At 70.2% G+C, this 55238-nt stretch carries 58 protein-coding genes and 1 pseudogene (2 of these 59 only partly in view); 25 read left to right on the forward strand and 34 right to left on the reverse strand.

Going from position 1 to position 55238, the window contains the following annotated elements:
- From ACP4J3_RS01605 to ACP4J3_RS01615, 3 genes are all read left to right on the forward strand, one after another.
- Positions 1-99 carry the 3' portion of a hypothetical protein gene (locus ACP4J3_RS01605; RefSeq protein ID WP_426529491.1) on the forward strand. It extends 33 nt beyond the left edge of the window, so 99 of the gene's 132 nt are visible here — the last part of the coding sequence; its start codon lies beyond the left edge, outside the window; its stop codon occupies positions 97-99.
- A 151-nt stretch (positions 100-250) separates the two neighbouring features.
- Positions 251-505 (forward strand): hypothetical protein, encoded by a 255-nt coding sequence (locus tag ACP4J3_RS01610; protein ID WP_426529493.1) that lies wholly within the window; start codon positions 251-253, stop codon positions 503-505.
- Between the two features lie 59 nt (positions 506-564).
- Positions 565-918, forward strand: coding sequence for a hypothetical protein (locus ACP4J3_RS01615; RefSeq protein WP_426529495.1), 354 nt, complete (start codon positions 565-567; stop codon positions 916-918).
- A gap of 636 nt (positions 919-1554) precedes the next feature.
- Here ACP4J3_RS01615 and ACP4J3_RS01620 read toward each other — a convergent pair.
- The 5 genes from ACP4J3_RS01620 to ACP4J3_RS01640 form a co-directional block, all read right to left on the reverse strand.
- Entirely contained in the window at positions 1555-1680 is a 126-nt protein-coding gene (locus ACP4J3_RS01620; protein ID WP_426529497.1) for a hypothetical protein, read from the reverse strand.
- Between the two features lie 171 nt (positions 1681-1851).
- Entirely contained in the window at positions 1852-3981 is a 2130-nt protein-coding gene (locus tag ACP4J3_RS01625) for a SpoIIE family protein phosphatase (protein ID WP_426529499.1), read from the reverse strand.
- Between the two features lie 277 nt (positions 3982-4258).
- Positions 4259-4954: a cytidylyl-2-hydroxypropylphosphonate hydrolase gene (gene fomD / locus ACP4J3_RS01630; protein WP_426529501.1), complete on the reverse strand. Its 696-nt coding sequence runs from the start codon at positions 4952-4954 to the stop codon at positions 4259-4261.
- Positions 4955-5026: 72 nt separating this feature from the next.
- A complete protein-coding gene (locus tag ACP4J3_RS01635; protein ID WP_426529503.1) occupies positions 5027-6412 on the reverse strand; it encodes a class II fumarate hydratase in 1386 nt (461 codons plus the stop codon).
- A 304-nt stretch (positions 6413-6716) separates the two neighbouring features.
- Positions 6717-8384, reverse strand: coding sequence for a fumarate hydratase (locus ACP4J3_RS01640; protein WP_426529505.1), 1668 nt, complete (start codon positions 8382-8384; stop codon positions 6717-6719).
- Positions 8385-8531: 147 nt separating this feature from the next.
- Here ACP4J3_RS01640 and ACP4J3_RS01645 point away from each other — a divergent pair, with 147 nt between their 5' ends.
- Positions 8532-9224: a DUF1707 SHOCT-like domain-containing protein gene (locus ACP4J3_RS01645; RefSeq protein ID WP_426529507.1), complete on the forward strand. Its 693-nt coding sequence runs from the start codon at positions 8532-8534 to the stop codon at positions 9222-9224.
- Positions 9225-9399: 175 nt separating this feature from the next.
- The gene (locus tag ACP4J3_RS01650; protein WP_426529509.1) at positions 9400-9777 is read left to right on the forward strand and encodes a WhiB family transcriptional regulator; all 378 of its coding nucleotides are present in this window, start codon (positions 9400-9402) and stop codon (positions 9775-9777) included.
- A gap of 56 nt (positions 9778-9833) precedes the next feature.
- Here ACP4J3_RS01650 and glpX read toward each other — a convergent pair whose 3' ends face one another.
- Positions 9834-10871: a class II fructose-bisphosphatase gene (gene glpX, locus ACP4J3_RS01655; protein WP_426529511.1), complete on the reverse strand. Its 1038-nt coding sequence runs from the start codon at positions 10869-10871 to the stop codon at positions 9834-9836.
- Between the two features lie 127 nt (positions 10872-10998).
- On the opposite strand from glpX, the gene ACP4J3_RS01660 reads away from it, so the two are divergent.
- On the forward strand, positions 10999-11520 hold the full coding sequence (locus ACP4J3_RS01660; protein WP_426529513.1) for a DUF4245 domain-containing protein: 522 nt from the start codon (positions 10999-11001) through the stop codon (positions 11518-11520).
- 98 nt (positions 11521-11618) lie between these two features.
- Here the strand turns inward: ACP4J3_RS01660 and ACP4J3_RS01665 are convergent, their stop codons facing one another.
- From ACP4J3_RS01665 to xseA, 3 genes are all read right to left on the reverse strand, one after another.
- Positions 11619-12209, reverse strand: coding sequence for a malonic semialdehyde reductase (locus tag ACP4J3_RS01665; RefSeq protein ID WP_426529515.1), 591 nt, complete (start codon positions 12207-12209; stop codon positions 11619-11621).
- Between the two features lie 163 nt (positions 12210-12372).
- A complete protein-coding gene (locus ACP4J3_RS01670) occupies positions 12373-12621 on the reverse strand; it encodes an exodeoxyribonuclease VII small subunit (protein WP_426529517.1) in 249 nt (82 codons plus the stop codon).
- 9 nt (positions 12622-12630) lie between these two features.
- Entirely contained in the window at positions 12631-13875 is a 1245-nt protein-coding gene (gene xseA / locus ACP4J3_RS01675; RefSeq protein ID WP_426529519.1) for an exodeoxyribonuclease VII large subunit, read from the reverse strand.
- Positions 13876-13961: 86 nt separating this feature from the next.
- Here xseA and ACP4J3_RS01680 point away from each other — a divergent pair, with 86 nt between their 5' ends.
- Together ACP4J3_RS01680 and ppgK are read left to right on the forward strand one after the other, a co-directional pair.
- Positions 13962-14969, forward strand: a complete 1008-nt coding sequence (locus tag ACP4J3_RS01680; protein WP_426529521.1) for a 4-hydroxy-3-methylbut-2-enyl diphosphate reductase — start codon at positions 13962-13964, stop codon at positions 14967-14969.
- A gap of 38 nt (positions 14970-15007) precedes the next feature.
- Positions 15008-15757 carry a polyphosphate--glucose phosphotransferase gene (ppgK, locus tag ACP4J3_RS01685; protein WP_426529523.1) on the forward strand — a complete coding sequence of 250 codons (750 nt, stop codon included), beginning with the start codon at positions 15008-15010 and terminating at the stop codon, positions 15755-15757.
- Between the two features lie 43 nt (positions 15758-15800).
- Here the strand turns inward: ppgK and ACP4J3_RS01690 are convergent, their stop codons facing one another.
- Complete coding sequence (locus tag ACP4J3_RS01690) at positions 15801-16469, reverse strand: DUF6542 domain-containing protein (RefSeq protein ID WP_426529525.1); 669 nt, start codon at positions 16467-16469, stop codon at positions 15801-15803.
- 603 nt (positions 16470-17072) lie between these two features.
- Here ACP4J3_RS01690 and ychF point away from each other — a divergent pair.
- The 3 genes from ychF to ACP4J3_RS01705 all read left to right on the forward strand — a co-directional run bounded on the left by ychF (position 17073) and on the right by ACP4J3_RS01705 (position 19016).
- A complete protein-coding gene (gene ychF / locus ACP4J3_RS01695) occupies positions 17073-18182 on the forward strand; it encodes a redox-regulated ATPase YchF (protein WP_426529527.1) in 1110 nt (369 codons plus the stop codon).
- Positions 18183-18309: 127 nt separating this feature from the next.
- Positions 18310-18603, forward strand: a complete 294-nt coding sequence (locus ACP4J3_RS01700) for an Abi family protein (RefSeq protein ID WP_426529529.1) — start codon at positions 18310-18312, stop codon at positions 18601-18603.
- Between the two features lie 44 nt (positions 18604-18647).
- Positions 18648-19016: an Abi family protein gene (locus tag ACP4J3_RS01705; protein ID WP_426529531.1), complete on the forward strand. Its 369-nt coding sequence runs from the start codon at positions 18648-18650 to the stop codon at positions 19014-19016.
- A gap of 114 nt (positions 19017-19130) precedes the next feature.
- On the opposite strand, the gene ACP4J3_RS01710 is transcribed toward ACP4J3_RS01705, so the two are convergent.
- From ACP4J3_RS01710 to ACP4J3_RS01730, 5 genes are all read right to left on the reverse strand, one after another.
- Positions 19131-20297, reverse strand: coding sequence for a cytochrome P450 (locus ACP4J3_RS01710; protein WP_426529533.1), 1167 nt, complete (start codon positions 20295-20297; stop codon positions 19131-19133).
- Positions 20290-20793, reverse strand: coding sequence for a DUF5825 family protein (locus tag ACP4J3_RS01715; protein WP_426529535.1), 504 nt, complete (start codon positions 20791-20793; stop codon positions 20290-20292). The genes ACP4J3_RS01710 and ACP4J3_RS01715 overlap by 8 nt, the downstream gene beginning before the upstream one ends.
- A 65-nt stretch (positions 20794-20858) precedes the next feature.
- On the reverse strand, positions 20859-22775 hold the full coding sequence (locus ACP4J3_RS01720) for a RiPP maturation radical SAM C-methyltransferase (protein WP_426529778.1): 1917 nt from the start codon (positions 22773-22775) through the stop codon (positions 20859-20861).
- Between the two features lie 52 nt (positions 22776-22827).
- The gene (locus tag ACP4J3_RS01725) at positions 22828-24096 is read right to left on the reverse strand and encodes an MFS transporter (protein ID WP_426529536.1); all 1269 of its coding nucleotides are present in this window, start codon (positions 24094-24096) and stop codon (positions 22828-22830) included.
- Positions 24097-24182: 86 nt separating this feature from the next.
- Positions 24183-25361, reverse strand: a complete 1179-nt coding sequence (locus ACP4J3_RS01730; RefSeq protein WP_426529538.1) for a cytochrome P450 — start codon at positions 25359-25361, stop codon at positions 24183-24185.
- Positions 25362-25929: 568 nt separating this feature from the next.
- On the opposite strand from ACP4J3_RS01730, the gene ACP4J3_RS01735 reads away from it, so the two are divergent.
- The 7 genes and pseudogenes from ACP4J3_RS01735 (at position 25930) to ACP4J3_RS01765 (ending at position 32028) form a co-directional block, all read left to right on the forward strand.
- A complete protein-coding gene (locus ACP4J3_RS01735) occupies positions 25930-26091 on the forward strand; it encodes a hypothetical protein (protein WP_426529540.1) in 162 nt (53 codons plus the stop codon).
- 9 nt (positions 26092-26100) lie between these two features.
- Positions 26101-28143, forward strand: coding sequence for a B12-binding domain-containing radical SAM protein (locus ACP4J3_RS01740; protein ID WP_426529542.1), 2043 nt, complete (start codon positions 26101-26103; stop codon positions 28141-28143).
- Positions 28140-29384 carry a hypothetical protein gene (locus ACP4J3_RS01745; RefSeq protein WP_426529544.1) on the forward strand — a complete coding sequence of 415 codons (1245 nt, stop codon included), beginning with the start codon at positions 28140-28142 and terminating at the stop codon, positions 29382-29384. Before ACP4J3_RS01740 ends, ACP4J3_RS01745 begins: the two co-directional genes overlap by 4 nt.
- A gap of 41 nt (positions 29385-29425) precedes the next feature.
- Positions 29426-30376 (forward strand): ThiF family adenylyltransferase, encoded by a 951-nt coding sequence (locus ACP4J3_RS01750; protein ID WP_426529546.1) that lies wholly within the window; start codon positions 29426-29428, stop codon positions 30374-30376.
- 102 nt (positions 30377-30478) lie between these two features.
- Positions 30479-30607: pseudogene (locus ACP4J3_RS01755) on the forward strand (Txe/YoeB family addiction module toxin); the annotation flags it as partial.
- 455 nt (positions 30608-31062) lie between these two features.
- Positions 31063-31386, forward strand: a complete 324-nt coding sequence (locus tag ACP4J3_RS01760) for a hypothetical protein (protein ID WP_426529548.1) — start codon at positions 31063-31065, stop codon at positions 31384-31386.
- 387 nt (positions 31387-31773) lie between these two features.
- Positions 31774-32028 carry a hypothetical protein gene (locus ACP4J3_RS01765; protein WP_426529550.1) on the forward strand — a complete coding sequence of 85 codons (255 nt, stop codon included), beginning with the start codon at positions 31774-31776 and terminating at the stop codon, positions 32026-32028.
- A gap of 13 nt (positions 32029-32041) precedes the next feature.
- Here ACP4J3_RS01765 and ACP4J3_RS01770 read toward each other — a convergent pair whose 3' ends face one another.
- Both ACP4J3_RS01770 and ACP4J3_RS01775 read right to left on the reverse strand, forming a co-directional pair.
- A complete protein-coding gene (locus ACP4J3_RS01770; protein WP_426529780.1) occupies positions 32042-32428 on the reverse strand; it encodes a holo-ACP synthase in 387 nt (128 codons plus the stop codon).
- A 414-nt stretch (positions 32429-32842) separates the two neighbouring features.
- Entirely contained in the window at positions 32843-34438 is a 1596-nt protein-coding gene (locus ACP4J3_RS01775) for an MDR family MFS transporter (protein WP_426529552.1), read from the reverse strand.
- Between the two features lie 245 nt (positions 34439-34683).
- Between ACP4J3_RS01775 and ACP4J3_RS01780 the strand changes: the two genes are divergently transcribed.
- Complete coding sequence (locus tag ACP4J3_RS01780; protein ID WP_426529554.1) at positions 34684-36513, forward strand: BTAD domain-containing putative transcriptional regulator; 1830 nt, start codon at positions 34684-34686, stop codon at positions 36511-36513.
- An 89-nt stretch (positions 36514-36602) separates the two neighbouring features.
- Here the strand turns inward: ACP4J3_RS01780 and asnB are convergent, their stop codons facing one another.
- Together asnB and ACP4J3_RS01790 are read right to left on the reverse strand one after the other, a co-directional pair.
- Positions 36603-38480: an asparagine synthase (glutamine-hydrolyzing) gene (gene asnB, locus ACP4J3_RS01785; protein ID WP_426529556.1), complete on the reverse strand. Its 1878-nt coding sequence runs from the start codon at positions 38478-38480 to the stop codon at positions 36603-36605.
- Between the two features lie 114 nt (positions 38481-38594).
- On the reverse strand, positions 38595-39023 hold the full coding sequence (locus ACP4J3_RS01790; protein WP_426529558.1) for a DUF6069 family protein: 429 nt from the start codon (positions 39021-39023) through the stop codon (positions 38595-38597).
- 257 nt (positions 39024-39280) lie between these two features.
- Here ACP4J3_RS01790 and ACP4J3_RS01795 point away from each other — a divergent pair, with 257 nt between their 5' ends.
- From ACP4J3_RS01795 to ACP4J3_RS01805, 3 genes are all read left to right on the forward strand, one after another.
- Positions 39281-39736: a MarR family winged helix-turn-helix transcriptional regulator gene (locus tag ACP4J3_RS01795; protein ID WP_426529782.1), complete on the forward strand. Its 456-nt coding sequence runs from the start codon at positions 39281-39283 to the stop codon at positions 39734-39736.
- Between the two features lie 176 nt (positions 39737-39912).
- Positions 39913-40950, forward strand: coding sequence for a hypothetical protein (locus ACP4J3_RS01800; RefSeq protein WP_426529560.1), 1038 nt, complete (start codon positions 39913-39915; stop codon positions 40948-40950).
- Between the two features lie 61 nt (positions 40951-41011).
- The gene (locus ACP4J3_RS01805) at positions 41012-42013 is read left to right on the forward strand and encodes a beta-ketoacyl-ACP synthase 3 (RefSeq protein WP_426529562.1); all 1002 of its coding nucleotides are present in this window, start codon (positions 41012-41014) and stop codon (positions 42011-42013) included.
- A gap of 411 nt (positions 42014-42424) precedes the next feature.
- Here ACP4J3_RS01805 and ACP4J3_RS01810 read toward each other — a convergent pair whose 3' ends face one another.
- Genes ACP4J3_RS01810 through ACP4J3_RS01830 form a run of 5 tightly spaced genes read right to left on the reverse strand, consistent with a single transcriptional unit; the run spans position 42425 to position 45441 of the window.
- Positions 42425-42754 (reverse strand): antibiotic biosynthesis monooxygenase family protein, encoded by a 330-nt coding sequence (locus ACP4J3_RS01810; protein WP_426529564.1) that lies wholly within the window; start codon positions 42752-42754, stop codon positions 42425-42427.
- Positions 42751-43062, reverse strand: a complete 312-nt coding sequence (locus ACP4J3_RS01815; protein WP_426529566.1) for an antibiotic biosynthesis monooxygenase family protein — start codon at positions 43060-43062, stop codon at positions 42751-42753. Before ACP4J3_RS01815 ends, ACP4J3_RS01810 begins: the two co-directional genes overlap by 4 nt.
- 1 nt (position 43063) lies before the next feature.
- Positions 43064-43813, reverse strand: coding sequence for an SDR family NAD(P)-dependent oxidoreductase (locus ACP4J3_RS01820; protein ID WP_426529568.1), 750 nt, complete (start codon positions 43811-43813; stop codon positions 43064-43066).
- 47 nt (positions 43814-43860) lie between these two features.
- The gene (locus tag ACP4J3_RS01825) at positions 43861-44913 is read right to left on the reverse strand and encodes a methyltransferase (protein ID WP_426529784.1); all 1053 of its coding nucleotides are present in this window, start codon (positions 44911-44913) and stop codon (positions 43861-43863) included.
- Positions 44914-44973: 60 nt separating this feature from the next.
- Positions 44974-45441 (reverse strand): anthrone oxygenase family protein, encoded by a 468-nt coding sequence (locus tag ACP4J3_RS01830; protein WP_426529570.1) that lies wholly within the window; start codon positions 45439-45441, stop codon positions 44974-44976.
- 212 nt (positions 45442-45653) lie between these two features.
- On the opposite strand from ACP4J3_RS01830, the gene ACP4J3_RS01835 reads away from it, so the two are divergent.
- A complete protein-coding gene (locus ACP4J3_RS01835; RefSeq protein WP_426529572.1) occupies positions 45654-46100 on the forward strand; it encodes an anthrone oxygenase family protein in 447 nt (148 codons plus the stop codon).
- A 27-nt stretch (positions 46101-46127) separates the two neighbouring features.
- Positions 46128-46868 (forward strand): SchA/CurD-like domain-containing protein, encoded by a 741-nt coding sequence (locus ACP4J3_RS01840; protein ID WP_426529574.1) that lies wholly within the window; start codon positions 46128-46130, stop codon positions 46866-46868.
- An 82-nt stretch (positions 46869-46950) separates the two neighbouring features.
- On the opposite strand, the gene ACP4J3_RS01845 is transcribed toward ACP4J3_RS01840, so the two are convergent.
- The 10 genes from ACP4J3_RS01845 to fabG form a co-directional block, all read right to left on the reverse strand.
- On the reverse strand, positions 46951-47385 hold the full coding sequence (locus ACP4J3_RS01845) for an SCP2 sterol-binding domain-containing protein (RefSeq protein ID WP_426529576.1): 435 nt from the start codon (positions 47383-47385) through the stop codon (positions 46951-46953).
- 18 nt (positions 47386-47403) lie between these two features.
- Entirely contained in the window at positions 47404-47727 is a 324-nt protein-coding gene (locus tag ACP4J3_RS01850; protein ID WP_426529578.1) for an antibiotic biosynthesis monooxygenase family protein, read from the reverse strand.
- Complete coding sequence (locus ACP4J3_RS01855; RefSeq protein WP_426529580.1) at positions 47724-48191, reverse strand: SRPBCC family protein; 468 nt, start codon at positions 48189-48191, stop codon at positions 47724-47726. Before ACP4J3_RS01855 ends, ACP4J3_RS01850 begins: the two co-directional genes overlap by 4 nt.
- Before the next feature lies 1 nt (position 48192).
- A complete protein-coding gene (locus ACP4J3_RS01860; RefSeq protein WP_426529582.1) occupies positions 48193-48441 on the reverse strand; it encodes an acyl carrier protein in 249 nt (82 codons plus the stop codon).
- 73 nt (positions 48442-48514) lie between these two features.
- Positions 48515-49726, reverse strand: coding sequence for a ketosynthase chain-length factor (locus tag ACP4J3_RS01865; RefSeq protein WP_426529584.1), 1212 nt, complete (start codon positions 49724-49726; stop codon positions 48515-48517).
- Positions 49723-50988, reverse strand: coding sequence for a beta-ketoacyl-[acyl-carrier-protein] synthase family protein (locus ACP4J3_RS01870; protein WP_426529586.1), 1266 nt, complete (start codon positions 50986-50988; stop codon positions 49723-49725). The genes ACP4J3_RS01865 and ACP4J3_RS01870 overlap by 4 nt, the downstream gene beginning before the upstream one ends.
- Positions 50985-51410, reverse strand: a complete 426-nt coding sequence (locus ACP4J3_RS01875) for a cupin domain-containing protein (protein WP_426529588.1) — start codon at positions 51408-51410, stop codon at positions 50985-50987. The genes ACP4J3_RS01870 and ACP4J3_RS01875 overlap by 4 nt, the downstream gene beginning before the upstream one ends.
- A 70-nt stretch (positions 51411-51480) precedes the next feature.
- Entirely contained in the window at positions 51481-51801 is a 321-nt protein-coding gene (locus ACP4J3_RS01880; protein ID WP_426529590.1) for a TcmI family type II polyketide cyclase, read from the reverse strand.
- Positions 51802-51892: 91 nt separating this feature from the next.
- On the reverse strand, positions 51893-53380 hold the full coding sequence (locus ACP4J3_RS01885) for a peptide MFS transporter (protein ID WP_426529592.1): 1488 nt from the start codon (positions 53378-53380) through the stop codon (positions 51893-51895).
- 10 nt (positions 53381-53390) lie between these two features.
- Positions 53391-54131, reverse strand: coding sequence for a 3-oxoacyl-ACP reductase FabG (gene fabG / locus ACP4J3_RS01890; protein WP_426529786.1), 741 nt, complete (start codon positions 54129-54131; stop codon positions 53391-53393).
- A gap of 109 nt (positions 54132-54240) precedes the next feature.
- Here fabG and ACP4J3_RS01895 point away from each other — a divergent pair, with 109 nt between their 5' ends.
- On the forward strand, positions 54241-55238 hold the start of the coding sequence (locus ACP4J3_RS01895; RefSeq protein WP_426529594.1) for a multicopper oxidase family protein. It continues 1204 nt past the right edge of the window; the window shows 998 of its 2202 coding nt (coding positions 1-998); its start codon is at positions 54241-54243; its stop codon lies off the right edge, out of view.

The raw sequence follows: 55238 nt of genomic DNA on the forward strand, positions 1-55238 counted from the left end.
CTGTTGGGGCACAGCTTCAGCTTCATCTTCTTCGCACTGCTCGTGTTGTTGTCGAACACGGCGCAGACCCCGTGCCTGCCCACAGAGGACTTCACGTAGCTGAAGAGGGTGCCGTAGCGCCTGGCGTCGGGAAGCCGCTCCGCGAACTCCAGCTCGTATCCGCTGCCGCAGAGGTTCGCCGATGCTCTGACGGCAGCGGGCTGCGCCTCGGCGATGGCGCGGGTCTGCGCATGCTGGGCGCCTGAACCCCTTGGACATCGCCGCCGACGAGCGCGTGAAGCTGGGGCTGGACGACGACTGCAGCACCGGCTGGGGGCAGATCCACGCGTGGCTCAACGAGGACGAGACGTACAACATCCGCTCGGTCGCCTACCTGACCATCTACAACGCCCATCAGATCGGCGCCGCCCGACCGAGCCTCACCACCAGCCTGTCCGAGACCCAGGCACTGCTGGCCCGGTACAACGGGACCAACGATGCCGCCCAGAAGTACGGCCGTGAGTGATCGGCCTGTACAACGTGCTGGAGAACTACAACATGCTGTCGCGCGCCGAGTGAGACCGAATGAAGACGAGCACCGCACACCCGTGGCTCCAGCTCGGCCTTCCCCTGGTGGTCAACGTCCTGCTGGGGATTCCAGCCGTGGTACCCGCGTTCACGCTGTGGTACTTCGCGTCGAACTGGCCGCTCGCCGCCGTGGGCTGGACCGAACGCGAGCCCACCGAGAACGACGGTGTGCTGCCCTGGGTGATGGTCGCCACACCGATCCTCACCCTGTTCGGTCTCGCCTGGTGGCTGGCCAACCGTCCTTTCCGGCGCAGGACGGCGCTGTCACCCCGCGCGTACTGGCTGCTGAGCGCTGCGGCCACGGCGCTGCCCACGCTCACTCTCGTCATCATCAGCTGGGGAAGGAACTGAAGACGTGCACAACAACACGCGCACCGGCATGACCGGTATGCCGAGACGTACCCTGGTCAAGGGTTCCGGTGTGCTCACCGCCACGACCGCCCTGGGCTCCTTCACCGCGTCCACCGCCGTGGCCGCGGCCGCGAGTGTCCCCGTGAGCGCTCAGCGACGCGGCCCGTCCCGGGTACCGGGCTGGAGGTCGACATCCGGATCGGCGACGTGGAGGCGATCTTGCTCCACGTCGTCCGGCGCAGCGGCGCCATTTCCTGGTCCAGATGATCGCAGGGCGGCCAGCACCGCCTGATGCGCGGCGGGCGACAGACCCGTCCCGCAACCAGCGCGTCCCGCTGCTCGGGCCCGAGTAACTCACCCGACGGGGCCGGGGACCCCGTGGTGGAGGAGAATGGCGTGGATGCGCTGCACCCAGGCGGTGTGCTCGTCGCGCAAATCCATCTGTGAGCAGTTCACGGATCTTTCGGGCATCCGTGCGGTTGGTCTTGGCGCGCTTCTTGGGTCAACCGGCCGCCGCCGTGTCGGCGGGCTCGGCCAGTTGCACCTCCACGCCGGCATGGTGGCATTCCTCGACCACGAACCGCCAGCCGGTGCATCCCTCGACCGCCAGCAGTGCCGTTGGCCCAACTCACCCGCTCAGGCACGGAATTCCTCTCGCGTCGCGGGCACGATCTTGCCGTGCTGCACATCCCCGGTGCTGGTGTCCGCGCAGTCGAAGGTGATCTGCCTGCGATGTACGTCCAGCCCGCCTACGATGGCCACGACGTGGCCTCCTCATGTTCCCGAAGACAGTGGCTCACCAAGCATCGTGCTCCGAACGGAGCAGTCAGCCCATGAGCCGGGGAGGCCCCTCCGGCATGTCATCTTTTTCAGGGGCATCAGCGGCCTACCGGGAACGGCGCCGCAGCTCTTCGGTCCGGTCGGAGGTCGCGCTCATCCCCGGTTCAACTCGAACCAGACGACCTTCCCGGTGCTCAGCCGTGTGGCCCCCCACCGTCGGGCCAGCCGATTGACGAGGTAGAGCCCGCGCCCGCCCTCGTCGGTGGCCCGGGCCTGCCGCAGCCGCGGCAACTGGGGCACGTCGTCGCCGACCTCGCAGCGCAGCACATCGGTGCGCAGCAGTCGCAGCGTGACCGGCCGGGAGGCGTACCGCACCGCGTTGGTGACGACCTCGCTGACCAGCAGCTCGACCGAGTCGGTGAGTTCCTCCAGGCCCCACCGGGCCAGCGCCCGTCGCGCGAGCCGGCGGGCCCGGCCGGGGGCGGCGTCCTCCGGCTCCAGGAACCAGTACGCCACGTCGCTCGGCGCGATCCCGTCGAAGCGGGCGGCGAGCAGCGCGATGTCGTCGTCGCGGTCGCCGGGGCCGAGCATGTCCAGGACCTCGTCGCACAGGGCTTCGAGGGGCGGCGGATGGTCGGGGCCGGTGAGCTGCGCGGTGGCGGCGAGCTTCTCGCGCAGTTGCTCTATGCCGGTCCACACGTCGCGCAGACGGGACTCGACCAGGCCGTCGGTGTAGAGCAGCAGGGTCGCTCCGGCCGGCGCGTCCAGCTCCACGGCCTCGAAGTCGACGCCGCCGACGCCGATCGGGGCGCCCGCGGGCACGCGCAGTACCTCCGCGCGGCCGCCCAGGTGGAGCAGGACGGGCGGCGGGTGGCCGGCGTTGGCGATGGTGATGCGGTGCGAGACCGGGTCGTAGACGGCGTACAGACAGGTCGCCATGCGGTCGGTGCCCAGGCGCTGGGCCTGTTCGTCGAGGTGGTGCAGGACCTCCTGCGGGGGCAGGTCGAGGCCGGCGAGGGTCTGGGCCGTCGTCCGCAACTGGCCCATGATCGCGGCCGATGTCATGGAGTGGCCCATGACGTCGCCGACGACGAGCGCCACACGGCTGCCCGGCAGCGGGATCGCGTCGTACCAGTCGCCGCCCACCCGGGCCGTCTCGGCGGCCGGAAGGTAGCGGGAGGCCAGCCGTACGCCCGTCGGGCGCGGCAGCGTCTCCGGGAGCATCGTGCGCTGCAGCTCGTCGGCGATGTACGCCTCGCGGCCGTACAGCACCGCCTTGTCGATGCCGAGGGCGCTGTGCGTGGCGAGCTGGGCGGCGACCAGGAGGTCGTCCGGCTCGAAGGCCAGGCGCTCCGGGCGGCGCAGGAACACGGCGGCGCCGATGACGCGGCGCCGGCCGCGCAGCGGGGCGAGGATCGCGCGCTGGCCGTCCGGGATGATCAACTCGCCGTCGTCGCCGAGGAGTTCCGGCAGGGCGGCGCGGGCGGCGGGAGCGTCGGCGAAGACGGGCCGTACGCCGCGCAGCACCTCCGCGAGCGCGCCGCCGGGCCGCACCTCGCACAGTTCGGCGGTGACGGCGGACAGCTCGGCCAGCTCGGTCGGCTCCGGCTGCTGCTGTGCGGGCAGGAATCCGGTGTCGCTGTCGCGCTCCTCGGGGATGCGGTCGGTGCGGCGCAGGCGCAGCACGACGGGCCCGGTGGGGCGTTCGTCGCCGACCGGCAGCGGGTCGCGCAGATAGACGAGGATCGCGTCGGAGAAGGTCGGCACGGTCGCCCGGCACAGCCCCATCACGATCTCGTCCAGGTCGATGCCGCGGGCGATCCGCCGAGTCGCGGCGCCCACGAAGCGCAACCGGTCACCGTCCCGGCGCATGGGCGTGGGCCGGCCGCCGGGCGCCAGGCTCTGTCCGGAGCGCCGCTCGGCGGACCCCGGCGGCTGCTCGGTGCCGGGCTGGGGCGGGATGGCCTCCGGAACGGGCCGCGGCCGGTGGGCGTCGGGCTCGGCGGCGACGGAGGGCTGCGAGTGCTCGGGGCCGTTGCCGGCGATGACTGGGGGCTCCTTGCTCGGGCCGGACGGCGTGGTGGTGCCCGGCGTGGAGGGGGTCTCTCCGGTGCGCGCCTGCGCGGGTAAGGCGGCGGCGCCCGGGGGATGCGGCGGCGTGTTCTCGTGCGGCGCCGGTGGTGTCGAGGTACGCACGAGCGCCCCGCGGGACTCCGCGGGGTCGACGCCCGTCTCGGGGCGTTCGAAGGAGGTCGGCTGCTCCGTCACGCCTTTCGAATCCATCCGTCCGGGGCTGCGCGCCGCGCGTGCAGTTCGTCCCGCCGAAACTCCGATACCCGCAATACGTGCCCCAGGAACGGAATTCCCGCGTGGCCAGAGGCAGTTCCTGTGCCGCCGGTGGAGCGTCCGCCCGTGCGGGCGGTGCTCTGGTAACCCTCGCTCACGTCCTGCCGCCCCTCGGTGACGATCGGTCAAGCCCGGCGCGCACTCCGGTAGTTGTCCTTGCGCACCCTTGCGGAGGACGATCCTACGTTTGTTGCCCGGGGGCGCATCAAGGGTCTCACGAGGACATGTGCGCGGGCGTGCGATCCCAGTCCTCAGGCAAAGAAGGTACAGCCCAGGAGGGATCCGGGCGCCAGTTCTGCCATCCGTCGGCGAACGGCGGCCCCCAGGCGCGGATCACCTCCACCGCCCCGAGCCCGGCCTCGCGCACCCGCGCGGCCAGCCGTTCGTCCATCAGACCGTCCCGCTGGGCCTGCGCGAACTCGTCCTCGTCCCGCCAGTGCCAACTGCGGTCCGGGTGCACGGAGATGTCCAGGAAGTGATCCTCGGAGTCGACCCCGCCCGCCCAACGGGCCAGCGGCTCCTCAAGATTCACGTACCAGTTCTTGAACCGCCACCCGGGCTCCCAGAACAGCCACACCGACCACGGCTCACCCGGCCGCGCCAGCTTGAGCACCCCGGTCCCGAACCACCGGTCGCGCTGGACGGAACGCGGCTTGGTGTACCGCGTCTGAAGCGGCTCCCGGTGCACCGACGTCCCGTCGGCGAGCACCGGCTTGACACACTCCGTCCCGGGGGCGAGCCATACGGCCAGAATGTCCTCGTCGTCGTGTACGACGGTGACCGGACGCGCGATGTGGAAGCGACGGCCCGCGTTCTCCCGGTACCGCCACAGGATCTGCGTCCCGGGCGCCCAGAAGCCCGTCGACCCGCCCGCTTCCACTTCCGTCGTCATCGCTCCACCGTCTGCCATGAACAGATATTAGGTGCCACAGGCATACGACGCTGCGGCGCTCGTCACGGTTCACGCCGTCGCGAGCATTGGTTACGGCCGTGTCATCCGCAGGACATCAAGGGCCTCGTCCAACTGCTCCAGGGTGAGGTCGCCGCGCTCGACGTAACCGCCCTCCAGGACGACTTGGCGGATCGTCCTGCGCTCCGCGAGGGCCTTCTTGGCGACCTTGGCGGCCTCCTCGTACCCGATGTACTTGTTGAGCGGGGTGACCACGGAGGGTGACGACTCGGCGTACTCCAGGGCCCGTTCGCGGTGCGCGACGATGCCGTCGACGGTGCGGTCGGCGAGCAGCCGGGAGGCGTTCGCGAGCAACCGGATCGACTCCAGCACGTTCTTGGCGATGACCGGAAGCATGACATTGAGCTCGAAGTTGCCTGCCGCTCCCGCGGTGGCGACGGTGGCGTCATTGCCGACGACCTGCGCGGCGACCATGAGCACGGCCTCCGGAATGACCGGATTGACCTTGCCGGGCATGATCGACGACCCCGGCTGCAGGTCGGGCAGGCTGATCTCGGCAAGCCCCGTGCGCGGCCCGGACGACATCCACCGCAGATCATTGGCGATCTTCGTCAGCCCGACGGCGATGGTCCTGAGCTGCCCACTGGTCTCCACGATCCCGTCCCGGGCGCCCTGCGCCTCGAAGTGGTCGCGGGCCTCGGTGAGGGGGAGGCCCGTGACGCGGGCGACTTCCTCGATGACAGCGGCGGAGAAGCCGGGCGGGGTGTTGATGCCGGTGCCGACGGCCGTACCGCCGAGGGGGAGTTCGGCGAGGCGGGGGAGGGAGGCGTGCAGCCGCTCGACGCCGTACCGGACCTGGGCGGCGTACCCGTCGAACTCCTGGCCAAGGGTCACGGGCGTGGCGTCCATGAGATGCGTCCGCCCCGACTTCACGACATCGGCGAACTCCTCGGCCTTGCGCTCCAGGGAGCCGGCGAGGTGCTCAAGGGCCGGGATCAGATCACGGGTGACGGCGGCGGTGGCGGCGATGTGGATGGAGGACGGGAAGACGTCGTTGGACGACTGTGAGGCGTTCACATGGTCGTTGGGATGCACGTCCCGCCCGAGCCGCTCGGTCGCGAGGGTGGCGATGACCTCGTTGGTGTTCATGTTGGACGAGGTCCCGGACCCGGTCTGGAACACGTCCACGGGGAAGTGCTCGTCCCACCGCCCCTCGGCGACCTCGCCGGCCGCCTCCTGGACGGCGTCGGCGATGTCCTTGTCGAGCACCCCGAGCCGCGCGTTCACCTTGGCGGCGGCGCCCTTGATCCGGGCCAGGGCCTCGATGTGGGCCCGCTCGATGCGCTGGCCGGAGAGGGGGAAGTTCTCGACGGCACGCTGCGTCTGGGCCCGCCACTTGGCGTCCGCCGGGACGCGGACCTCGCCCATGGAGTCGTGCTCGATGCGGTAGTCGCTCATACCGGGTACAGCGTGGGGGAGGGCGGGGTTGTTCCGGGATTGACCCGCTCGGGGGTTTCCTCGCCCCCGCCGCCCCTACCCATTCCCGTCCCCAGGGGCTCCGCCCCTTCGACCCCGCCAGGGGGCTCTGCCCCCTGGACCCCGCTCCTCAAACGCCGGACGGGCTGAGGATTTCAGCCCGTCCGGCGTTTGAGGACGAGGCCCGTTCAGGGCCGATGCGGGGGTGCTGGGGGCGGCAGCCCCCAGGGACGGGAACGGGTAGGGGCGGCGGGGGCGAAATCCGTCCCCGCGTGCACCCGACGCGCTACGCCAGCCCCGGCCCCCGCACCGGAATGGACGTGAACGTCGGCTGAGGCGCCGGGTCCTGGAAGAAGTCGTTGCCCTTGTCGTCGACCACGATGAACGCCGGGAAGTCCTCGACCTCGATCTTCCAGACGGCCTCCATGCCGAGCTCCTCGTACTCGACGACCTCGACCTTCTTGATGCAGTCCTGGGCGAGACGCGCGGCGGGGCCGCCGATGGAGCCCAGGTAGAAGCCGCCGTGCGAGCCGCACGCGTCCGTGACCTGCTTGCTGCGGTTGCCCTTGGCCAGCATCACCTTGGAGCCACCCGCCGCCTGGAACTGCTCGACGTAGGAGTCCATGCGCCCGGCGGTCGTAGGACCGAAGGAACCCGACGCATACCCCTGAGGCGTCTTCGCCGGCCCCGCGTAGTACACCGGGTGATCCTTCAGGTACTGCGGCATCTCCTCACCCGCGTCCAGCCGCTCCTTGATCTTGGCATGCGCGATGTCGCGGGCCACGACCAGCGGACCGGTGAGCGAAAGCCGCGTCTTCACCGGGTACTTGGTCAGCTCGGCGAGGATCGACTCCATCGGCTGGTTCAGGTCGATCCGCACCACGTCGCCGTCCGACTCCAGGTGCTCGTCCGTCGTCTCCGGCAGGAACCGCGCCGGGTCGGTCTCGAGCTGCTCCAGGAAGACACCCTCGGCGGTGATCTTCGCGACGGCCTGCCGGTCGGCCGAGCAGGACACGGCGATGGCGACGGGGCACGAGGCGCCGTGTCGCGGCAGGCGCACCACCCGCACGTCGTGGCAGAAGTACTTGCCGCCGAACTGCGCCCCGATCCCGATCCTCTGCGTCAGCTCGAAGACCTTCTGCTCGAGGTCCTCGTCCCGGAAGCCGTGCCCGAGCTCCGACCCCTCGGCCGGAATCTCGTCCAGGTAGTGCGCGGAGGCGTACTTCGCGGTCTTCAGGGCGTACTCGGCGCTCGTACCACCCACCACGATCGCCAGGTGATACGGCGGACAGGCGGCCGTACCCAGCGAACGGATCTTCTCCTCCAGGAACTTCATCATGGAGGCCTCGTTCAGGACGGCCTTCGTCTCCTGGTAGAGGAACGACTTGTTGGCGGAGCCGCCGCCCTTCGCCATGAACAGGAACTTGTAGGCGCCGCCGTCGGTGGCGTACAGCTCGATCTGGGCCGGGAGGTTCGACCCGGTGTTCTTCTCGTCCCACATGGTCAGCGGGGCCATCTGGGAGTAGCGGAGGTTGAGCTTCGTGTACGCGTCGTAGATGCCGCGGGACAGGGCCTCCTCGTCGCCGCCCTGCGTCAGCACGTTCTGCCCGCGCTTGCCCATGACGATCGCCGTACCGGTGTCCTGGCACATCGGCAGGACACCCGCCGCCGCGATGTTCGCGTTCTTCAGCAGATCCAGCGCCACGAACTTGTCGTTGCTCGACGCCTCGGGGTCGTCGATGATGCGGCGGAGCTGGGCGAGGTGGGCCGGGCGCAGATAGTGCTGGATGTCGTGGATGGCCTCCTCGGCGAGCTTGCGCAGCGCCTCGGGCTCCACCTTGAGGAACGTCCGCCCGTCGGCCTCGAAGGTGGAGACACCCTCGGAGGTCACCAACCGGTACGGGGTGGTGTCCTCTCCCATGGGGAGCAGATCGGTGTACGCGAACTCAGGCATCGGCGCCCATTCCTCACTCGACAGATGCGGCGGCTGGCCTCCATGGGCAGCGTCCACCAGCGTAGGCCGTGCCTCTGACAGAGAGCTTGTGAGGTAGTCCTCACTACGGGGCTATCGCGATCTATCGTGTTTAGGTACGCTGCTGCCGTGGACCTTCAGAAGCAGACCGCACCGGCACCCGTACCCGCCGCCACCGAGCTCCGCGCCTCCGACGCCGATCGCGACCGGATCGCCGACATCCTGCGCGACGCCCTGGCTGAGGGCCGCCTCACCGCCGACGAGCACGCCGAGCGCGTCGAGGGCGTACTGGCGGCGAAGACGGTCGGTGAACTGGACGTGTTCATACGGGACCTGCCCGCCGCCCACCAGCGCCGCGCCTCCCATCCGCCCGCCCCCGGCCGTCCGGCCCCGGACGCGATCCCGGACGAACCCGACGACAACGTGGTGGCGGTCTTCAGCAGTGCCGTCCGCAAGGGCCGCTGGCGCGCGGGCCGTCGTATCCACGCGTATGCGATCTTCGGCAGCGTGGAGATAGACCTCAGCGAGGCGCTCTTCGAGTACCAGCACGTGATGATCCGGGCGATCTCGTTCTGCGGCAGCGTCGAGGTCCGCGTCCCGGAGAACGTCTCGCTGCGCGGCACCGGCGGCGGAGTGCTCGGGGACTTCCAGGTGGACCACCTCGACGCGGAGGACGCCGCGGCGCCGGTCGTCCAGGTGGACGGCTGGGCCGTGCTCGGCAGCATCGAGGGCAGGCCGAAGCGGGGCAAGCTCGTCGCGGACATCCTCGACCGCGTTCAGCGCAAGGTCGACAAGAGTTTGCGCAAGCATCTGGATCGTTGACGGTTGTGAATCGGACCGGCCCTCTCCTCCCCTTCAGGCCGCCGACAGACCGGCACATCGGCGTGCAGGATCCCCCGAAATCCAGCGGTTCGGAACTGACTGCATAGGCGCGCGCACAGCGGGTAGACCTTGCTGCATCGTCTCTCGCTCGCGAAGCCGTCGTCAGGAGTAGACCGTGCTGCAACCGCCGCATTCGTCCCTGCAGGTAGCTGCCGTTCCGGCCCAGCGGGTGCCAGCGCGAGACAGGGATCAAGACTCCCCGTGGCATACCGAGGCGGTGTGCCGCCGCGACGAGGCCGGCCTCTTCTTCGCCCCCTCCAAGGAGCCCACCGCGGCCCGTCTCTCCCGTGAGGAAGCGGCCAAGCGGGTCTGCGCCCGCTGCCCCGTCATGGTCGAGTGCCGCGAACACGCCCTCCTCCAGCCCGAACCGTACGGGGTCTGGGGCGGCCTCACGGCAGCGGAACGCCGCGTGGTCCTGGCCAGGCGCCGCCGCCGCGAGATGGAACTGAAGAAGGCGGCGAGGACGGCGAACCGGATAGCACAGGCAGGCTGACAGGCAGAAAGAGGGCGCCCCCTCCGCACCGGGGGCGCCCTCTTGGCTGCTTCTGGCTACTTCGCCCTGTCGAAGTCGATCGCGCTGTACGCCCGCAACTTGCTCAGCCGGTGCTCGGAGTCGATCCTGCGCACGGTCCCCGACTTCGACCGCATCACGATCGAGTCGGTGGTCGCCGTCTCCGCCCGGTACCGCACACCGCGCAGCAGCTCACCGTCGGTGATCCCGGTCGCGACGAAGAACACGTTGTCCCCGGCCACCAGATCGTCGGTCATCAGCACCCGGTCGAGGTCGTGCCCGGCGTCGATCGCCCGCTGCCGCTCCTCGTCGTCCTTCGGCCACAGCTTGCCCTGGATGGTCCCGCCGAGACACTTCACCGCACAGGCCGAGATGATCCCCTCCGGCGTACCGCCGATGCCGAGCAGCATGTCGACGCCGGTGCCCTCGCGCAGCGCGTAGATCGACCCCGCGACATCGCCGTCGGAGATCAGCTTGATCCGCGCACCCGCGTCCCGGATCTCCTTGATGATGCCCTCGTGCCGGGGCCGGTCCAGGATGACCACGGTCACGTCCTCCGGCGTGGACCGCTTCGCCTTGGCGACCCGCCGGATGTTCACGGCCACCGGCGCGTTGATGTCGACGAAGTCGGCAGCGTCGGGGCCGGTGACCAGCTTGTCCATGTAGAACACGGCGGACGGGTCGAACATCGACCCCCGGTCCGCGGCCGCGAGCACGGCGATCGCGTTCGGCATGCCCTTCGCGGTCAGCGTGGTCCCGTCGATCGGGTCGACGGCGATGTCGCACTCGGGCCCGGTCCCGTCGCCGACGCGCTCCCCGTTGAAGAGCATCGGCGCCTCGTCCTTCTCGCCCTCACCGATGACGACGACGCCGTTCATCGACACGGTGTGGACGAGGGTCCGCATGGCGCGCACCGCGGCACCGTCGGCGCCGTTCTTGTCGCCGCGCCCGACCCAGCGGCCGGCGGCCATCGCCGCCGCCTCAGTCACACGGACCAGCTCCAGGGCGAGGTTGCGGTCGGGAGCTTCGCTCGGGACTTCCAGCTCGGACGGCAGATGATGATGATTCTCGGTCATCGAGGCGCACCTTTCTGATACGACGACGGCCGGATGAGGGTGACGTCCCTGACTCTATCCTCGGGCATGCAGAATGAGCAGGGGACCCCACGGATGAGCAGGCGGGGCACCTGCGACGATAGGGGGCGTGGCAGGTTCGAACGGTAAGCAGAAGTCGGTCCGCAACATGGTCCTCTCCCTCGGAGTGACCCTGCTCGCGGCGGGAGTCATCTACATCTTCGTCCCCCATGACGACAGCGCCCCCGACCTCCCGCGGGTCGACTACCGCGTCGAACTGCTCACGGCCCGCCGCGCGGCGTCCTACCCCGTGGTCGCGCCCGAGGGCCTGCCCGACTCCTGGAAGGCGACGTCCGTCCGCTTCCGGGGCGACGACTTCGACGCCTGGCATCTCGGCTTCCACACCTCCGGCGGGGACTACGTCCAGGTCGAGCAGTCGGCCGAGAAGCCGACGACGTTCCTGGCGAAGGCCACCCAGGGCGCACAGGCGACCGAGGTCACCGAGAAGATCGGCGACCGGACGTGGACGCGCTACACGGGTGGCCGCTACGACGCGCTCGTGCACCAGGAGAAGGGCGCGACGACCGTGGTGGCGGGCACGGGGTCGTTCGAGCAGCTCGCGCAGATGGCGAAGGCGCTCGAGGCGAAGTGACGCTCCCCGCGTGACGCCCGCACGACGAAGGCCCCCGGCGCGCAAGCCGGGGGCCCTTTGTCATCCGTGGCCGGTTCGGACTGTCATCCGTGGCGGGTTCAGACCGTGGTGACGACCTGCTCGAAGTCCAGCCGCGGGGAGCGCGGGTACCAGGCGTCGGCGCCCGGCTTGCCGATGTTGACGACCATCAGCGGGGTGTGGTCGTCGTCCAGGAACTCCTTGCGGACGCCCTCGAAGTCGAAGCCGGTCATCGGGCCGGCGGCCAGCCCGGCGGCGCGGATGCCGACGATGAAGTACGCGGCCTGGAGGGCGGCGTTCATCCCGGCGGCGTTCTCACGGGCCGCGCGCTCGCTGAAGAAGACGTCCTTGGCCTGCGGGAACGCCGGGAACAGGGACGGCAGCTCCTCGTGGAACTCGTTGTCCGCGGAGAGGATCGCGACCAGCGGGGCGGTGGCGGTCTTGGCCTGGTTGCCCTCGGCCATGTGCCGCACCAGGCGCTCACGGGCCTCGGCGGAGCGGACCAGGGTGATGCGCAGCGGGGTCTGGTTGAAGGCGGTGGGGCCGTACTTGACCAGGTCGTAGATCGCCTGGACCTGCTCCTCGGTCACCGGCTCGTCGGTGAAGGTGTTCGCGGTGCGGGCCTCGCGGAACAGCAGGTCCTGGGCGGCGGGGTCAAGAACGAGAGACATGCGTGAACCTTCTCGGGTGTGCGTTGTGCGGCGTGATGCGTAAGCGGACCGGGGACCGGTTTCGCCATCGACGGTACGCGACACAAGTTCAAAGTTCAACAATGGCCAGGGTGCGGGTGATCCGCTTCACAACCCACGCTGCCCGCTGCCCTCTGTCTTCTGCCTACGACTCGCCCGCGCCGTCTTTCTGGCGCCCGGCCTCGGCCTCGGCCTCCTCGGCGAGCGCCGCGTCCAGGCGTGCCCGCGCCCCCTCCAGCCAGCGCCGGCACACCTTGGCCAGCTCCTCGCCCCGCTCCCAGAGCGCGAGGGACTCCTCCAGCGTCGTACCGCCCGCCTCCAGTCGCCGTACGACCTCGATCAGCTCGTCCCGGGCCTGCTCGTACCCGAGTGCCTCATCCACCTTGCTGGTCATGCGCCCACCCTATGTATCGCTTCCTGCATCGCCACGTGCGTCGCTCGGTCCATCGACTCGTACGGGGAACTCCCCCTCGGCGACCCGCGCCCGCAGCGCCTCGTCCGCGGTGACCTCGTCCGGGTCCCGCACCACATGCCCGTCGGCCTTCTGCAGCACCGCGTACCCGCGCTTCAGGGTCGCCGCGGGGGAGAGGGCCACCACGCGTGCGTGCGTGTGCGTCAGCTCGGAGTCGGCGCGGTCGAGGAGGTGGCCGAGGCAGCGCCGGCCGCGGTCGAGGAGCGCGGCCACATGGTCGGCCCGCTCGTCGATCATCCGGTGCGGATCCTGTATCGAGGGCCGCGTGAGGGCGTGCGCGAGCCCGCGCTCCTCCCGCTCGACGAACCCCTCGACACACCGCCGGGCCCGGTCGCGCAGCATCCGCACCCGCTCGTACTCCTCGCCGACATCCGGTACGACCTTCTTGGCGGCGTCGGTCGGAGTGGAGGCGCGCAGATCGGCGACGTGGTCCAGGAGCGGATTGTCGGGCTCGTGCCCGATGGCGGACACGACGGGCGTACGGCAGGAGGCGACGGCCCGCACGAGCTGCTCGTCGGAGAAGGGCAGCAGATCCTCGACGCTCCCGCCGCCACGGGCGACGATGATCACATCCACGTCGTCGATCTCGTCGAGCTCCTTCACCGCCTGCACGACCTGCGGCACGGCGTGCACACCCTGCACCGCGACATTGCGCACCTCGAAGCGGACCGCGGGCCAGCGGTGGCGGGCGTTCTCCAGGACGTCCCGCTCGGCGGCGGACGCCCGGCCGCACACGAGGCCGATGAGCTGGGGAAGAAAGGGGAGCGCCTTCTTCCGCTCCGGCGCGAAGAGCCCTTCGGAGGCGAGCGCCTTCTTCAGCATCTCCAGCCGCGCGAGCAGCTCGCCGACGCCGACGGGCTTTATCTCCGTGGCGCGCAGGGAGAGCTGGCCGCGCGGGGCGTACCACTCGGGCTTGGCGAGCACGACGACCCGGGCGCCCTCGCTCACCACGTCGGCGACGACGTCGAACACCTGCCGGTAGCAGGTCACGCTCACCGAGATGTCGTACGAGGGATCCCGCAGCGTCAGGAACACCACGCCGGCCCCCGGCCGACGCGACAACTGAGTGATCTGCCCCTCGACCCACACCGCCCCGAGCCGATCGATCCACCCCCCGATGAGCCGCGACACCTCACCGACGGGCAGCGGGGACTCCGGGGTCGTGTTCACAGCCATGCGCCGAGCGTAACGGCCCCCACCGACATCCCATCCGCCGATCACGTGATCTTCGGCCCGCCCAACGCACCCTTACGATGGGATGCATGACTGCTTCGTCTGGCCGCCGTGTCCTGCTCGCCGCCCCCCGTGGCTACTGCGCGGGTGTGGACCGCGCCGTGATCGCCGTCGAGAAAGCCCTGGAGCAGTACGGCGCTCCGGTGTATGTCCGCCACGAGATCGTCCACAACAAGTACGTCGTGCAGACCCTGGAGAAGAAGGGCGCCGTCTTCGTCGAGCGGACGGACGAGGTACCGCCGGGCAACATCGTCATGTTCTCGGCGCACGGCGTGGCCCCCGTCGTCCACGAAGAGGCCGAGCGCGGCAGGCTCGCCACCATCGACGCGACCTGTCCGCTGGTCACCAAGGTCCACAAGGAAGCCGTCCGCTTCGCCAAGGAGGACTACGACATCCTCCTGATCGGGCACGAGGGCCACGAAGAGGTCATCGGCACCTCCGGCGAGGCACCGGAGCACATCCAGCTCGTCGACGGCCCGTCCGACGTCGCCAAGGTCGAGGTCCGCGACGAGTCCAAGGTGGTCTGGCTCTCCCAGACCACCCTCTCCGTCGACGAGACCATGGAGACCGTCGACGCCCTGAAGGAGAAGTTCCCGCAGCTCATCTCCCCGCCCAGCGACGACATCTGCTACGCCACACAGAACCGCCAGCTCGCGGTGAAGCAGATGGGCGCCGAGGCCGAGCTGGTCATCGTGGTCGGCTCGCGCAACTCCTCCAACTCCAAGCGGCTGGTCGAGGTCGCCAAGCTGGCCGGCTCCCGCGAGGCCTACCTCGTGGACTTCGCGAGCGAGATCGACGAGGCCTGGCTGGAGGGCGTCACCACGGTGGGCGTCACCTCCGGTGCCTCCGTGCCGGAGGTGCTGGTCGAGGAGGTCCTGGAGTGGCTGGCCCAGCACGGGTACGGCGATGTGGAGCTGGTGCGGGCGGCCGAGGAGTCGATCACCTTCTCGCTGCCGAAGGAACTCCGCCGTGACCTGCGCGAGGAGGCGGCGGCCCTCATCGCCGAGCGGACCGGGGCTGCGGGCTCCGGCGACTGAGGGGAGTGACCGTCAGTCCTGCGTCGTAACGTAGGGCCATGCAGATCTTCGGCTTGGACATCGGTGGATCCGGGATCAAGGGTGCCCCGGTGGACCTGGACAGGGGCGACCTCGCGCAGGAGCGCTTCAAGGTGCTCACTCCGCAGCCGGCCACACCCGACGGGGTGGCCGACGGCGTGCGGCAGGTCGTCGAGCACTACGGCTGGACGGGCCCGGTCGGGCTGACCTTCCCGGGCGTGGTCACCGGCGGCGCCACGATCCGTACGGCGGCGAACGTCGACAAGAGCTGGATCGACACCGACGCCCGCGCACTGTTCAGCGAGCGCCTCGGCGGCCACCCGGTGACCGTGGTCAACGACGCGGACGCGGCCGGCGTCGCCGAGATGCACTTCGGCGCCGGCCGCGACCGCAAGGGCACCGTGATCCTCCTCACCTTCGGCACCGGCATCGGCAGCGCCGTCTTCATCGACGGCGCCCTGGTCCCCAACACCGAGCTGGGCCACCTGGAGCTGCACGGCCATGACGCCGAGAAGCGCGCCTCCAGCAAGGCCAAGGAGGACGAGGACCTGAGCTGGGAGCACTGGGCGCACCGCGTCCAGAAGTACCTGGCCCATGTCGAGATGCTGTTCTCGCCGGAGCTGTTCATCGTCGGCGGCGGGGTGAGCCGGAAGTCCCACAAGTTCCTGCACCACATCGAGGGCATCAAGGCGGAGATCGTCCCGGCCCAGCTCCAGAACAACGCCGGCATCGTGGGCGCGGCGATGCACGCGGCGGAGTCGGACGGCTAGGGGGGTGCCTTGAAGGCCCCGTGTGGTGCCCCCTGGCCGCCGCTCACGACGGCCGACGGCGGGCCGCCACCCGCCGGGCCACCAGCCGCACTCTCCGTACGATCACGACGAGACCGGCGATCAGCGTCCCCCCGTACAGCCACCCGGCCTCAGTGGCAAGGGCGGTCACGAGCCCCATCAGGCGCCCGCCGATCCCCCCGCCGCCGTCGGCCAACGGCACCAGCCCCACGGCGAACGCGATCGGCACGACCACCGGCGCGGTCAGCAGATCGCCCTCGCGCACCCATACGGCGGTCAGCGCACACACCGGCAGGAACAGCACGCCGTACAGCGTGAGCGACCCGAACAGCAGCGAGTCGAGGTAGCCGAGCAGCAGCATCACGGCCCCGCAGAACAGCCCGGAGCCCAGTCCCGTAAGCCGGGGGTCGGGAAACCGGCGAAGGGCCTGCGGCGCGTGGGGCGGCGACCCGGGGAGCCGTACGGCCGCGGCAGCCTGTTCCGCACTGGGCCGACGTTGGGAGACGGGACGGGTGGAGCGGGTGGGCTGGGCGGGGGCACGGGATGGCCGTCCGGGTCCGGCACCGGCTTCTGGGACACCGGATGGCCGTCCGGGTCCTGCACCGGCTTCTGGGACACGGGATGACCTCCCGGACCCGGCACCGGCTTCTGGCGCACGGGAGGACCGCCCGGATCCCGCACCGGCTTCTGGCACACGGGACGCCCGGCCGGATCCCGTACCGGCTCCCGGCGCACGGGACGAGCGACCGGCCCAGACGTCCCGCCTCGCACCACTCCCACGGCCCCCACGGTTTCCACGGCCCTCATAGCTCCCAAGGCCCCCGCGGCTCCCACCGTTCCCACCGCTCCCAAGGCCCCCACTCCGCACGAACCCACCACCCTCGCCGCGCCCCGCACGCCCCTCGCCCCGCTCCACACCAGCCCCGTCATCCCCGTCCGGCGCGAATCCGCGCTCGCCCCGCGCGTAACCGGCCTCGCTCCGCCCCGCACCACTCCCACCCCGCACCGCCTGCGGCGGCAACGGCGGCGGCGTACCGCGCGGCGACTCGTACCCGGCAGGTCGCGCCCTGTCTTGCTCCACTGGTCCAACCTAGGTCGGTTTATGTGGCGAATCGGCCCGCAGACACGCCTGGGGGCGGACCTTGGCCAGGTGTTCGACAGGGCCGCCGGGGCCGGGCCCGGTACGCCGTAGACTGGGGGATCGGCCCGTGCGTCTGCATCATCTGCACCGAAGATCGAAGAAGGACCGGGCCCGAGCCCAGCCCCTGAAGTCCTCTCACGTACGGGAAGTCGCAACGTGTCGCTCACGATCGGAATCGTCGGTCTGCCGAATGTCGGCAAGTCGACCCTGTTCAACGCCCTGACCAAGAACGACGTGCTGGCGGCCAACTACCCGTTCGCCACGATCGAGCCGAACGTCGGCGTGGTCGGCGTCCCGGACCCGCGGCTGACCAAGTTGGCCGAGATCTTCGGTTCCCAGCGCATCCTCCCGGCGACCGTCGACTTCGTGGACATCGCCGGCATCGTGCGGGGCGCGTCCGAGGGCGAGGGCCTGGGCAACAAGTTCCTGGCGAACATCCGTGAGTCCGACGCGATCTGCCAGGTCATCCGCGCCTTCAAGGACGAGAACGTCGTGCACGTCGACGGCAAGGTCTCGCCCAAGGACGACATCGAGACGATCAACACCGAGCTGATCCTCGCCGACCTCCAGACCATCGAGAAGGTCCTGCCGCGCCTGCAGAAGGAGTCGCGGATCAAGAAGGACATCGCGCCGAAGGTGAAGGCCGTCGAGGAGGCCAAGGAGATCCTGGAGAAGGGCGACACGCTCTTCGCGCACGGCATCGTCCAGGGCACGGAGCGCAATGAGCTCCTCCACGACCTGCACCTGCTCACCACCAAGCCCTTCCTCTACGTCTTCAACGTCGACGAGGACGAGCTGACGGACGACACCTTCAAGGACGAGCAGCGCGCCCTGGTCGCCCCCGCCGAGGCGATCTTCCTGAACGCCAAGCTCGAGGCGGACCTCGCCGAGCTGGACGAGGACGAGGCCCTCGAACTCCTCCAGTCCGTCGGCCAGGAAGAGCCCGGCCTCGCCACCCTCGCCCACGTCGGCTTCAACACCCTGGGCCTGCAGACCTACCTCACGGCCGGCCCCAAGGAATCCCGGGCCTGGACCATCAAGAAGGGCGCCACGGCCCCCGAGGCCGCCGGCGTCATCCACACCGACTTCCAGAAGGGCTTCATCAAGGCCGAGGTCATCTCCTTCGCCGACCTGGTCGAGACGGGCTCGGTGGCGGAGGCCCGCGCCAAGGGGAAGGCGCGGATGGAGGGCAAGGACTATGTGATGCAGGACGGGGACGTCGTGGAGTTCCGGCACGGAGGAACCTCTGGGAGTGGCAAGAAGTAGCAACAGTGGCAATCGAGCCCCTCCCAAGCCTCTCTACGATGCTCAAATGGGAGGGGCCTCTTTCTCTCCGGGGTGCGAGTGAAGCCGAGCCTGTCCGTGGGGGAGCAGGTCGCGCTCCTGGCCCGCCGTGGCCTCGTCATCGACGACGAAGGAGGTCTGCGCGGCGTTCCTCGGCTCGAACAACTACTACCGGTTCTCCGGATACGCTCGCTACTTCCAGCGAGCTCCCCACATGGGCGACGATACGTTTGCGCCCGGCACGACGTTCGCTGAGATCCGCCGCGTCTACGAAGCGGACGAGGCGCTACGCACCGCGCTCAGCCAACCTCTCGCGCGCGTCGAGCTCCTGCTGCGCACGCATGTCGCCCGGGTGATCGCCGATGGGCATGGTCCGTACAAGGATCGCCACATCCTGAGGTAGAGAGGCACCGAAGGTGACCGTGCCGACTACAGCAAGCTGCCCGTGTGGTCGCCGTTGAAGCGTGGTCGTTCGGAACGCTGTCCAAGGCCATCGAGCGCGGAGCCGGCGGCACGCTGGCCGACGCCGTGGCGACCAGCGTCGGGGTCGCGAGGGCCGGCTTCGCTTACCGTGTGAGGTCGTTGGTCTACCTGCGCAACCGGTGCGCCCACCACAGTCGGCTGTGGCACCACTCGGTCCTCTACAACCACGCTGCTGGAAGCCATCCCCTCGACCGTGTCCTGACCGAAACCGACCATCCCTTCGGAGACCGCAGCTCCAGGCCACCGCTCCCCGGAAACGCACGCCACTGGCCCTGGACCGACGTAATCATCGACGCCCTGGCACGGCTCGAAGCCCTCCCGAACCCTGGCTGACCAGGACTTTCCTTTCTGCGAGCAGCACGACCCCGCCGGATCCGTGGAACCCGGCGGCCAAACAACCGAAACGGCCCGCCCAAGAAACCGGCCGACCGTCACGAAAGATCGAGGTTAGTTCGCGCACTCAACCCAAATCGGGAGTTCGACGAGACCGTTCATGACCAAAGTATCGTGGAAACGCAGCTCTGACGGCTCCACGGTCAGGCCGAAACTCGTTGTTCCCGAGAGGAACACGCGCAAAGCTTGCGCCGCAATGAGACGTGTGACGGGAATACCCAGGCATGAATGCCGCCCGCGGCCAAACGTCAGGTATTCGAAATCCCGACCGCGAGTGGGGTCGAACCTGTGAGCATCAGGAAGCACTGACGTGTCCCTGTTGCAAACGTCCACCCCGATGACGAGCAAAGCTCCTGCGGGAACCGCGTACCCGCCTATCACGGATGGCTCCTTCGTCATCCGGTAGATCCCCCGCGCAATCGGGCTCGCGTACCGCTGCACCTCATGGACGAGGCCAGACAGCAGCGACTCGTCATCGCGTACGAGACTCTGAGTCCTCGGATCTTGCGCCAGGCAGAGGATTCCATTCGTGATCAGTGCCGCCAACACCTCGACACCCGACAGTGCGAGCAGTCGAGTGTTCGCCGCAACCTGTCGGTCGTCGAGAGAAGGGAGTTCCGCCATCAGGTCCGACACGAGGTCATCGGCGGGGTGAGCACGCCTGTCGCGCACCCAGTCGACGAGCGTGGCATCAAGTTCGCGCACCGGGTACCCCTGGTAAACCGCGGTCCTCAGGGTCGAGACGAGGTTTTCGTCAAGTCCAAGCAAACGCGACATGACACTGTCAGCGATGGGCACGCCGATCGACGCTACCGCGTCGAGCCTTCCCAGGGTGAGAGCGCTCTCGACCGAGTGCTGGACATCCTGAATCAGTTGTTCCGAGACATCGCGCACGCGAGCATCGATGACCCTCCGAAGTGCGCGCCGTACGCGACGGTGCTCTTCCCCATCGGTTTGGTTGACCGCGAAGACCATCTCGGACATCGCATCCGGATGCGACTCGTCCGGCTCGTCGAAAACGCTCGCCATGAGTTCGCCCGCGCTGCCGTAGGTCTCGACGTCGGACAGGATGCGGGTGGCTTCGCGGTGATCGTTGACGAGCAGTCCCAGCCCGGCCGTCCCCATGCGCATGGGGACGACAGCGGGGGCCGGATCCCCCGGCCCTCGCGACACGGTCCGTTCGTCGAGCGTCCTGCGGAAGAGGATGTGGCCTTCAGACACACCAGACTCCTTGTCTCACGGCGATGCCCACACCGTGGTCGCCGGCACGAAAGACGAGGTCGTGCAGTTCGAGAGCGTCCAGACTGGCCGCCTCGGCGGGGGTGAGCGTGCGCCCCCAGCGGCTTTCGTCGAGGACGGCCGCCGCCGGTTCCGAGCGGTCGACGTCGATGCGGCGGCGCTTCCCGTGGCGCGTGTCCTCGACGGCCAGGAACGTCGGACCGCGCCGGACGACCAGGGATCCTCCCTGCTGCGCCGACCACGCGAAGGAGCCGTCCGGCCGCCGCGGCGGGTCGAGGTGGCGGAGGCCCTCGACCTCAAGGGCGCCGCGGTCGCCGCTCCACGAAACCCGCAGACCGACCCCGCGGGCGTCACGGAGCAGCGCGATCAAGGAGACGAGTTCGGCGTCGCCCATCTCCGGCATGGCGAAGTGGCCGGTCAGCCGGATCCCGGCGTATCCCGACCGGGTCAGGGCGACGAGGTCCTCCCTGCTTCGCACCGAGTGGAGACCCACCGGCGCGAAGAGCCTCCGGCGGTTCGACCGCCGCTCTGCTGTCTGCTTCGTCACCAACGCAATCCCGTCGCGAGCGCCAGATAGGTGGAGTCCTCATGGAAGACGATGCCGAGCTCCGTCCAGTTCTCGACGAGCTCTTCGAGCTGACCGTCCCGCACGGCGATACCGAGCGAGCGCATCGCGGAAGCGAGCGCGGGAAGCGTCTTGCCCTTGGCCAGCGCCCGGTACGCCTCGGCTTCGAGACCCGGCCGGAGCACCAGCTCACGGGGGGGCCAGGTGGGCCGGTCGTCGATGACGACGAGCGAGTCGTCCGGCGCCGGCAGGGCGACCAGCCGGGAGACCGGTGCGGTGTCCTTCCAGTTCGCGACCGCTTCGCGCAACAGCTCGCCCGTCTCGGGGGAGAGGCCGGCGGGCTCGGACTCGAACACGTAGACGAGGTCGTCGAGGCCGTCCGCCACCCCCTCGTAAGCGCTCACCAGGTTGAGCGAGGGGCCGAGAGCCTGGAGACCGAGGGCGGGATCGTCGAAGTAGGGGCTGAAGCGTTCCAGTTTGATCGGGAACGCCCCGGCGGGCGGCGTCAGGTGATGGAGGGCCGGGAGCGAGTCGATCAACGCCTCGTAGTCGCTGTCCTGCTCCCCGGGGAAGCCCACGAGGATGTTCCACGACGGGTAGATCCTGCAGGTGGCGCAGTCCCGCAGGAACCGCACGTTCTGCCACCCGGTCACCCCCTTGCGCATGATGCGCAGGATGGGCGTGCAGAGGCTCTCGACACCCGGCTGCAGCTGCGTGAAACCGGCGCGCGCCAGGGACTCCAGCTGACTGAAGTTGAGGTTCGACTTCACCTCGGCGAACAGCCGGACGTCCCATTCGGCGGGCAGCGCCAGATCCGTGGTCAGCTGCACGACGTGCTCGGGCGCCAGGATGTTGTCGGAGAACACCAGGTCGAGCACGTTGTGCCGGCGGATGGCCCGGCTGGCCTCCGCCTGCACGCGCTCGGCGGGCTTCGCGCGATGGGTCATGGCCGACCCGTTCAGGCCGCAGAACGTGCAGTGATGCTTCGCGCCCCACCAGCAACCGCGGCTGGCCTCGAGGGGAATCTTGACGTCGATGAACGGAGCGGCCGGAGACTTCCCCAGATCGCGGAAGTAGTGATCGTAGGTGGGCTCCGGCACCACGTTCATGGAGACGGGCGTCCGCCCGATGGGGTTGCTGACCGTGGCTCCGTCGACGTCGGACCGCCAGCACAGGCCGGGCACGGCACGCAGCAGTCCGTCGTCCTTCTTCCCGTCACCGCTGCGGCATTCCGCGATGTGGGCGATGAGCGGTGCGATCGAGTGCTCCGCCTCCCCCCGGATCACGTAGTCGAACTCTGGGCGGGCGCGGTGGACCGCTGTGCCCTGGACGCCGTCGCAGTTCGCCCCGCCGAGGATCGTCACGACGTCCGGCCGCAGCTCCTTGACGCGGTGCGCGAGCGCGAACGAGGCGATGTTCTGGTCGAAGGTCGTCGTCAGCCCCAGGACGTCGGCGTCCGATGCCACGAGGTCCCGGGCCAGCTCGTCGATGAAGGCGGGCGCCGCGCGGAACATCGCGCAGTAGGCGTCGACGTGCTCGCTGTCGCGCACGAGGTCGTAGAAGCTCGTGTGGCGCGGGTCGACACCGGGGCGGAAATAGCTGGAGAAGACCCATTCGCCGACCCCGAACACTTCGGCGTCGACGATCAACTCGTAGTGCCCGCGTTCGAGGCCCGCCTCCCGGACCAAGTAGTCGAGCCACCGGATGTTGCCGTAGACGACGTCGAGCTTCTCGACCTCTCCGCGCCGCTCGAACAACGGGGCGATCGTGCTCAGCGCCAGGGAGGGCATGTCGACCACGGCCCAGGGCATGCAGACCAGCGCAACCGAAAGGGCGTCCTCGTGCACGACCGGCGGGGTGAGATCCGGCACCGGTTGTTTGTGCCCGATCTGCATCAGTTCCACTTCGGCTCCTCATCGATCAGGGGCGTTGTCGAGACGGGCTGGTTCAGGATTCCTTCGGGTCGGCGGCCTGCTCGCTCCCGGTGGTCACCCGCGTTCCCCGGATGAGCACCGGGAGCCACAGGAGACACGCCAGCAGGGGGACCGCGGCGTAGACGGCCATGCCCACGCTGGAGCCCAGTCCGCCCATGAGCGCGCCGAGGACGAGATAGCCGATGCCGATGAGCGCCGACTCCACGAACGCGATCATCGACAGCAGGCTCGCCCGGTGGCGCGACGGGACCGCCTCGTTGAACACGTTGTCCACGAGCACGGCGGTGATCTCGGGAATTCCGACCAGGAGCAGGAACGCGGCGATGGTGACCCAGACGAGGCCGAGGCCGGTCAGGCCGAGGGCCGCGGCGAGCGCCAGGAGGGACAGCGGGGCGATGATCCGGTACCCGACGCGCCGGTCGGCGCGGTCCGACAGCAGGGGAGTGAGACCGCCGATGAAGAATCCCGCCGAGACGACCACACTGACCAGCGCGGTGCTCGCGCCCTGATCGGAGAGCGTCTTCTGGGTGAAGATGATGTACGGCGTCAGCGTCGCGTGCATCAGTCCGGACACCACGACGAGCGTCACGAGCGCCGGCGTGGCGACCCGGAGCATCGCCCGCCATGCCGTGGTGTCACCGTGCTCCTTCCCGGCTCCGTCCTGCTTGTCCACCGCGTCCGTGCCGCGGATCTCGGGCACCCGGGCCAGCAGCACCAGCACGGCCACGACGAGGCACGACGCCGAAGCGGCGTAGACGATTCCCCAGGAGAACCGCTGCAGCTGGCCGCCGAGGATGATGGCGACCCCCGAGGTGACCGTCCCGAGCATGGTGAACCGGGACCTGATCCTGACGTAGCCGCTCGTCGCGCCCCGGCGCACGAGCAGGTCGTACAGCAGGGCGGTGTCCGAACCGGACACGCAGGCCATGCCCACGCCCTGGCCGATGAACAGCGCCAGGAACAGCCAATAGTCGGAGGTCGCCACCTGACCGAGCAGGCATCCGGCCACCAGCACCTGGCCGATCACGATGCTGGCGCGCCTGCCGATCCGGTCGGCGATGATTCCCGTGGGCAGCTCCGCGAGTCCGCTGACCAGGAAGAGCAGGGTCTGGAGGAGGGCCACCTGCCCGGCGGAGAAGCCTTGCTGGTAGAGGAAGATGACGAACACGCCGCGCTGGAACATCGAGTTGGAGAGCACGGCGTAGAGGTAGAACGGGCGCGTGACGCTTCGTGCCGCGTCGACCGCCGCCGACCTGTCAAGGGCCTCCGTGGTGCCGGTCATGCTGCGGGTTCCCCCTGGTGACTCCGGTGGTCAAGGACGTTCTCCACCATCACGGGTGGACTCGGCTCCTGCTCGGCCTCGTTCACTTACCAGCTCACCGGCATTCCCTTGAGGCCGTATCCGAGCCCGTCGTCCATGAACGGGAGGTCGTCGAGGTCGACGGCCAGGGCCAGGGTCGGGATGCGCCGGAACAGGGCGGTGAACACGAGCTGGAGCTCCAGGCGGGCCAGCGGCTGGCCGGTGCACTTGTGCACACCGAACCCGAAGGCGAGGTGCTGGCCGGCGTCGCGGCGCAGGTCCAGCGTCTCCGCGTCGGGGAACACGCTCTCGTCGCGGTTGCCGATCTCCTCCGGGAGGATCAGGCCCTCGCCGGCGCGTATCAGCTGTCCGGCGATCTCGATGTCCTCCACGGCCACGCGGCGGCGGCCGGGCTGGACGGTGGTCAGGTATCGCAGCAGCTCGTCGACGGCCCCGGCGACCCCGGCTTCGTCGGCGTCCCGCAGCACGGCGATCTGGTCGGGATGGAGCAGCAGGGCCAGCGTGCCCAGCGCGATCATGCTGGCCGTGGTCTCGTGCCCCGAGATCAGCAGGAACAGGACCAGCATCACCAGTTCGTGCCGGTTCAGCTGGCCGGTGGCCAGCCGTTCGGTGGCGAGCTGGGACAGCAGGCCGTCATCGGGGTGGGCGAGCTTGTGGCCGATCAGCTTGGCCAGGTAGTGGTACAGCTCGCGCTCGGACTTGCTCGCGACGTCGGCCGGGACGTCGCTCTCGGTCACCGCCCTGATGGCGTGATGGAAGAAGTCGTGGTGCTGGTAGGGGACGCCGAGCACGTGGCAGATGACCCTGGACGGGATCGGCAGGGCGAACTCCGACACGAAGTCCGCCGGCTTCGGGCCGGCCAGCAGGGCGTCGATGCGGTCGTCGACGACCTGCTGGATCGTGGGCCGCAGCTTCTCGACCATACGGGGGGTGAACGGCCGGGCGATCATCCGGCGCAGCCGGAGGTGCTCGGGGCCCTCCATGGCGGTCAGGAACTGGCCTTCGCCGTGGTGGTCGCGCAGGAACTGGGTGTGGAACGGGTAGCCCGGCTGCATCCAGTCCGCGCTGACCCGGCGGTCCGACAGCAGCGCGCACTGCTCCGCGTGCCGCGTCACCAGCCACGGAGTGCTGCCGTCCCACAGCCGGACCCGGACCAGCGGCGCCCGCTCCTGCAGCTCGGCGAGCTCGGGTGCCGGATCCAGCGGACAACCGGACGCCCGGGGCATCGGAAAGTACGGGATTGCCGTGGATTCCAGATCGGGAACGTTGGCCTGCGAAGACGTCACAATCCTGGCTCCGTTTCCGAATGTCCCATAACGAAAGACACATGAACAATGAGGGCCGATGCCCGCTGAATGGTGTTATCGCCGAATCGGCTTCCGTGGCCTGCGGATTCCGGTGCTCGATCTTTTTGCGCCACGGGGTGGAAAACCGGCCATACTCGGCCCTTGCCCGCTGAAGGCGGGCACCGTCGAACGATGACCTCTCCGTTTGGCACTGTTCCGGACCCGAAGCACCCTACCCAGAATTGATCAAGCCCTACAAGAGGCAGGACGGCGAGGTGCTCCTCCACGCTCCGGCGTGACAAGGGCCGTGGCCAGGGAATTCGTGGCCTTCCGCGCCGACGGCCGGGGGAGGAGCGGAATCGATCGGCCGGCGGCGGTCCCTCCGTTCGCCGGCGGGAACCGGGATCGGATGCCGCGCCGGACCATATGTGCACTCACCATTGACAGGACCTCAAGATCCGTATGGGATGGGGCCGTTGGTGCCAGTCGAGGTGAAGAAAGGACAACGATGATGCAGGAACTGCAGGAGCGTCCGGTGATCGCGATGACCGAGGAGGAGCCGGACATGGTGCTTTTCACTGATGGCGAAGGGTTTGACCTCGTCGATGACGTGGAGCTCATCTCCCTGTCATCGGCCACCTTGGGCGCCATCGTCGCGCGGCGCTGCTGATCGCATCTGATGGCGACTCCGAAACGACTGGCCCTCTCGTTCGCTGGGGAGGGCCAGGTGTCGGTCCGGTCGTCCACGCGGAATGTTCGCGTGACGCTGGGCCGGCCCCTGATCAATTCCGACGTCAATTCCCCGTTCTTCGTCCCTCTCGGACTTCTCTGCATTGCCTCGCCCCTGATGGCGCATGGCCACCCCACCGTCGTCGTCGATCTGGAGTACGAGCACCGGATCGGTGCCTTCGAGCCCGGTGACGCCGACTGGCTCGACGAGACCTGCGAGCGTCTGCTCGCCGCCGATCCCGACGTGCTCGGCCTCACCTGCCTCGCGGACACCCTCCCGTCGTGCCTTCTCATCGGGGGCCGGGTCAAGCTGCTCCGGCCCGATGTCACGGTGGTGCTCGGTGGACCCGGGACGTTCGGAGTCTTCCCCGACGCCCTCCCGCGCTTCGCCGACTGCGTCGACTTCGTGTGCCGCGGCGAGGGAGAGCTCGCGATCACCGCTCTCGCGGACGCCCTCGCCGACGGGGCCGACCCCGCGGAGGTGCGCGGCTTCTGGTCGTGCAAGAACGGCCAGGTCGTGTCCAGCGGGCCGCAGCCGACCACGAACCTGAACCTCGTGCCGATGCCCGCGTACGACGCCGTGCCGATGGGCGACTACATCCGGCTCTCGACCCCGCACATCTTCGATGTGCACATCGGCTCCGGGTGCACCTATTCGTGCAAGTTCTGCATGACGTCGACGTTCTGGGACCGCGACTTCCGGATCAAGGACCCCGCGGTCATCCTCGACGAGTTGCGGTTCCTGCACCGCACCTACGGGGTCACCCAGTTCAACTTCCTGCACGACAATTTCGCCAACAAGCGCACGTATCTCGACGAGTTCGTGTCCTATTTCGCCGAGCACAACGACATCTTCGAGTGGGGCTGCGCGGTCCGGCCGGACAACGTCAACCCGTCCCTTCTGCGGCGTATGGCCGATGCGGGGTGCTTCAACATCTTCTGCGGCACGGACGCGGGATCGGAGAAGATCCTCAAGTCCATGCTGAAGATGCCCTCGACGAAGCGGACCTACGAGTTCTTCCGGTCCGCCCAGGAAGTCGGCATCCAGTTCGAGACGAACACGATCGTCGGGTACCCGGAGGAAGCCGCCAAAGACCTCGAGAAGTCCCTGGAGGTCGTGTTCGACGCGATCGCCTACGGGGCCGTCAACAGCGACCTCAGCGTGCTCCAGCCGCTTCCCGGTGCCGAGATCACCGATGAGTACCGGGCCGAACTCGAACCGCTCAAGGGCGAACTCGACGTCATGGGGACCTTCCTCCCGCCGGACGTCCGCGCGCTCATCAAGGAAGAGGCGGAGATCTTCACCGGCTTCAGCTTCATCCGCAGCGGAAACCGGGAATACGAGTACTACCAGGACGTGCTGCGCCTTTCGCGGTACTTCACGCGCCGCTACTACCACCTGCTGCGCTTCCTGAAGCAGGGTGCGGGGCTCACGTACGTGGAAGTCATCGACGCACTGCTGGAGCGGTCCGCCATGCCGGTCGAGGAAGCGCTCGACGAAATTCTGGCGAAGCTGGACGGCGCGCACGCGCGAACCGCCAGGGCGCTGTTCACGTACGACTCGATGCTCGCGGAGTTCCGCGGCGACGAGGTCGAGGAAGAACTCGTCAACGTGTACCGGCGGCCCGCCACCCTGGGGGAGAAGCCGCATTTCCTGACCGCGGACCTCGACGTCGACGTCGTCGCGATGGTCTCCGACCCGCGGGAGATCACCTGGGAACCGGAGCTGGACCGTCCGACCGTCGTGGTCGTGTACCGCGCGAGTGAGGCGGAGGTGTCGACTCTCCGCCTGACGCCGGCGCAGGCCAAGATGTTCCAGGCCCTCATGCCGCGCGGGCCCGAGGAACGCGAAGCCCTCCTCGCCCAGGCCGCCCCCGGCCGGCTGCGCGAGGTCGCGACGGCGGTGGCGGGACTGTGTGCCCGGATCGACGCCTCGCCGGACGCCCCCGAGCGGACTCCGCCGGCGGCCGACAGCCCCCTCGTGACCACGTGAGCGCCATGCGCCCCGTCGTCGTCGAGGTGGACGACGACCCGATCCGATGGCACGGACCCACGGGAGGCGACTACCTGAGCCGCTGGTTCGCCTCGGCGAGCCAGCACAGCCGGCTCGACCTCCTCTGGGTCACGGACGACGGGCTCAGCCAGCACTACCGCGTCCAGCAGGGCGCGTCCTTCTCCGACGGAAGCCCGGTGCGCGCGAGCGATCACGCCCGGGCGATCCGGACCGCGCTCACGGTGCCGTCGCTCCAGCGGTTCCTGCTCGACATCCGCGCGGTCCGCACCTCGAAGGACACGCTCGTCATCGAGCTCCGCCGCCCGGTGCCGCACCTCCCCAGCCTGCTCCAGAGCGTCGACCTCGCACCGATCTCGGCGTGCGGACAGTTGTCCTCCGGCGCGTACGAGCGTGCCGTGCGCACCACCGACGACGAGTACTGGCTCGAACCCGTCAGGGCCGGCACGCCCCCCGTGCGGGTGCTCGTGCGCCGGGATCCGCAGGGTGCCCCGGAGCGGTTCCGGCGGGGCGAGGTCGACGTGACGTGTGCGACGGCGTTTCCGCTCGACCGCGTCCCGGACTTCGCGGACAGCCGCGCGTTCCACACGGCACCGACCGCGATCGAGATGTGCCTGGAGGTCGTCCCCGACAGCCGGTCGGCGGTGGGCGACGCGGAGTTCCGCCGCCGGCTCCTCGGCGCGCTCCGCTACGACCGCCTGGTCGCCCGGTGCTGGAACGGCGTGGAGTCGGCGGCGCCCGACCACCACGTCGAAGCACCGCCCAGCACCGCCGGCGCCGGTGAGCGGCTGCGCCTGGGGTACTGGGACTACTACCCCAACCTGGACGTGGCCGAAGAGGTCGCGGCCCAGCTGACCGAGAACCTCGGTGTCGAGGTCGAGCTGGCACCCGCCGACTTCGTCTCGGGCTCGGCCCAGTCCTTCGACCTGCTCCTCGCCCTGCGGGGCCCGCTCTTCGAGGATCCGATCGGCGCCCTGGACCTGCTCGACCCGGCACGCCGCGACCCGGTCCTCGCGCCGCTGCTGCGTCGGCTGTCCGAGGACCCGGACGACGAGGACGCGGCCGACGAGCTGCGGCGAGCGGTGCGCGAGCAGTGCCCGGTCCTGCCGCTGCTGCGGCTGCGGGGCCACTGGCTGCAGCACGAGTCACTGGCGGGCCGGCCCTGGCCGTCGATGGACGCCGTGCGTTTCCCCCGGTTCAGCTGGAGCGCCGATTCTCCCTGACCCCCGGCAAACGGTGATCTCGCTACGAAGGAAGGCCAGGGATGGCTGACGGAAGCGACCGCTACGTGCTCTCGCCTGCGGCGACCTGGTCCCGCGACGGCGACGAGCTGCGCGTCTTCTCCGACGAGGTACTGCTGGTCCGGCGCTGCCCCGAAGCGATGTTCGCATGGCTCGAAGCGGTCTCCGACGACCCGCTCGGCCTCCCGGTGCCGAGCGGAAGGAACACGGACGCCATCGTGCGCACGCTCCTTCGGCTCCGCCTCGTCGTCGCACCGTTCGACCGCTCGTGGCAGTCGTCCGCCTGGCGGAACCAGGTCGAGTACTTCGCGGCCCTGGGTCTGGACGCCGGCGCGGCACAGGAACGGCTGCGCGCGGCACACGTGACCGTCCTGGGCGTCGGCGGCATCGGCGGGGTGGTGCTGGCCGAGCTGGTGGGCGCGGGCGTGGGGGGACTCACGCTCGTGGACGGCGACCGGGTCGCGCTGGAGAACCTGAACCGCCAGTACCTCTACCGGCGTTGTGACGTCGGACGGCCAAAGGTCGACGCGGCCGGCGAGTGGGTGCGTGAGCGCCTCCCCGAAGCGGAGCTGACCACCGCCATGGAGACCATCACGACCAGCGAGGCGCTGGTGCCGCACCTGCGCGATGGCGGGTTTCTCGTCGTGGCGGCCGACCGTCCTGCGTCGCTGCCGGAACTGTGCGCTCAGGCGTGTCTGGAGCGCGGAGTGTCGATGATCACGGGCGGCTGCGGGCTCCGGGTGGGATCGAGCGGCCCGCTGATCCGGCCCGCCGACGTCCCGGCCTTCCTCGCGTCGCTCCAGGAGGCGAAGGCCGCGGCCGGAACCGCGGTCACGCCGATGGCGGCCTCGTTCGGCCCGGTCAATACGCTGGTGGGCGCGACGATGGGCCGTGATCTCATCTTCGGCATACTCGGTGTGAGCGCCCGAACGACTTCGCATCGCGTCGAGCTGCTAGGGACGGCCTTGACCTGAGAGTGCGGAAGGTGAGCTCTGGCCTCGATTTCTGGCGTGCGCTGGTTGAAGGCTTGGCTATCAACGTGTCTGAGCGAGAGCTGATCGACCCTGACTCGCCGGATCGGCAAGCCCGAGCCGCTCAAGCACCACTTGCCCGGGGTGTGGTCGAGGCGGATCGACGACGAGCACCGTCTTGTCTATCTGGTCACCGACAAGGAGATCGTGATCCTCGCAGCTCGCTATCTCTACTGGACGGCTGGACTCTTCGTGCCACGCGGCCTCTTCTGTGCCGGGGGCATTGTCGGGGGCCGTACGAAGCGTTCGAAGGCGATGTCGGCTGATGCAGCGATCACGCTCGTTGGCACCGCTCGGACGGTCGCCCAGTTGAAGCGGTAGGCCGATGTCGCTTGGCCGTAAGACGATGCTGGTTCGCCGCTCACTACGGCCTCAAGGAGGCTCCGCCGCGCGGAGCGACTGATCGAGAGGAAGCCGCCCCCGGCACCTGAAGTGCCGGGCCGTGTCGGCACTTGGGGCCCTGAGAATCCGGAGACCTCGGCGACGACCGGGCAGCGGCTGGTCGGTGGCCGTTACCGGCTGACCGAGCGGCTGACCGAGCGGCTGGGCGCGGGCGGATGGGTGCGGTCTGGGCCGGGCGGATCCTGAGGGAGGCCCGGGCGGCGGCAGGCGTGGACCATCCGGCTGGCGTGACCGTCCACGACGTGGTGGTCGTGGACCGGTTCGGCGACGACCCGCTGTTCGCCCCGTCTCCCTCCGCGAGTCCCGCCCCCAAGAGTTCCCCGAGCCCCTCGTCGACCACCACCGGCCGCTACGAGCGCGTCCGGGAGGCCGAGTTCGAGCTGGACTCGCAGTGGGCCACCGGAAGCAGCCTGCGTACCATCGAGGTTGACGGACAGCCGGGCGCCGGAGGGCCGAGTCCCGAACATCGATGGCCGCCTCCACCTGCTGGTGGCCTCCGGCCTCGAAGCGGAACGCCGCCGGCCGGGGAGCACCACATCCCGGTCGCCTGATCCGGCAGTGGAAGATCAACCCCGGCAATGTCTTCGACCTCGCCGTCGTCCCCCCCTCGACGACGCCCCAAGCCCCCGTCGCAGGCAGTCACAACCGGCCCCCCGTCGCGGGCAGTCCGGGGCGGACGGAGCGGAGTGCCACGGGGGAAAACAGGCCGCTCCGTCCGCCGACGGGGGCTGCCAGGCTGTTGGCAGCGATCCCGTCAGCAGTGTTCCCGGGCAGCCTCGAGATCCGCTGGACAGTCCCTGACCGTGTGCTCGTCATCCGCTGAAGAGGGTTGGGCTGCTGACCATCTGTTGCTTCTCCAACGTCGCTCGAGGAGGACCACCTAGCCTCGTCGGACCCGGACTGGCCGGGCTCCCCGGGTGAGGCGAAAGGAAGCCGTCGTGTGGCCTTGGCGGACGTGGCTGCGGCTGGTGGGACGGGATCTGGCGACGGGACTGGCCGCACTGGGTCAGGCCTTCGGCGCCTTCACGACCCCCGAGTGCTACGGCTTCGGACCGGTGGGCGGGGCATCCGCCCTCGACGCCGGATGCGCTCCCGGCCTGGGGCATCCGGAGCATGTGGTCGATGTCCCTCTGTCGGCGCTGTCCGACGCGGAGCAAGCCGTCTGGCGGCAGCTCGACGACGTATGGGAGTGAGCCGCGCCGACGCTCAGGACGAGGCGATCACCACGGCGGAGGCGACATTGGCGTCATGCGTGAGGGACAGATGCCACGAGCGGATACCCCGCCCGGCCGCCGCCGCGTAGACGCTGCCGCGGACGCGCAGGGTCGGGCGGCCGGAGGGATCCGTGCAGATCTCGGCGTCGTGCCAGCGGAGCCCGCCCGGGGCCCCCAAAGCCTTCGCCACGGCCTCCTTGGCGGCGAAGCGCGCGGCCAGGGAGGCCGGACCGCGTCGGGCACCTGACGGAAGGGCCAGCTCGGCCGGGGTGAAGAGCCGGTCGGCCAGGCCGGGGTTGCGGTCCAGCGCGAGGGCAAACCGTCCGATCGCCGCCACGTCGATGCCGACCGCCACGACCTGAGGCGGCGTCGGCGACACCGACGGGGGTGGCGAGGGAGGAGAGAGGCGCGAAGGGGCGAGCAGGTGCGACAAGGGCCGGGTCAGCCGCCGGCCGACCGCGGCCAGAAGGCCGCCGAGCCGTTCCCCCGGGGCGTCGTCCTTCTGCAGGCGGTGAGATCGCATGCGGGGAGCCTGGCAGGTGCGGCTCGACGCATGCTCGAAGAGCTCCCGAGAGGTGGCCGTACGTCTTCCCGGGCAGCCGGACCGTCCTGTTCGGCTGCCGGGCGCATGTTCGGGTATGCCGCTGCCGGCCGGCGGTCTCGTCGGGCATGCCGGACGGGGGGATCCGTGCGCACGCCCGACGGTACGGCGGCACCGGGCAAGGGCGCCGAATCCCCACCGCACCGGCGCCCTTGCCCGCGTGGTCTCACGTGGCCGCCCTTCACCGCGTTCCTAGGCGGCCGACACCGGCCTTCCCCCTGGTCTGCCCGGTTCTTCAGGCCCGCCCGGCCCGCCCGGCCCGCCCGGGCCACGGGACTCCAGCCGGACGTCCTTCAGCACCAGTGCCAGCACCAGTCCGGCCAGAAGGACGGGTACGGCGGAGAGGAAGACGGTCGACAGGGCGTTGCTGTAGACCTCGGCCACCGTCCCCGCGGTCCCGGGGTCGAGGGACCCCGACCGTGTCGGATCCAGCGTGCCGGCCACTACTCGGTCCGCCGTGGCCGGGGGCAGCAGGTCCGCCGCCTCGGTGGCCAGCCGGGCGTTGAGCAGCGAGCCGAAGACCGTGGCGCCCAAGGCCGTACCGAGGTTCCGGGAGAGGCCGACCGTGGAGGTGCTGACGCCGATGTACCGGCGGGGTGCGGTGCTCTGCGCGACCAGCGTGGTCACCTGGGAGGAGAGCCCCACACCGATGCCCATGACGGCGAGCAGGGCGGCCACGGTGGTGACACCGGTGTCCTGTGAGGTCATCGACATGAGGGCGGCGGCGACGGCGGCCAGTGCGGTGCTGGCCACCGGGAACCACTTGTACCGTCCGGTCTTGCCGATCACCTGGCCGGCCACCACGGTCGCCACGGCCATGCCGATCATCGCGGGGAGGAAGAGCAGTCCGGTTTGGGTGGCACTGACGCCCTGCACCGACTGGAAGAGCAGCGGGACGAAGTTGACGCATCCGAAGAAGGCGAAGCTGACGGCGAACGCCACGACCACGCAGATCGTGAACGTCCGGTCCGTGAACAGCCCGAGCGGCACGACGGGTTCGGCCGCCGAACGCTCGTGCCGCACCCACACCGCGCCCAGCAGCAGGGCCCCGGCGCCGAGGGCGATGACGGAGGGGCGGCCCCAGCCGTCGCGGCCGGCCAGGTCGGTGGCCAGGACCACGCAGGCGATGAGTCCGGCGAGCAGTGCCGTACCGGCGTAGTCGAGGCGCGGACGGGTCTTGCCGCGGGTGTCGGCCGGAAGCAGGGCGCGGATGCCCAGCAGGGCGAGGAGTCCGAGCGGCAGGTTGACGTAGAAGATCCAGCGCCAGCCGAGTTGGTCGGTCAGGACACCGCCGGCGAGCGGGCCCGCCAGGTTGGCGATGACCATCACGCCGGCGAACCATCCCTGGTACTTGGCCCGCTGCCGGGGCGGCATCAGATCACCGAGCACGGAGAAGGCGCTCACCTGCAGTCCACCGCCGCCGAGTCCCTGGAGCGCGCGGAAGGCGATGAGCTGGCCCATCGAACCGGCGGCGCCGCACGCCACGGAGCCCACCAGGAAGATCACCACGGCGGACAGGTAGACCACGCGGCGCCCGAAGAGATCGCCGAGCTTGCCATAGATGGGCATGGCCACGCTGAAGGTGAGCATGTACGCGGTGAAGGTCCAGCTGTACAGGTCCAGGGCGCCCAGGTCTGCCGTGAGCTCGGGGCTCGCCGTCGCGACGATCGACTGGTCGAGCATCGACATCGCGCTGGTCAGCAGCAGGGCGGCCAGCAGGAGGGGGAAGCGGGGCGGCAGTGGGGTGGTGGTGGCTCCCCGCGGAGTGTCAGGGGCGGGTCCGGACATCAGACTCTCCTTGTGGGAGGCATATAGAGGTTGGGGACAAGTACATGCTATTAGCATATATAGATTCTGTGTAGCCTATGCTCGCGCTCGCGGGAACGCTCAGGGGGAATCGCGCATGTGTTCGTGTGATGGTGGCCTGACCGTCAGCGCCCGTCGAGCGCCGCTCAAGCAGAAGTCAAGTAATCGACCTCACGCTCACGAACGTGCACCAGGCTGCGAATGGTGCAGAAAAAACGGGAGGGTCAGTGCTGCAGATCGGTCTACTTGGAACCCTGCAAGTCGTCCATCAAGGCGTTCACGTCACGCCGTCCGCCCCGAAGGTCCGACAGGTTCTCGCGTTGCTGGCCCTGCGGGCCAACACCACGGTCGGGCTCCATCAGCTCGTGGAGGAACTCTGGGAGGAGCGTCCCCCGTCCAGCGCGGCCACCACACTCCAGACGTATATCTACCAGCTGCGCAAGCTGCCCGGACTGTGTGATTCCCAGCACCCCGACCCCTGCGACCGCAGCTACGCACTGCTGACGACACCGGGTGGCTACCGGCTGTCGGTCCCTCAGGGCTGCCTCGACACCCAGGAGTTCGGCGAGCTCTCCGGGCACGGCAGGGAGTGCCTGGAGAGAGGCGAGGTGGCGGAAGCCGCGGACCTGCTCCAGCGGGCCCTCGCCGTGTGGCGAGGGCCCGCTCTCAGTGATCTGGCCCATGGGCCGATCGTGGGCATCGACACGCTGCGGCTGGAGGAACAGCGCTACGAGGTCCTGGAGGAGCGCATCAACGCGGACCTGCTCCTCGGCCGCCACCACCGGCTGATCAGCGAACTGACCGCGCTGGCCGCCGACAACCCCACCCGGGAGGGGCTGCACGCCAAGCTGATGCTGGCGCTCTACCGAGCGGGCCGCCGGCCGGATGCGCTGGAGGTCTTCCAGCGCATCCGCCGGGTGCTCACCCGGGAACTCGGTCTGGAGCCCTGCTCCGAACTGCAGCGGCTGCACCAGCAGATGCTGGCCGGAGACCGGGGACTCGATCTGCCGGGCGGACGGACGACCGTACGCGCCCCGTCGGCCGACGAGCCGCCGGTGAGGCTGCCCGCCGACGTCCCTCTGATCGGACGAGATGCCGAACTCGCCCGAACGGCGAAGGCGTTGACGGAGAGCACCGGTGAGGAAGGACCGCGGTGCGTCGCGGTGGCGGGGCTGCCCGGCGCGGGCACCACCGCCTTCGTGGTGAGTCTCGCCCACCGCCTGGGTGATGCCTTCCCGGACGGGCGGCTGTACGTGTCACTCGGGGATCCGGCCGAGCCGCGGTGTGTCCAGGACGTGCTGGCCGATCTGCTCGAAGCGATCGGCCACCGGCGCGACGAGCTGCCGACGGACCTGGCGGACCGCTCCCGGATGTTCCGGGCCTGGACCGCGAACCGCCGGGTGCTGCTGGTCGTCGACGATGTGGCGGCGGCCCACCAGGTCGCGCCCCTGATGCCGACGGGCACCCGGTCGGCCGTCCTCCTGGCCGGCTACCGGCGCCTGTACGGTTCCCTGTTCAGAACGCGCGTGGACCTCCCGACCCTCGGCTCCCGCGCGTCGCTCGAACTCTTCCTCACCGCGCTCGGCCGGGCACGCACCCTGGGCGACAACTCCGGGATGCACATGCTGCAACAGCTCTGCGGTGATCTGCCGGGCCCGATGCTCGAGGCCGTGGGGGTGCTGATGCTGCGCCCGCACTGGCGGGTACGGCAGCTCATCGACTGGATGGGCCGCGATCGGCGGGTCGGTGTGGCCTTCCAGCGGCCGCACCCCTTCCACCATGTGCTCCGGCGCTGCGGGGGGCTTGAGCCTCGGCTCCGTGACGCGCTGGTCAGGCTCGCCTGGGAGGCCGACGGGCCGCTGACCGTCGAGCAGGCGGCCATGGCCCTGCAGCTGGATCCGGACGAAACCGAGGACATACTGGAGGAACTGGTCGAGTTCTTCCTCCTCGAGGTGGACGTCGCCAGCGACCCGTCGACCGGGCGGTGCTTCCAGTACGCTCTGCCCGCCTTACTGCGCCACGCGCTGCGCGGGACACGGGAGCGGACCTTCGCCTGAGTGGTCCGAAGCGTGCGCCACATGGTGAGGGGGACCGCCTGCGGGGGTCCCCCTCACCATGTGTCCGGATCACCAAATGTCCGGCCGGATCACAGCTCCAGGTGTACCCCGTGTTCCCGCAGCCAGGTGTTGACCTGCAGCGCCATCTCGACGTTCATCCGGTGCAGCCAGTCCTGCGCCGCCTCGCCCGCGGGCGTGATGACATGGCGCGCCTTCTCCAGATCCAGCATTGGCAGGACCGGAGCGGCCGGGTCGGCCAGCATCTCGGCGAACTCCTGGTGCAGCGCTTTGGTGTAGGTGGCGTCCTGGCTCACCGGGAAGGGCGCCTTGGGCCGCTCCAGGACCTGCTCGGGCAGCAGGTCGGCCGCGGCCGCCCGCAGCAGGCTCTTCTCCCGGCCGTCGAACGTCTTCATCTCCCAGGGGATGTTGTACGCGTACTGCACCAGCCGGTGGTCGCAGAAAGGTACCCGTACCTCCAGCCCGGAGATCATGCTGAGCCGGTCGTTGCGGTCCAGCAGCCTGGGCAGCCAGTGCGTCAGATGGAGGTGACAGACCTCGCGGGCACGGCGCTGCTCCGGGTCCTCGCCGGGCAGCCGGGGGATCTCCGCCATCGCCTGGGCGTAGCGCTCCGCGTAGTAACCGTCCATGTCCAGGCGGGACTTGAAGGCCGGGGAGAGCAGCCCCTGCCCCAGGCCCTCGCGGGTGCCCGGATGCCACTGCTCGAAGGCGACCCAGGGGAACTGCTCCTGGTCCGCCAGGTCGGGGATGTGCACCCAGCTGTAGCCACCGAAGATCTCGTCGGCGCTCTCGCCCGTCAACGCGACCGTGGAGTGCCCGCGCACACCCGCGAACGCCTGGTACGTCGAGGTGTCCATGTCGCCGAACGGGGCCGGGAGGTCCTGGGCACGCAGTACGGTGCGCCGGGCCGAGGGGTCGATCAGGTCGGCGGTGGTGAGCTCGATCTCCAGGTGGTCCGCACCGATGTGCTCGGCGACGGCCCGCGCGTACGGCGCGTCCGGAGCGCTGCGCACCAGGTCGGGCTGGAAGTTGTCGCTGTAGCCGCTGTAAGTGACGGTCGTGGTGCGTACCCGGCTGCCGCCCTCGCGGGCCAGGGCGCGGGCGGCGAGCGCGGCGACGGTGCTGGAGTCGAGGCCGCCGGAGAGCAGCACGCTCAGCGGCACGTCGGAGACCAGCTCGCGGGCCACGCTGCTCTCCAGCAGCCCGCGCACGGTCCGGATCGTCTCGTCGCGGCCGTCCTCGTGCGGGCGGGCCTCCAACTGCCAGTACCTGCGCAGCACCAGGCCGCCCGGGCCGTAGGTCAGGGTGTGGCCGGGCGGCAGCTCGCGGATGTCGCGGTACACGCTCTCGCCGGGGGCGCGGGCCATGGAGAAGAGCACCCGCAGCCCGTCGAGGTCGACGACCGGGCGGACGGCCGGGTGGGCGAGCAGGGCCTTGGGCTCGGAGCCGAAGACCAGGCCGTCCTGGACCCGCGCGTACGAGAGCGGCTTGATGCCGAAGCGGTCGCGGGCGAGGAACAGCGTACGGCGGCGTACGTCCCACACCGCGAAGGCGAACATGCCTTCCAGCCGTTCCACGCAGCCTTCGCCCCACTCCAGATAGGCGTGGAGCACCACTTCGGTGTCGCTGCGAGTGCGGAAGCGGTGGCCGAGGCCGGTCAGCTCCTCGCGCAGTTCCCGGAAGTTGTAGACCTCGCCGTTGTAGGCGAGGACCGCCGGCGGCGCCTCGTCGCCGGCGGGGCCGGCGGCCGGGGCGGTCATGGGCTGGCGGCCACCCTCGATGTCGATGACCGCCAGCCTGGTCTGAATCAGCGTGGCCTGCCGGTCCGCCCACACGCCCTGGTCGTCCGGGCCACGGCAGGCCATCGTCCGCACCATGCCTCCGGCGACTGCGGGGTCCTCCCGGACCGGACCGCTCTCGCGGCGGGCCCAGCCTGCGATGCCGCACATTACGGGTCTCCTTCCGTGGCCTGTCGGTGCCCTGGTGCGTAACGATCTCCCGCAACACTCGAATCCTCGTGGAGACGTGCTGGACCGGCACGGACGGCCCGTTGGGGGCCGGGCTCACGCCCGTGCGCCCTCCCGGCGGTAGGCGGGGATGAGGATCGCGCCGACCGTGAGGTGGAGCAGGACCAGGGTGACCCGGTTGCCCGCGGTCAGCCCCTGCGCGAACAGGGGCGCGAACAGCGAGAGGACGAGCACCGCCACGGCGATACCCGTCCACACGGCCCGCCCGCGGCTGCTCCTGCGCTCCAGCAGGGCCAGCAGGCCCCAGCCCAGCAGGGAGACGACCGCCACCGAGATCGGCACCGCGGGGAAGGCGAGTGCGGTGGTGGTGGTCGAGCCGGGGCCGTCCGGGGTGCGCAGGTCGATGTCGAGCACCGAGTGGGCGATGACCCAGATCAGCGCGGCGGCGACGACGGCGCCCACGACGGCGAGGGCGCGGGTGCGGGCCGCGCTTGCGGTGCGGGCGGCGGTGCGGTTCTCGGGCATGTCCGGCCTCCTGGGGTCTTGAGTGGGACGGCCGCCTGGACGCGGTCGCGACGACGGCCAATTTAATGAACAAGAGCATATGCATGACGTTCGCATATAATGGTTGCACGTCCAGGAATGCCGAGTCCACAGGAATGCTGGATCCACACGATGTCGAGTAACCTCGAAGTGTGAAGGGCGCAGACACCATCCAGGGCAAGGTCCGTCAGGAGAGCGGCTCCGAGGGGCACCGCGAGGCCCCTGTACAGACGGACGTCCTGAGCGCCGTCGAGCTGGCGATGATCCGGATCCGGCGTCGGCAGGCCAGGCGCAGCCTGGCCCGGCCTGTCGTGAAGGGCATGGCGGAGCCCGTGGATCTCAACACGCTCAGCGTCATCGACGCGGTCGACGAGGGACTGAGCGAGCAGGGCGGCGATGTCACCGTGGGGTTCGTCGCGGACCGGCTCACCATCGATCCGTCGCGGGCCAGCAGGATCGTCGCCGACGCGGTCAAGGCCGGCTTCGTGCGCAGGGTCGCCTCGCAGGAGGACGGCCGGCGCAGCTGCCTGGAGCTGACCCGGGCGGGCCGTGACGCCGTCGCCGCCGCGCACCGTACCCGGCAGGCCTTCTACAGCACCGTGCTCCAGGACTGGGACGCCGACGAGCAGCGGGAGTTCGCCCGGCTGCTCACCAAGTTCGTGAGCTCGCTGGACAGCGCCGCCGTACGCGACTGAACGGGCCGGCTCGCCGTACGCGGCACCGTTCTCACCGCTCTCACCGTCCTATCGGACTTCGAGTGACCTTCGAGCCCGTCCGGCCAGGCTGATCGCGCCAGAACCCCGCATACCGACGGCGCGTCAGAGCCCCGCTGCCGCGGGAGGTCCGCGCCTGTCCCGAAGGAGGCGCGACGGTGAGTGCGACAGACCGGACAGACGGGCGGCGAGCCCCGCACAAGAGCGGCGACCGCCGGCCGCCCACGGACACGGTCCGCCAGGCCTCCGCGGCCGCGGCGCCGGTGGGTCCCCCGCCCGCCGTCGGCTGGGCCTACGCCATGGTGATCGTGGCGACACTCGCCGCGATCGCGAGCAACGTCTTCGAGATCGCCCATCAGGTCGAGACCGGCGTCGCCGGTGCGGCCACCACCGGCGATCTGGTGCTGACCATCGCCTTCTGCGCGCTGTTCGGCTTCTTCGCCGAGATGCTGCGGGCGGGCCGCCAGTGGGGGCGGGTACTGCTCACCGTGTTCACCGCCCTGGGCCTGCTGTTCACCGGTCTCGGCCTCGCCCAGCTCGGCGGACGGCCCCTGGTCGGGCCGCTGCAGGCGAGCCTCGCCGTCGCCAGTCTGGTGCCCTCCGTCATCGGCCTGGTCCTGCTGTACGTCCCCTCCGTCAACCGGTGGATGGGGCAGGTGCGCGAGGGCAACCGCACCATCTCGCAACGCATGCGCAAGGCGGTCCTCACCGCCCATGTGGCCATCTCCGTCGGCTGGCTGGGGCTGGTGACTGGGATGTTCGCCATGTCGGTCTCCGGGGCCACCACGAGCGATGCCGAGCAGCAGGCCGCGGTGTACCGCATCATGTCCATGCTCGATGAGATCTTCCTCGGAATGACCAGCATGTTCGCGCTGATCACCGGGATCGTCGTGGGCGCCGGCACCAAGTGGGGGCTGCTTCAGCGCAGGTGGGTGGCCGTCAAGTTCTTCACCACGATGGGGGTGATGGTGCTCGGCTTCTCCGTGATCCACCAGCTGATCCTGCGCGCCAACGAACTGGTCGACCAGGGGGCCCCGGTGCGCGGCGGCGAACTGGACACCGTCGGCTGGTCCATGACCGCGGCGGCGGCGATCGCCCTGCTCTCGTTGGTCTTCATGACGGCCGTGTCCACGTACAAGCCGTGGGGTCCCACGCGCCGGGGACGCCGGCACTCCCCACGGGCCGCGGCCCGCTGACCACCGTCCCCTCCCGCTCCATCCGCCGTCCGGTCTGCCCGTACGCCTTGAAAGGATCACCATGACGCCGATTCAGGACATTCAAGTCCTGCGTCACAGCCGGCTCCTGGGAGTCGGTGTGTACCGCCCCGAGCGTTCCGTCCCCAACACCGAGATCGCCGAGCGGACCGGACTCGACCCGGACTGGATCGAGCGACGTTCGGGCATACGCTCCCGTCGCTACGCCTCCGCCGACGAGACCCTGCCCATGATGGCGACCGCCGCCGCCGAGAAGGCGCTCGCCGCGGCCGGCATCGGAGCCGACCAGGTCGGCACGGTCATTCTGGCCACCATCACCTCCATGGAGCAGATGCCCGCCGTGGCCGTGGAGGTCGCGCACCGGCTGCGCGCCGAACAGGCCGCGGCCTTCGACATCTCGGCGGCCTGCGCGGGCTTCTGCCACGCCGTCGCGCTCGCGAGCGACCTGGTCCGCATGGGGCGCTCCGACTACGTGCTGGTCATCGGGGCCGAGCGGATGACCGACATCCTCGACCACTCCGACCGCGACACCGCGTTCCTGTTCGCCGACGGCGCCGGCGCGGTGGTCGTCGGCCCGTCGGAGGAACCGGGGATCGGCCCGGTGGTCTGGCGTGCCGACGGCTCGCGCAACGCCGCGCTGAAGATGACCGCCCCCTGGCACGACGGGACCGGGGAGCGTCCCGACGACAGGCCCGCCATCACCATGTCGGGCTGGAAGGTCTACCGCTGGGCCACCAACGAACTGGTCCCCGCCACTCAGCGGATGCTGGAGCTGGCCGGCGTGACCGCGGACCATCTGGACGCCTTCATTCCGCACCAGGCCAACATGCTCATCACCGACTTCGTCGTGGAGCAGCTGGGCCTCACCGAACGGACGGCCGTCGCCCGTGACATCGTCACCAGCGGCAACAGCTCGGCCGCGTCGATACCGCTGGCCATGGAGGAACTCCTGGCTTCCGGGCAGGCCCCCAGCGGGGGCCTCGCCCTCCTGGTCGGCTTCGGCGCGGGACTGGTCTACGCGGGCCAGGTGGTGCGCCTGCCCTGACCCCGCGGCACAGGCCGCCCCCAGCACAACGCGGGCATCCGGTTCCGGAATGGGCCGGGTGCCCGCTTCATGTCCACAAGGAGGGGTCCACCACGGCGGGCCGTGCCGTGGGGCGAATACGGCGCTGGGCGTACGGCCGCCAGGGACCCGGCGCCGTCAGTCGCCGTTGTCCGTGCGGACGAGTGCAGGGGCCGCTGCCCACAAGGCCGAGCCACCGGCCGGGGAGAGCGGCCAGGGAGCCCTGGCGGAGCCGCCCGAGGCACCGGTGCCGCACTCGGAGACGCGCCGATGCCGGTGGTCACCGAGGTGACGACGGGCCGACGGCGGCGATGCGGCGGGCATACGGATGTGCCGTGGGGAGCGGGCACTCCCCACGGCACACAGCACACGGCACGGCGGACCGCCGGACGGTCAGTACGCGGCGGTCACCTCGAACAGCGCGAACGGGCTCGGGCGTTCGCCGTCCTGGTACGGGCGCAGCGGCGAGGTCGTGCCGCGGTGGGAGGAGCCCGCCTCCCAGTCGTGGAACGCGGCCATGCTCTCCCACTCGCTGAGCACCGCGTACGCACCCGGGTCCGTGACCTCGCGCAGCAACTCGTTGCCCAGCAGTCCCGGCGTACCCGCCAGGTCCTTGCTGATCCGGTGGTACGCCTCCGCCACCGAGGGCACGTCCGCCTCGGCAGCCCGCAGGTACAGCAGGATCCGCACCCGGCCGGCAGTGGTCGGCGCGGCCCCGCTCATCCGGCGACCTCCACCAGGTGCATCATCGCCAGCGAGCCGCCGGTCCGGTACGGATGCAGCTTCTCGCGGTGGCGGACATGCTCCGGACTGCTCTCGAAGGAGAGGAACGACTCGCGGTCCGTCCAGTCGCTCACCACGTAGTACACGGACTCCTCCTGCGCGCTGCGCGCCAGGGTGTGGCCCAGGTTCGCGGGCTGCGCCGTGACCTCCTTGCTGCCCTGCGCCCAGACCTTCTCGAACTCCGCCTCCAGGCCCGGCTTGACCTGGACGGTCAGCAGCACCCGGAAGGAGCCGACCTGCCCCGCCATCTCAGACACCCCCGTCGACATGCAGCGTCTCGCCGTTGACGTACGTGGACAGCTCGCTCGCGAGGAACAGCACGGCGCCGGCGATCTCGTCCGGGCGCCCGAAGCGGCCCAGCGCCATCATGCGCAGGTACCGCTCGTTGTACGCGGCGCGCTGCTCTTCGGTCAGCTCGTCCGGCTCAGAGGTGTCGATGACGCCCGGTGCCACGACGTTGAACCGGATGCCCTTGCCACCGAGTTCCTTGCACAGCGAGCGGGTGAGCCCGACGAGGCCCGCCTTGGAGGCGGTGTAGTGGCCGCGCAGCGGGATGCCCGCCATGGCGCCGCGGGAGCCGATGTTGATCACCGAGGAGCCCTCGCGCAGCAGCGGCAGCGCCTTGCTGATCACCATGAAGGGGCCGGTGAGGTTGGTGGTGACGACCCGCTCCCACTCCTCGAACGGCAGCTCGGCGAACGGGACCTGGCTGATCACACCCGCGTTGTTGACCAGGACGTCCAGCGTCTCGAACCGGCTGCGGCACTCCTGCAGCAGCAGCTCGACCCCCTCGGCGGTGCCGACGTCGGCCCGGACCAGCACGTGGTCGCCGCCGATCTCTTTCAGCTCGCGGGCCAGGCTGTCCACCGCCTCGCCCTCCTGCCGGTAGCAGGTGACCACCGTGGCGCCGGCCTTGGCCAGTGCCAGGACGACGGCCCGCCCGATGCCCCGGCTGCCGCCGGTGACCAGCGCGTTCTTGCCCACCAGTCGAAGTTCCATGCCAACCTCCGTCGTTGTGCGGCCTGCGCCGCGTCGGATCGGTCCGTTCACCGGCCGGCCGGGACGGGGCGGCACTCCAGGACCGCCCAGCGCCCGGCCACCGGCTCGTTCACCAGCTCGAAGCCCGCGGTCGCGAGCAGGGCCCGCCACTGGTCCTCACTGCGCTCCCGCCCGCCGAAGCGGATGAGCATGTCGAGGTCGAGGAGCTTGCCGCGGTCCCACTGGTTGGCGGGCCCCACCAGGAACTCGCAGATCAGCAGCCGCCCTTCGGGGCTGTCCCGGAGCGCGGCGCGGATCCGGCCGAGGATGGCCGCCGCCCGCTCGTCGTCCCAGTCGTGCAGGACGGCCTTGAGCACATACGCGTCCTGGCCCGTGGGCAGCTCCGCGAAGAAGTCGCCCGGGACCACCTCGACGCGGTCCGCGACCCCCGCCTCCTCGAAGAGCTTGGGCGCCTCCTCGACCACGGCCGGGCGGTCGACGAGCGTGCCGCGCACCTGCGCATGGTCCTTGAGCAGCTCCGCGAGGAACCAGCCGCGCCCGCCGCCGATGTCCGCGATCCGGGCGAAGCGGCCGAAGTCGAAGCTGTCGAGCAGCATCCGGGTGGTGGCCCGGCTCATGCCCGTCATCGCGCGGTCGAACAGCGCGCCCGCCTGCGGGTTCTGCTCCAGGTGCGCGAAGAAGCCGTGACCGTAGGCGGCCTCGAAGGCGGGCTCACCCGTCCGCACGGTGTGCATCAGCCGGCCGTACGAGCGCCACAGCATCTCGTCGCCGTTGTAGAGGACCATGTCCCGCTGGCTGCCCGGCACATCGGAGCGCAGGGCCTCGCTCATGTCGGTGAGCGCGTACCGCCCGTCCGGCTGCTCGGCGAACACGCCGAAAGCGGCGGCGACCCGCAGTACGCGGCCCAGGGAGTCCGCGTGGGTGCTGGTGCGCGCGGCCAGCTCCGCGACCGTGAGCGGGCCGCCGGCCAGCTCGTCGGCGATGCCGAGCTCGGCGACCACGTGCAGCACACGGGAGATCCGTTTGCCGTCCGTCAGCAGCAGAAGCCGTACGTGAGGCGGCAGGGCGGCGGTCATCGCCGGGCCGACCACACCGGTCATGGTGTCCACACCTACTCCTAGGCCGAGGGGGTTGGGTGATGGTGCGTCAGGTGAGGGGCGTCAGATGAGTACGGCGGCGGCGCTCACGTTGGCCAGCAGCGCCGCCACGGCGAGCGCGCCCCGCACGCGGTTCCAGCGGATCCAGCGCTCACGGGGGTCGAGGCGGTCGAAGTCGGCCGGCAGGTTCTGCGGATCGAGCGTCGACAGCCAGCGGTTGATCGGCACGTTCTTGGTGAGTGACACCGTCATGGCGGCGAGCAGCAGCAGCGCGCCCACGGCGGCGAGCAGCCGTACGGAGAGCTCAGGCGCGGTGATCGCCAGGGCCACGTCGCACAGCAGGCAGCTGAGCAGCGAGATCGGCATGAAGGGGTCGAACCGGGTGACGAGGCCCTTGTGCACCGGGACGTACATACCGGTGGGCAGGGTCGTGAACAGCGGCGCCGCGAGGACCGAGATGGACAGGCCACCGGCCGCGAGGCCACCGGCGAGCAGAGCCACGGGCATCAGTACCTGGACGACCTCGACCACGAGTCACCTCCCGACCGGGCCACCGCCCGGTGCGGTGGGCTGCTGCCTCGACTGTCGGAGCAGCGGGTCGAAGCGGACTCGAAGACGGCTCGACGATCATCGGCGGCCGGACCGCCTCCCGCGCGAAGCCCTGCCGTCGAGCCCTCCTCCACAGCGAATCGAGCAGGTGAGGGCACGGTGGCGGACACACACCGTCAGGACTGGGAGTCGTGATGCTTGAGGAAGTGCTGACCGGGGTCGTACTCACCGGGACGGGGACCGTCACGGGCATTTTCGTGGCGGTACTCGTCAGCGTGGCCCCCGCAATGTCGGCCATGGGACGTGCCGACTATCTCCAGGCGCATGCCCTGCTGGGCAAGGGCTACCACCCGCTGATGCCGATTCTGGTCAACGTCGTGACGCTCAGCGGCTTCGCCCTCGGCTTTCTCGCCGAGGCGCCCGGCCAGGTGCTGTTCCCGGTGGCGTCCGTGCTGCTCATCGGGGTGCAGGCCGTCTCGCACCTCGGCAATGTCCCGATCAACCGTTCGCTGAGCCGGCTCGCCGCCGACGGCCCCTGGCAGGACCCGAGGCCGCTGTGGCGCGCCTGGCACCGGCTGCGCACGGCGCTGGCCGCGCTCGCCCTGCTCGTCGGCACCGTCGCGGTGCTCGCCACCCGCTGAAGCTCCGCAAGAGGAGGAGAAACCGCCATGCCACTGGACGCGATCACATACCGTGTCCGTCCCGGTCACGAGGACGAACTCGCCGAGGTCTTCGCGCCGCACAACTTCACCCGGGTCGACTCGCCCGTCATCAAGGACACCTCGGGCGAGACCATCGGAATGCTGCTCGGAACCGGCCTCTTCGTCCAGGGGGACACCCTGGTCAGGGTGATCCACCACGACGGTGTGGGCGCCGCCCAGATCGCCCGGCACATGTCGGTGCAGAAGGGCGTCCACGAGGCCGAGCGGGCGATCCTGCCCTATCTCGCCGAGCCGCGTGACACCGAGACGCCGGAGGGCTTCCGGGAGCACTTCCACCGTAGCCTGATGACCGTACTGGAACAGCACAGCCCCGATGAGCGGCCCGCGGCCGGCACCGTCGCCGTACGGTATCCGCTGCGCCCGGGCGCGGGGGACGAGCTGGCCGCCGCCCGTGCGACCGCGAACCGCAGGGCGTCCCTGCCGCTGTCCGACGAGCACCCGACGATCGTCCGCACGGCGCTGTTCCTGCACGAGGACACCCTGGTTCGGGTCGTGCAGTACGACGGCCACCCGTACGACGTGGTCAGCTTCCTGACGGACCGTTGCTTCGGCCAGGACGCCGACCGGTGGCTGGAGCCGTATCTGCGAAACCCGGAGTGGCCCTCCCACCCGGACGCCTATCTGGCGCTCGTCCACGAGCAGGCCATGCTGTCGATCGCGCACATGTCGGTGCTGGGCGTGGACTGACCGGCCGCGCCGCCGAACGGCGAAACCGCCGCCGTGCCCAGGGCACGGCGGCGGTTTCCTGTTCATGCTGTCCCGCCCGTCGTCACACCTCGGGGTGGTCGAACCACTCGCCCAGCTTGGTGCCCATGAGCGGGCTGCCGCGCAGCTTCAGCTTCCCGGTCAGGAACGCCTTGGCTCCGGGCAGCTTGCCGACACCCATGGCCAGCATGTCGGGGAACTTGATCCCGATGGTGATGTCGGGAGCCTCGTGCAGGCCCTTGTCGGTCCGGCAGGTGTCGGCCTCGACGTGCACATAGTGCAGCTTCTGGCCCTCACCGGAGGCGATGTCGAACTGGAAGACGCCCTTTTGCCCCTTCGCCTTCTCCGGGTTGAACTCGGAGACGAGCAGGTCGAATATCAGCGTCAGCGCGGCGTCCAGGCCGCCCTCGCGCCGCGCCACGGCGGCTTCCAGCTCCTTGGCGGGCGTCGACTCGACCAGCTCGATCAGCTCGGCGACCTGTTCCTGCTGTGGACTCATCGGTTCCTCCCGTTTCCTTCAGGCTTCGGCCGCGGTGGCCGGTGACAGTTCCTGGAGTGGTTCGAGCAGCTGCATGTCGCCGTCCGCCCGCATGGGCCACAGCCGCTGCAGATACGCCTGCTGCTCGGAGCTGCGCTCGAAGGCCCGGAAGGACGGCTCGTCGGTCCAGTCGGTCAGCACCGTGTAGTGGCCGCTCTCCCCGCTCAGCCGCAGCAGCTGCTGGCCGTGGTTGTCCGGGAACCGGCGGACGGTCTGCGCATGGGTGCGCCACAGCTGCTCGAACTCCGCCTCGCGACCGGGCACGATCCGGATCCGCAGCAGCACCCGCAGTCCGGGCGTCATCGGCCCACCGTCGCGCGCTCCGCGGCGGCCTTCTCCACCAGCCCCTTGATCCGCGCCATCTCCCGGCGGGTGTTGGTGTTCAGCCGCTCGGCCATCTCCGCGTTCCCGAACGGCAGGCCCGGCCGGACCTCGAACTCCTGCCGCCAGCGCATCTCCACGCCACCGACGGTCTCGGTGTAGGTCCAGTGGAGGTTCATGAACTCGAAGGGGCCCGTCTCGATCCGCCGTGCCCGCACGGTACGGGTGACCGGGTCGGGCGTGCGCTCGGAGACCCAGCTCCAGACCTTGCCGTTCTCGTCGGGGTGCAGCGTGAGCCGGAATCGGATCGTGTCACCGTCGCGTTCGAGGATCTCGGCGGCGGCGTACTCGGAGAACAGCTCCGGCCAGGAGGCGACGTCGTTGGTCATCTCCCACACCAGCTCCATGGGTGCGTCGATGACGATGCTGTTGTCGGTGAGTGCCATGTCAGGCCGCCGCGAGGCTGGTGTTGACGTAGTCGATCACGGCCTTCGGGGTGTCCATGGTCTCGATGGCCTCGTCCGGTATCTGAAGGCCGTACTCCCGCTGGATCTGGCTGGCGATCTCCAGCACCGCGAGGGAGTCGTAGCCGATCTCGGTGAAGGCCGTGCCGAGGTCGGCCTCGGTGAGTTCGAGTTCGTCGACGCAACGGCTTACGATGGTCTTGAGGTCCTCGAAGGTCATGGTGCTGCTCATCTGTTCCTCCTGCAGGGTGCGTCAGGGTCGGTGGCTGAATGGGTGGTGTGGTCGACGACGCGTGGTTCGGGTGTCACACGGACCGCAGGACCACGGCCGCGTTGAAGCCCCCGTAGCCACGGGCCAGGACCAGCGCGGTCCGCAGGCGGGCCTCCCGCGGCTGCCCGGTGACCAGGTCGAGGCGGTGCGCCGCGCACGGCCGGGAATTGACCGACGGCGGGATCACCTGGTCGCGCAGTGCCAGGACGGCGGCTGCGCTGTCGAGCGCCGCGCCACCCGCGTAGAGGCGGCCCGTCATGGTCTTGGGAACCGTGACCGGGACCCCTTCCGGTCCGAAGACCGCGGTGAGGGCCTCGGCCTCCTGCCGGTCGAGTTCCGGCACGCCGTAACCGTCGGCGAAGACGACGTCGATGTCCGGGGCCGCCACCTGGGCGTCGGCCAGGGCGAGTTCGGCCGCGCGACGCAGCCCGGGCGGGCGGCCGGAGCCCGGCTGTGGATCGAAGGTCGCCGCATAGCCGGCGAGTTCGGCGTAGCTGCGCCGCGCACCCCGGGCCCGCGCGTCGTCCCCGCTCTCCAGGACCAGGATCGCGCCGCCCTCGCCGGGCACGTAGCCGCTCGCCTCGTCGTCGAAGGGCACATACGCACGGTCGGGCCGCCGCTCCTGGCTGACTCTGCCGTTCGCCATCTGGCAGACCAGCCCGTACGGGGACAGCGAGGCGTCCGTGCCGCCGGAGACCACCAGCCGCGTGCCCTTGGCCAGGACCCGGCGGGACTGGCCCAGCGCATCCAGCCCGCCCGCCTGCTCCGAGCAGACCACGCCCGAGGGGCCCCGCATGCCGTGCCGGATGGACAGCTGACCGGTCGTCGCCGCGTAGAACCAGGCGATGGACATGTACGCGCCCACCGCCTGCGGGCCCTCCGAGTACAGCTTCTGGAGTTCGCGCTGGCCGAACTCGACACCGCCCGAGGAGTTGGCGGTGATGACGGCCATGTCCAGGTCGGCGAGGGAGCCCGGGTCCACCGCCGCGTCGGCCAGCGCCTCGTTGGTCGCGGCGAAGGCGTACTGCGTCATGGCGTCGGTCTCGCTGACCAGCCGCTGCGGCGCGTGGTCCGCCGGGTCGAACCCGATGGCCTCGCCGGCGACCTGCACCGGATAGCGGTCCGGGTCGAACCGGGAGATCCGGCCGAGGCCCGACTTTCCGTCCAGGGTCGCCTGCCACCACGCCTCGCGGTCCAGGCCGTTGGGGGCGACCACGCCCACCCCGGTGATGACGGGCCCGCTCATGCGATCCTCCTCGGCGAGGTGAGCACCACGGCGCTCTGGAATCCGCCGAACCCGCTGCCCACGCTGAGGACGACGTCCAGCTCCGCCTCGCGCGCGATGCCCGGCACATAGTCCAGATCGCACTCGGGGTCCGGTTCCTCGTAGTTGGCGGTCGGCGGCACGGTGCCCCGGTCGATGGCCAGCGCGCTGGCCGCGATCTCGATCGAGCCGATCGAGCCGAGCGAGTGCCCGACCATCGACTTGATCGAGCTGACTGGGATGTTGTACGCGTGGTCGCCCAGGCTGCGCTTGTACGCGGCGGTCTCGTGCCGGTCGTTCTGCTTGGTGCCGGAACCGTGCGCGTTGGCGTAGTCGATCTCGTCGGGGTTGATCCTGGCCTCGTCGAGCGCGGCGGTGATCGCCTCGCCCATCTCGCGGCCGTCGGGACGCAGGCCCGTCATGTGGTAGCCGTTGGCCCGCGCCGCGTAGCCGGCCACCTCGCAGTAGATCCGGGCACCGCGGCGGCGGGCGTGCTCCAGCTCCTCGATCACGAACACGGCGGAGCCCTCGCCCAGGACCAGGCCGTTGCGCCGCCGGTCGAACGGGCGGCACGCGTGCTCCGGGTCGTCGTTGCTGGTGGAGGAGGCGCGCAGGGTGTCGAAGCAGGACACCGTGATCGGGTAGATCGGCGCGTCCGTGGCCCCCGCCACCATCACGTCGGCGGAGCCCTCACGGATCAGGTCGACGGCGTACCCGACGGCGTCGATGCCCGCGCAGCAGCCGGAGCTGACCACGGTCGCCGGACCCTCGGCCCCGGAGGCCCAGGCCACCTCGGTCGCCAGCGAGCTGGACATCACGTACGAGTACAGGTGCGGCACCATGTACGCCGGGTCGACGAGCCACTCACGGCCGTTGTCACTGACCGTGCGGTACTCCTGCTCCATGGAGATGGCGTTGCCGACGCCGTTGCCGACGCTCACGCCGATCCGGTGCGGGTCCTCCGCCTCGACGTCGAGGCCGCTGTCGCCCATCGCCTCCCGGGCCGCGACCAGCGCGAACTGGCCCGCCCGGTCGGTGCGCCGGATCTCCTGGAAGGACAGCCCGGCCTGCTCGGGGTCGAAGTCGCACTCCGCTCCGATGCGGCTGCGGAACGGCGTCGGGTCGAACAGGGTGATACGGCGGGTGGCCGTACGGCCCTTGACGATCATCTCCCAGAACGCCTGCCGGCCCGGCCGGCCCGGGGCGACGACACCGATGCCGGTGATCACCGCACGTCGGGTCATCGCACGTCCCCCACTTCCGGCAGGGTGCCCTCGCCGGGCAGCGGCTCGCAGTCGACGTGGCCGAGTTCCGGGCGCGGGGCGAGCGGACTGAGGAAGAAGGCGACGAAGGCCTGCTCGTCGTACGGGTTCTCGATGCGGTGCCGGACGCCGATCGGGACCATGAAGGACTCGCCCGGCTCCAGCGTCAGCTCCCGCCCCTCGATGCGGAGCAGGATCCGGCCGCGGATGGTGTGGAAGAACTCCTCGGAGTGCGGATGGTAGTGCTCAGAGACGAACTCGCCCGGCTCCAGCGTGCCTACGCCCATGAACCCCGAGGTGGCTCCACAGGTCTTGGGGCTGAGCAGGACACGCAGATCGCCGCCCCGCTTGCGGTTGGGCGGCACGTCGTCGATGGCGACCTTCGTCAGGTCTGTGGTCTGCATGGGTGCTCCACATAGGGGGAGTGGGGACGGACGTCCCGGGAGCCGGGACGGGAGTGCGGCGGTGGTGGACTCAGGGCGTCCAGCTGTAGAAGGGCTCGGCCATGGAGTCCTTGGGCTCGCGCCATGACGGGTCGTACGGCGTCATGTACTGCTGGAGGCGGGTGTTGATGTCCTGGTACAGCGGGTGGCTGCGGGCCTTGTAGAGGCTGTCGTTGATGGCCTCCTCGGCCTCCACGAGGTGGAAGTACAGGCCGTGGAAGCGGAACAGCGTGCGCCGCTGGACGCCGATCATGTGCGGCAGGTCGGTCGCGTCGGACTCGGCGAACAGAGCGGCCACCTTGTCCGCGTCGTCGTGATGCATCCGCGCGACGATGAGCGTGCGATGAGCCATGAGACTCCTTCGGTCGGTGCCCGGAGCGGTCGGGCCGGTGGAGTCCAGGCTGTACGGGGAGACTTGAGACGGTGTCCAAAAGAACTCGACGTCAGATTTGAGCCGTTCTGCGGGCGAGGAGCACGGCCGTGACGGCGGCGGCTGCGGCGAAACCTCCCAGGTAGACCCACAGCGGCAGGACACCCACGAGATGCGACAACTGGCCACCCGTGCCGCCGCCGAGTGCCGCGCCCAGGTAGAAGAGGCCCATCATCCGGCTGTTGTGGCCCTTCGGGGTCGACTCCGCGGTGGTACTCAGTCCGACCGGGCCGAAGACCAGCTCACCGCACGTCATGCACAGGAACGCGGCGAGCAGCCACAGGGCGGACACGCGTGCGTCCCCGTCGCCCGTGAGCCAGGCGCCGACCGAGAGGACGGCGAAGCCCCCCGCCGCGCAGAACAGGCCCACGGCGAACTTCCGTACGACACCGACCCTGGTCCCGAGCCGCACCCACAGCCAGGCGAACAGCGGCGCGAGCAGCAGCAGGAACAACGGGTGGGCGGACTGGAACCAGCTCGCGGGAACCGTGAACCCCGCGATGTCCCGGTCCGTGTGCTCCCGGGCGAACAGGCTGAAGACCGACCCGAGTTGGCTGTACATCGCCCAGAACAGCACGGACGGCACGAAGATCCGCCTGAAGGCGCGGACCCGGGCCCGTTCCGCCTCGTCGACGTCCCGGCCGCGCATCAGCCGCTGGAAGTACCAGACGGGCGCGACGAGCGCGGCAAGCCCGCAGACCGCGAGCACGGGGCGCAACGGAAGCCCACCCGCCGCCGCGACCCCGGCGACGAGCAGCACCGCGCCCGCCAGTGCCACCCAGGCGCCCCGGACCAGCCGGCGCAGCGCGGCCGGCGGCAGCGGACGGCTGGGCCCCGTCCGGGCCCCGCGCAGCGACGGGGCGCCGTGCAGGTACTGGAGCACGCCGAAGGCCATGCCGACCGCCGCGGCACCGAACCCCAGATGCCAATTGACGCGCTCGCCCAGCGCCCCGGTGACCAGCGGGCCGATGAGGGCACTGACCTGGATGCTCATGTAGAAGAGGGAGAAGGCCGCCTGGCGCTGCGAGCTGCTGGCACCCGGGTTCATCTGGTCGAACATCACGGGCAGGTTGGGCTTGAGCAGCCCCGTGCCGCAGGCGACCAGCAGCAGCCCGAGATAGAAGGTGGTGTGCGCCGGTACGGCCATGCAGACGTGGCCGGCCGCGATGACCAGGGCCCCGCTCAGCATCGCCCGGTGGGTGCCCAGCACCCGGTCGCCGAGCCAGCCACCGGGCATGGCGGCCAGGAACGACGCCGAGATGTAGAGGCCGAACAGCGCCCCTGCCGTGCCGTCTGACAGCCCCAGGCCGCCCTGAGCGGCGGGCGCTGTCGCGTAGAGGAACAGCAGAGCCTGCATGCCGTAGAAGCTGAACCGCTCCCACATGTCCGTCATGAACAGAGTGCTGAACCAACGCTCGCGGAACATCGCCCGCACCGGCCGGGTGGAACCTGTCGCCGGCGCCGGGGCATGGGTCGCGGGTGCCACGCTGTCCGAGGTCATCGCGGCCCCCTCACAGCGCTATCCCGCCGTCGATCTGCACCACTTGCCCCGTGATGTAGTCGGCGTCGTCGGACAGCAGGAACGCGACCAGCGCGGCGACGGACTCCGCGGTGCCGAACCGGCCCATGGCGACCTTCCCCGCGGCGGCCTCGCGGGCCTTGGCCGTCATGCCGTCCAGCATGTCGGTCTCGATGAACCCGGGCGCCACCGCGTTGACCCGCACCCCGTAGGGCGCGACCTCCTTCGCGAGCGCCCGCGTGAGGCCGTTCAGCCCGGCCTTGGCCGTCGCGTAGTTGGTCTGCCCCGGGTTGCCGTAGACACCGATGACCGACGACACGTTCACGATCGCACCGGACCTGCGGGTGATCAGCCCGCGCAGCACCGAGCGGCTGACGTTGAACGTCCCGTCCAGGCTGGTGCCGACCACGGCGGCCCAGTCCTGCGCCGACATCAGCGCCATCGGGCGGTCCCGCAGCACACCGGCCGAGTTGACGACGGCGTACGGCGCGCCCAGCTTCTCCTCCGTCGCGCCGACGAACGCGCGCACGGCCTCGGCGTCGGTGACATCGCAGACGGCGTGGTGGACCGCGGCCCCGGCCTCGGTGACCAGGCGGGCCGTCTCCAGCGCCGCCTCGTCGGCGGACCGCGAGCAGAATCCGATGTCGTAGCCCTCCCGCGCCAGCCGGACCGCGATCGCGCGGCCGATGCCCCGCGACCCGCCCGTGACCAGCGCACAACGCCTCTCCTGCATCATCTGGCCCTCTCTGTCGCTCACTTGGGCCGGGCGGCTGCCACGGCCCAGGCGAGCATGGTCGAGCCGCCTCGAGGGAGGCTCGACGGACGCGGTCCACGCTGACCGCATGGTGGAGAACCTCTTCGAACAGAACGTGCTGTGGGCCGTGCTGGCCGCCGTCTTCTGGGGCTTCGCGGCCCGCGGCGCGCGGCTCCTGGCGCTCCGCGGCACCGCGCGCTCGATCCGGCGCAGGGCCCGGCTCGGCCTGGTCCTGCTGGGCATATGCCTGCTGGTGCTCGCGCTGCGGGTCGCCCTCGCCCTCGCGCTCGCCGGGGCCGCGGGGTGGCGGGCGGCCGACGACTTCGTGCTCTTCGCGGCCGTGCCGCCCGTACTGGCCGCCGTCGCGGTCGCCGCGCTCGCGGTGCCCGCCTACTGGCGACTGGCCCGCACCACACGGGAGACGGACACAGAGGAGACCGCGCTGCGCCGCGCCGCCGCTCAGGCCCGGCTGGTCGTCCCGGTCCGGGCCTGCTTCGTCACCGTCCTCGCCGGTGCGCTGTTCACCCTGCATCCGCCCGCCCCGCCGTACGCGGGCGTCTTCGTCCTTCAGACAGCGGTGCTGGCCGTGATCGCGGGCGGGCTGCTCCTGCTCCAGCAGTCCCGCCGGACCGCCATGGCGGCCCCCGACTGGCGGCTGCCCGGCCGGGCCAGGCGGCTGCTGCGGTCCACCGCCGCGGTGACCTGCGTCGCCGTGCTGTCCGTCGGCGGCTGCACGCTCATGGCGCAGCAGAGCCGGGTGCCGGGCCGCATGGACGAGTCCCACCACCTGCACACGTACGACGCGGGCGGCGGCCCGGCGGCCGGACAGGTGCCCGTGCGCGACCTCACCACCCTCACCGGGCCACGGACCGGCGAGCCGGACCGGCGCTTCACACTCACCGCGACCGAGCGCACCCGGCGCCTCGCCTCGGGCGAGAAGGTGGCCGCTCTCGCCTTCAACGACCGGCTCCCCGGCCCCGAACTCCGGGTGCGCCGGGGCGAACTGGTGGAGGTGGTGCTGGTCAACCGGAACGTCCCGGACGGAGTCACGCTGCACTGGCACGGCGTGGACGTACCCAACGCCGA

The organism is Streptomyces sp. UG1 (assembly GCF_049974585.1).
Classification (GTDB): Bacteria; Actinomycetota; Actinomycetes; order Streptomycetales; family Streptomycetaceae; genus Streptomyces.

Excerpts from the sequence above, each read along its gene's own strand:
- ACP4J3_RS01790 (WP_426529558.1), bottom strand. The coding sequence starts at position 39,023 with ATGCCCGAGAACCGCACCGCCGCCCGCACCGCAAGCGCGGCCCGCACC.
- ACP4J3_RS01680 (WP_426529521.1), top strand. The coding sequence starts at position 13,962 with ATGACTGCTTCGTCTGGCCGCCGTGTCCTGCTCGCCGCCCCCCGTGGC.
- ACP4J3_RS01730 (WP_426529538.1), bottom strand. The coding sequence starts at position 25,361 with ATGCCCCGGGCGTCCGGTTGTCCGCTGGATCCGGCACCCGAGCTCGCC.
- ACP4J3_RS01870 (WP_426529586.1), bottom strand. The coding sequence starts at position 50,988 with ATGACCCGACGTGCGGTGATCACCGGCATCGGTGTCGTCGCCCCGGGC.
- ACP4J3_RS01625 (WP_426529499.1), bottom strand. The coding sequence starts at position 3,981 with ATGGATTCGAAAGGCGTGACGGAGCAGCCGACCTCCTTCGAACGCCCC.
- ppgK (WP_426529523.1), top strand. The coding sequence starts at position 15,008 with ATGCAGATCTTCGGCTTGGACATCGGTGGATCCGGGATCAAGGGTGCC.
- ACP4J3_RS01885 (WP_426529592.1), bottom strand. The coding sequence starts at position 53,380 with ATGACCTCGGACAGCGTGGCACCCGCGACCCATGCCCCGGCGCCGGCG.
- ACP4J3_RS01825 (WP_426529784.1), bottom strand. The coding sequence starts at position 44,913 with ATGACCGGTGTGGTCGGCCCGGCGATGACCGCCGCCCTGCCGCCTCAC.
- ACP4J3_RS01725 (WP_426529536.1), bottom strand. The coding sequence starts at position 24,096 with ATGACCGGCACCACGGAGGCCCTTGACAGGTCGGCGGCGGTCGACGCG.
- ACP4J3_RS01670 (WP_426529517.1), bottom strand. The coding sequence starts at position 12,621 with ATGACCAGCAAGGTGGATGAGGCACTCGGGTACGAGCAGGCCCGGGAC.
- ACP4J3_RS01875 (WP_426529588.1), bottom strand. The coding sequence starts at position 51,410 with ATGCAGACCACAGACCTGACGAAGGTCGCCATCGACGACGTGCCGCCC.
- ACP4J3_RS01665 (WP_426529515.1), bottom strand. The coding sequence starts at position 12,209 with ATGTCTCTCGTTCTTGACCCCGCCGCCCAGGACCTGCTGTTCCGCGAG.
- ACP4J3_RS01735 (WP_426529540.1), top strand. The coding sequence starts at position 25,930 with ATGATGCAGGAACTGCAGGAGCGTCCGGTGATCGCGATGACCGAGGAG.
- ACP4J3_RS01865 (WP_426529584.1), bottom strand. The coding sequence starts at position 49,726 with ATGAGCGGGCCCGTCATCACCGGGGTGGGCGTGGTCGCCCCCAACGGC.
- glpX (WP_426529511.1), bottom strand. The coding sequence starts at position 10,871 with ATGACCGAGAATCATCATCATCTGCCGTCCGAGCTGGAAGTCCCGAGC.
- ACP4J3_RS01775 (WP_426529552.1), bottom strand. The coding sequence starts at position 34,438 with ATGTCCGGACCCGCCCCTGACACTCCGCGGGGAGCCACCACCACCCCA.
- asnB (WP_426529556.1), bottom strand. The coding sequence starts at position 38,480 with ATGTGCGGCATCGCAGGCTGGGCCCGCCGCGAGAGCGGTCCGGTCCGG.
- ACP4J3_RS01635 (WP_426529503.1), bottom strand. The coding sequence starts at position 6,412 with ATGAGCGACTACCGCATCGAGCACGACTCCATGGGCGAGGTCCGCGTC.
- ACP4J3_RS01855 (WP_426529580.1), bottom strand. The coding sequence starts at position 48,191 with ATGGCACTCACCGACAACAGCATCGTCATCGACGCACCCATGGAGCTG.
- xseA (WP_426529519.1), bottom strand. The coding sequence starts at position 13,875 with ATGGCTGTGAACACGACCCCGGAGTCCCCGCTGCCCGTCGGTGAGGTG.
- ACP4J3_RS01840 (WP_426529574.1), top strand. The coding sequence starts at position 46,128 with ATGCCACTGGACGCGATCACATACCGTGTCCGTCCCGGTCACGAGGAC.
- ACP4J3_RS01750 (WP_426529546.1), top strand. The coding sequence starts at position 29,426 with ATGGCTGACGGAAGCGACCGCTACGTGCTCTCGCCTGCGGCGACCTGG.
- ACP4J3_RS01805 (WP_426529562.1), top strand. The coding sequence starts at position 41,012 with ATGACGCCGATTCAGGACATTCAAGTCCTGCGTCACAGCCGGCTCCTG.
- ACP4J3_RS01820 (WP_426529568.1), bottom strand. The coding sequence starts at position 43,813 with ATGGAACTTCGACTGGTGGGCAAGAACGCGCTGGTCACCGGCGGCAGC.
- ACP4J3_RS01850 (WP_426529578.1), bottom strand. The coding sequence starts at position 47,727 with ATGACGCCCGGACTGCGGGTGCTGCTGCGGATCCGGATCGTGCCCGGT.
- ACP4J3_RS01880 (WP_426529590.1), bottom strand. The coding sequence starts at position 51,801 with ATGGCTCATCGCACGCTCATCGTCGCGCGGATGCATCACGACGACGCG.
- ACP4J3_RS01815 (WP_426529566.1), bottom strand. The coding sequence starts at position 43,062 with ATGGCGGGGCAGGTCGGCTCCTTCCGGGTGCTGCTGACCGTCCAGGTC.
- ACP4J3_RS01835 (WP_426529572.1), top strand. The coding sequence starts at position 45,654 with ATGCTTGAGGAAGTGCTGACCGGGGTCGTACTCACCGGGACGGGGACC.
- ACP4J3_RS01640 (WP_426529505.1), bottom strand. The coding sequence starts at position 8,384 with ATGCCTGAGTTCGCGTACACCGATCTGCTCCCCATGGGAGAGGACACC.
- ACP4J3_RS01740 (WP_426529542.1), top strand. The coding sequence starts at position 26,101 with ATGGCGACTCCGAAACGACTGGCCCTCTCGTTCGCTGGGGAGGGCCAG.
- fomD (WP_426529501.1), bottom strand. The coding sequence starts at position 4,954 with ATGGCAGACGGTGGAGCGATGACGACGGAAGTGGAAGCGGGCGGGTCG.
- ACP4J3_RS01845 (WP_426529576.1), bottom strand. The coding sequence starts at position 47,385 with ATGAGTCCACAGCAGGAACAGGTCGCCGAGCTGATCGAGCTGGTCGAG.
- ACP4J3_RS01810 (WP_426529564.1), bottom strand. The coding sequence starts at position 42,754 with ATGAGCGGGGCCGCGCCGACCACTGCCGGCCGGGTGCGGATCCTGCTG.
- fabG (WP_426529786.1), bottom strand. The coding sequence starts at position 54,131 with ATGCAGGAGAGGCGTTGTGCGCTGGTCACGGGCGGGTCGCGGGGCATC.
- ACP4J3_RS01860 (WP_426529582.1), bottom strand. The coding sequence starts at position 48,441 with ATGAGCAGCACCATGACCTTCGAGGACCTCAAGACCATCGTAAGCCGT.
- ACP4J3_RS01615 (WP_426529495.1), top strand. The coding sequence starts at position 565 with ATGAAGACGAGCACCGCACACCCGTGGCTCCAGCTCGGCCTTCCCCTG.
- ACP4J3_RS01720 (WP_426529778.1), bottom strand. The coding sequence starts at position 22,775 with ATGCAGATCGGGCACAAACAACCGGTGCCGGATCTCACCCCGCCGGTC.